This is a genomic window from Bacillus sp. FSL K6-1006 (assembly GCF_038593175.1).
Taxonomy (GTDB): domain Bacteria; phylum Bacillota; class Bacilli; order Bacillales; family Bacillaceae; genus Bacillus; species Bacillus safensis.
On sequence record NZ_CP151970.1, the window covers coordinates 2,531,738 to 2,587,071 of the forward strand.

Consider the following 55,334-nt stretch of genomic DNA (forward strand, 5'->3'; position numbering starts at 1 on the left):
TTGGAATATGAAAATGGATTAAGGCTAATCGGTAGAACTGATACATTTTTTGAAACTGATAACGGTCTAGAAGATGATGACATCAATTATAAAGAATATTACGCTACAGTCTTTCAAGTAAATAAGATTTTATCGCCTCCCCTTAATAATGAAAAAGACAGTTTATATACTTGGTTAATTGAGGGAAACACTTTGTTTGAGATCTCTCTTTATGAAGATACACCAAATGCAGTTTATATGGCAGACGGTCAAAAAATATGGGAATTGGCCAGTAATGAATAACTAAGAAAAGCCCCTCCATGTCGGAAGGGCTTTTCTTTTACTTCTGCTTTATTTCAACATATTTTAGTAGGATGTGTACTCAGCTTTACACCCTGGACATACAAGAAGATGTCGTTTAATGCCACGTCCGATTTTCATAATCCTAGAACAGAACTTGATTATAAAGATAGTTCCACATTGATCACATGTGCATTTTTTATAATCCATTTCCAAACCCTCCATCTTCTTTAGCTGTCTTCCTACCGTAACAGGATACACATAGCAGCTGCCAGTTAGAAGAATCCCAGAATAATTTTTTATCTCCCTTATGTGGTTTGAAGTGATCCACTACTGTATCAGCAATCCGTTTGCCTTGTAACATACAAGACTGACACAAAGGATGCTTTGCTAGATCACCTTCACGCGCTTTACGCCATCGGCTGTTATACCCACGGCGTGACGATGATTCACGGAACAGATCATATAAAGGCTTTGATGTCCTATGCTGCTGGCAATATCCTTCGCACGTTAGTTGAGGACATCCAGGTTCATTACACGGCTTTAATGACTTTTTCATTCATGTTCTTTATCCCCTCTATAAAACGTTTATCTTTAGCCTCTCTTTTAAGAGAGGCTAAAGATAAACGTTTTATAGCATAATAATATATCTAACTTAATTTGAATTTAAATCTTTTGCCTTTTTAGTATATATCGCTTTAACTTCCTTATCTGACAAAACTTTTCCATCTTGTATTTCTTGCTTAGTTCGACTCCATTCTGATTTTAGGATTACTTGCTGAAACATTATTATTTCTTTTTGATGTTTCATTGCAACATCTTTATCAAATTCGTCATTTTTTAATAATAACAAGAGAACATAATTGAATTCATTAATAAGTTTTTTCGCATATTCCTCTGTTGGATTGACTAGTAAACTGATATTAATTTGTAATCTCCTTATTGTTGCAATACTCTCACCGAAGTTGAAATCATCCTTCCATTCTTTCTCTTCTTGTGAATGTCTCAATAACGAATCCCATTTGACAATATGTAGAAATATCAAGTCATTAATTTCCACAAAATTATCTCTCATTTTATTAACCCATTCAATTCTTTGACTACTTATAGTGTCCACAATAGACGTCCTTCTTGCATTTTTTACTTGAATCACAATTGTTATAATACCAGTAACAACAGAAACAATACCTGCAATAATTGCAGCGGTTATAACTTCATTCATTAAATCTCCCCCTTTTATTTTTACCGGTGAATTTCGAAATTTGTCAAACGAAAAACGACCTCTACAATGGAAGCCGCTCTCAATTTATCACCTAATACCATCATAACCGCACTCAGACAAAATGCTTTGCCAAAAGTGTGCCATTTTATTAAAACTTATATAATTGGCTTGAAGCCACTACCTGTCCCTGTATATTCAACTTTCTTTATCGCTTCTAAGTCAACATATTCACCTTCTTCTTGTGTATCGTAATATGTAAAGTGTTTATATTTGATGAACACAGTAATTACTTGAGAATCTCGAGAAGAAAAGTTTCGATTGATTTCATTTAAAAAACTGATAATGTCTATTTTTTCCTTATTTTCGTATTTTTTTCTAACCCAGTATTTAAAATCATTAATTATTACTTTTTCTGGGATAATTCTAATGGATTCACCTTTAGCAATTTTTGTGTCTAAATCTGAAGTTTTCTTATTAAGTTTAATTAATAATTCGTCTAATTCTTCTCTGCTTATAGATTGCTCTTCCTTTTTAAATAATCCTTGTATTAATTCCTCGGTGCCATTTCTGTAATCTGAAACAGATTTTAATAATTCTTGTCTAAAATCAATTAATTCTTCTAATGTTTCTTTTAATTTCTGTATAGTATCTTGAGAAACTGATTGTGACTCAGCTAATTTCTCAGCAGTCTCTCTAATATCAACGATAGACTGCCTTTGACCAGCTACGTCTACTAAAGTCATTAAAATAGCTATAACCGCTAGTATTATAGAAATTCCTGTAGCCATAACATTAACTTGATTTCCGGCATCTTTATCGCTACCAAAAGCTAATACTAATGTAAATGTAATGATTAAGAGTGCAATAATAATATTGTATACAAAATGACCAATGCCTATTTTTTTATTTATCACCATAAATCCCCATTCTCTTTTTAAAGACATTATATAACTAGAATAGTTATTAATCCACACAATCCACCAATTAACCATATCTATTATTGTGTCTAACTCAGGGAATCGCTGAATCCTTTGCCCCTCTTGCTGTTCAGCCATTTTATTTAAAATGAGCTGGACATTTTCTCGTTATGGTGAGTTGATGAAAATAATCTCAAAAAAAGCCCACGTTTAATACCGAGGACTTTCAACTAACTCTATACACCTATTTCAATTTGATATAGTGCTTAGAATCCCATTCTCAAAATATAAATACTTATTCCCTTTATAAATCCACTGCTCCATAGTATGATCTGCTGTTTGAGTTTTGTTTATCTTTTCAGGCTTCCCCCATCCTTCAATTAATACTTCTTCTTTAGACATACCAACAGAAACACTTTGAGGACTATTAGTTCTCTCTTCTATCACAGTTGCTCTTTCTCTTATAGCAGAATACTTTTCTGCTTCTTCCACTTCCTTAATATTTTCTTGAATTTGGTCATCTTTATCATTTTGCAAAGCATCTATGTGTTTTTTATTATTTTCTTGGGTTTGAAGAAAATCTAAATCTGCATGACTGTTTTTGTATTTTACTTTATCTAACATTGCATCAACATAAGTATAATCATCATAATTATCTAAACTCACTTTAGCACCTTTTAACTGTTCTAACTTTTTGTATGCGGAAGCTATAAAATAATAATCTTTTTTAAATTCATTTTCTAAATCCCTTGTCTTTTTAATAACATGATCATATTCTTTATTTTTAATAAAATTAATAATTTTTTTGTCTTCTTTAGTGAGGTCATGTTTCTTTTGAGTTATTTTTTCTTCTCTTGATGATTCTTTAAGTTTATCTCCATTGAACTTAGTAACATTTTGATTAGAGCATCCGAATAAAGCAACTAAAAGTACGAATAAAACAAGAAGAAAATTTTTCATTGGAAACCTCCAACATATTATTTAAGTTCAAGTGACTAAATAACCCGATTTTTAGCATATCGTTAGAAAAAGCACCCCTTAGGATGCTTTATTTACTAAAAATAAGTCGATAAATCATTTCTTCATTGCGAATATCTTCTTTAAATTTTGACCTATCCAAAGAGTAAAGATACCATTTTTCATGACTATTAGAGGAATTAGCTAACTCCACTTTTATGATATCGGGAAAACTGTATGTATACTCTTCACCATTTTCTGGATTCTCCAAATGAATCAATAAAAGTACTCCTGTTCTAGTTACAAATAAATCATGACCAAGTATTTTATGCCATATACTCTCATCAAATCCTGGAATATCAGGTTCATAACTAATTTGAATCCTTTTAAAAATATTAAAACAACTAATCAAATTTTTATCAAATTTCATTTATATCCTCCTATTTTTTAAAAGAGCTCATTATAGACATAACGACTAAAACTATCAATATCCACTATAAGGCCCGACACATCATTTATTAATTTAATTTCAATATCGTTCATTAGAATTTCTAATATAATTTCAGTATATGGTCTACCAAATTTCTTTTTAAGTAGATTGAATAACTCATCGAAGTAAAGAGGTTTTTCATTAAAATAGTGCAGCTTATTTACTATGAATTTGCAAAATTTAATCATTAATTCACTCTTATCTTCTTCACTTAATTCATTCATTTTAAATGAAAAAGGGATTTTAAATTTTTCACCTTTCATATTATAAAAAATAGCATCTTCGTATTTCTCTTCAAACAACTTGGTTTTAAACGCTTCACTTACTTCCTTAACCTCTGAAACAGCTGATTGATCTAAACCACCCTTTATTTCTATAAATCCAATAGAGCTAAACATATAAAAATCTTTCTCTGATTTATTAGAGAATTCATTTAACAATTCTACTCTAGGACCAATAATTCTTCCTTTAGCTTCATACCACCAATCTTCTTTTTTTTCATCAGTTATGAAAATTATATTTGTGTTATTTTCGACAGCATAATCCAATACCTGTTTCCAAAGAATGAAGTCACCATACTTATTTTGTATCTGTACCCCATTATAATATTTAATACCTTTTTTATTTTTAACATCCTTATATCCAGGTGGTATTTCGTTATTAAATCTATTGTCTGCTTCTTTCATAATATCTATTAATTCTTCTTCAGAATAGGGGTCACCGACTCTATTACTATACAAATCAGTGATTTTTGATTTTATCGAATCACTTTGTAAAAGATCATCTTCTTCACTAATCTTTTTTAAATTATGTACCTTTACCTCAATTACTTTTTTAATCTCGTAAACTAAAGAATCTAAGTCATCTTTATGTCTTTTTTTAAAATTTGACAGATCTTTATTGAGTATGTCTCTAATTTTGTCAGGTATCTGTTGAAAAGCTGAACATACTTTTTCATTCGATCCTCTCTGTTCTAAAATAACTGATTTTCTATTGTAATGATATTCTAATCCTACGTGATGTGGCATCCATAAATTTTCTTTATATTTATCTAATAGTTCGAGAATTTGATCTGAAGTTTCCTTAGTGTATCTATATAAATTTAATAAAACGTTGGTATCAATAACAATTATTGACTCTTCCCAAATATTTTTATCTTCTTTATCAAAATAAAATTCGCGAAATTTCTCTTTCAATCTAATTCCTCCTATACAGATTTCATAATGATTATCGAACATAATTGCCTAATTTGAAGTAAATGCAAATTTTGTCGAACGAAACACCCTCTGCTATAAAAAAGTCTTTAAATTTATGACCTATTACAACAAGCCTACTCTCTTGGAATATGGGGTTTCCTGATAAAAAGTCGAATTTCATTTTTAAACTAATTACTGAAACATTTAAACATCCACCTGTCATGAGTACATGTGGGACTATAAACCGAAATTGTCCTTTGTCTTATCCGTTGTATCTTGTATAATCCCGATATATCGTAATCTAACGTCTGGTGTTGAATGATTGAATATTTCTTGCAACAAGGCAACGCCTTTGAATTTCTTATAGTGCCAATAACCAAATGTCTTTCTCAAAGTAAAGGTCGGAAACTTCAAAAGTTTCTTTACCAATAAGAGAAAGGGAAACCAATTCTGCGGCAATTAGCTTTACATATTTAAAGAGTGGAGTCTGACTACCTACTTTGAAAATCTCATGAACAAAATTGAGATACCTAATAGGACCTGTAAAATACTCTTCTTCGCCTTCATACATTTTTCGACTTCCGATAAATTGGTCTGCAACTTTTATTACTTCCCAGCCTTGATTGCTGATGCGTATTCAAACACCTTGAAATTCCAACCTACTCATAAAAGCTTACTAAAACTCTTCAAATAACTCCTTCACAAGTTTATTCATTATTAATACTTGGATTAGCAGTAAACAACATAAACATTTAAAGGGAATAAGTACGTTTGGAGGGAATTCAATGACACAAGATTCTGATGAGAGTAAGTTGCAACAAATAAAACAAATGCAACAGATGTTTCTAGAGAAAATGAAAACTCAACCTTATCCCATGTATCCTAATTACGGAAAAATCACACGCTATGAAGAAATCCCAATTAATTTACCTGAACAACGTCAACTTCGTCATCCTGGTGTAGAAGGTTTAATGGTACCACTTCCAATTATTGAAAATACAAATTACAAAGGGAGTGGTAAGTTAGCGGGAAAAGTTGCTCTCATTACAGGAGGGGATAGTGGTATTGGTGCAGCAGTAGCCATTGCCTTCGCAAAGGAAAGTGCTGACGTTGCGATTGCATACTTAGATGAACATGAAGATGCTAATAGAACAAAAGCAAGAATCGAAGAACTCGGGCAACATTGTTTATTGATGCCAGGAGACTTGCGAGATAAAAGGCAATGTATCAACATTGTAGAGAAAACAGTAAAAACCTTCGGGCGTCTAGATGTTCTATGTAACCACGTTGGTATCCAATTTCAACAACCAAGCCTTCTTGACATTACAGACGAACAATTCGATGACACCTTTAAAGTCAACATATACTCACATTTTTACACAACCAGAGCAGCGCTTCCATACTTAAAACCAGGCAGTTCTATTATCGGCACTTCTTCAGTCGTAACGTATGTAGGGGAGCAACAAATGATTGATTATACAGCCACAAAAGGTGCAATTGTTGGTTGGACACGTGCTTTGGCTAAAAATGTTGTAAAACAAGGAATTCGTGTAAACGCTGTTGCTCCTGGTCGAATCTGGACGCCACTCATTGCAGCAAGCTTCTCGTCAGATCAAGTGGGTGTATATGGAGCATTTAATCCAATGGAACAAGTTGCACATCCATTTGAACTCGCACCAACATTTGTTTATCTTGCTTCTGATGATTCACGTTTTGTTACAGGTCAAGTGCTGCATGTTGACGGCGGGGAATCCACACATTCCTAATATAAGGAGGTCATTGGATTGAGATATGAATTTAATCCAAAAGTAGAGTTATTACTTGTGAATCATTCAATGAAAAAAGTTACTATGGTTTATATGGAGCATTCATGGCTAATGTCTGAAATTGGACGTAGACCGCCTTATTATTGCTACCCACATTACGAACTGAATTATCCAATCATTTAAATAAATCGCAGTTATTCAGGCACGTTTAGGGCATACAAAAATGGATACAACTATGTCAATTTACGCTCATGTCATTGAAGAAGCTGATCAGAAATCAGCCACTCATTTTGATAGCTTCTTTGATACAAAAACAGGGAACGGAAATACTTAAAAATAAATCCGCTCCCAAAACCCTGTTTTGAAGCGAGTTGCGAACTAATGTTTCAATGAACAAAAAAGCCTGAAACCCTTGATAAGAAAGGGTTTCAGGCTTTTAAAATAGTACGTCCCAGGAGAGATTCGAACTCCCGACCGACGGCTTAGAAGGCCGTTGCTCTATCCTGCTGAGCTACTGGGACATGTTGTTATGTAGTGTGCTGTGGTGTATTACCTCAGCGACAAGATTTATTATATTACTATTGTTCTTTAAAGTCAACGGTTTTTCGAAAGTTTTTTCATAAGGGGCAAATGCTGCACCCTTATGAAATACCTTCCAATGTGACAGTGTTTTCGAGGTCTTGTATTGCAAGACCTTCGTCCGTGAAAAACTGTACGTTTGCTTCGCTTCCATCTAGTGTCAGTATAGCATAGCTGCGCTCTTTTCGCACTCTTGGCAGGTGCACGCTGCCTGGGTTAATGAGCAGTTTTCCTCTTAGCAGTTCACTGCCTGGAATGTGCGAGTGGCCAAAGCAGATAATGTCTGCGCCCAGCTCTTCTGCACGGTAGTAGACTTGAAGCAAGGATTGTTTGATGCCATGCAGATGTCCGTGAGTGAGAAATAGTTTTCCGCCTCCATCAAGTGGGAGCAGGAGCTCTTCTTCAAAATCGCCCATAAAGTCACAATTTCCTTTGACGACTTTGTATCCTTCGAGTGCTGGGTGGTTCGTTTCGAGTTCTGAATCTCCGCAGTGAATCATCATGTCAACTTCAGCCGCATGCCGTTTGGCAATGGTTTGAAGTTCGTCTGTGAGTCCATGACTGTCACTAATGATGAGTATCTTCATGGCTTCATTCCCCCTTATTCATTTGCGTCTAGCAGTGATGAAAGCTTTTGAAGCGCGACCGCTCGATGGCTGATCTTGTTTTTCTCCTCTGGTGATAATTCGGCCATCGTCTGGTCTTTGTCTTTAACGATGAAAATTGGGTCGTATCCGAAGCCATTTTCGCCGATTGGTTTTTCTGCGATGAAGCCTTCTACTGATCCTTCTACCGTCTTTGTTTCTTTTCCCGGTATACTGACAGCAAGGGCACATCTGAATCTGGCTGTGCGGTCTTCTTTTTCAATGCCTTGAAGTTCGCTCAGCACTTTTTCCACATTCTCCGCATCGTCTTTATGCTCACCTGCGTATCTCGCTGAATACACACCAGGTTTTCCGCCCAGATAATCAATCGACAGACCGGAATCGTCTGCAATGACCATTTCACCTGCTTTGGCTTGAATGGCCTCCGCTTTGATGATGACATTTTCTTCGAAGGTTTGTCCTGTTTCTTCAATTTCTTCAGTAAAGCCAATGTCTGCTAGTGTTTTGACCGTGAATCCTTTTGGCTCAAGAATGGCTTTGAATTCTTTCGCTTTGCCCGCATTGTGCGTTGCAATGATGGCTGTTTTCATCCTGATCAAACCCTTCTCTTTATTCGATGACTTCTCCTGTTACTGCTTTTTGCTTCTCGATTAATTCTTTGATGCCCTTTTCGGCTAAATCAAGCAGTCCGTTTAGCTGTTCTCTTGAGAATGTCGCTTCTTCGCCTGTTCCTTGAAGTTCAACAAAGCGACCAGCGCCTGTCATGATGACATTCATATCTACTTCAGCAGACGAATCTTCTTCATAGTTTAAATCTAACAGAAGTCCTTGCTGAGAATCAATTCCGACGGATATCGCCGCTAAATAATCAGTAATCGGGTTTTCTTTGATGACTCCTTCAGCTCGTAGCTTTTGAATCGCAAGTGTCATGGCAACAAAAGCACCTGTGATGGATGCTGTGCGAGTGCCGCCGTCTGCTTGAATGACATCACAATCAATCCAAATGGTGCGTTCGCCAAGCTTTTCTAAGTCAACGACTGCGCGGAGTGCTCGTCCAATTAAACGCTGAATCTCCATAGTGCGTCCTGTGACTTTTCCTTTAGATGATTCTCTTATCGTTCTTTGTGCAGTTGCTCTTGGAAGCATGCTATATTCTGCTGTGATCCAGCCTTTTCCTTCTCCTCTTAAAAAAGGAGGTACGCGGTCTTCGATCGATGCGTTACAAATCACCTTCGTATTTCCCGCTGAGATTAAGACAGAGCCTTCTGGGTGCGTGATGTAGCCTGCCTCTATTTCAATTTTTCTCAATTCGTCATATTGTCTTTCATCTAATCTCATGTTTTACCTCCGTTACGATATACATTCCTCGCGAGTGCCAGCGGGGTTCTCCTACTAACTTTGACAACCTCAGCTCGTTCTAATCGCTTGGAATAAAAAAGAGGCAGCGAATATGCATGCCTCTTTTTCTCCATTATATCAATGTGTGACGTTAAAAACTACCTGTATTCACTTGTTCTGGTCGTGAAACCGGCTTTGTGAGCTCTGCTCCTTTTTCGTTCACAAGCTCAGCCTTGCCGTTCACCTTGACTGATACGCTTTTGACGTCCGGCAGCTCGGTTAATGTGAGCACAATGCTATCAAGAACTTTTTGTGAAATAACCTTTTTCTTTTCATCCGCACTGCCAAAAATAGATTCGTTGAAATCAAGTGTCACATGGCCATCTTTTACTTTTGGTACATCATTCAGCTTCACATCTTGATCAAAGTCTGTAAGCAGATGGCTTTTTTTGCTTGGCCCAGAAACGAGCTCATCAATTGCTGCTGTAATCGGATCATCCTCGTCTTTTGGCGCTCTTTTGGTCACCGGAACGTAGTACGTCTGTTCATCAGATTCAGCTAAATAGTAAACCGTCACTGGCTTTGTCGCTGTCATATCAGCAGCAGCCTCGTGCTGGATATTAATACCGTCTTCTCTGCTTAAATCATCTGAGATAGGTGTACCGTTCACTGGCATTTCTTTTAGTTCATGTCCATTCATCTTCAATTTGACTTTGGCTATGGAATCAAACTGAGTTAACGTCCAAGTGACAGATTGCAAAATGCGCTGCTCGTCTTCTTTTTTATAGTTTTTAAATTCATTTGAAAAATCGACAACCGCCGTTCCGTCTTTAATATCGACAGATACGCGCGTATCCGCTGGCAGCACTGCTCTGAAGCCATTCGGCATTAAGTTAGAAATAGGTCCCCCATCCACGAGATATTCAAGGGTTTGTTTGGCACTTCCTTCATTTTTCGGCAGTGGAATGGATTGAGAGACGACATACCCGTTTTTATCAATTAAATATAATTCTCTCATGACCGTATCTGCCTGCTTCTCTTCTTTTCCTTCTTTGGCTGTTTGTTTATCTTCTTTATTTTCTTTCACATATGTGACGTTTTGTGGTGGATCAATCTCTGTTTTCGCTTGGTCTGTTTGAAACAATCCGCATCCTGACAAAAGCATGGCTGACGCGATACACGTAACAGCTGCTGTAGATCCTTTTTTCAGCATACTTCACCCTCCTCTAGTAGTTTGTACTACTATGTATACGAGCTCCCCCAGAGGATTAGACCCTTTTCATAAAAAAATAACCCACTTCAAATAGAAGCGGGTTATTGCTGGTAGATGTGTTCAAGTGACACGGTTTCGACCTTCCCTGGCAGGTAGCCAAACCAGTCACGAGCGATGTTTTGAAAATTTTGCTGCTGCCCTGTTGTGTAAAATGTATGGACAGGCGTTTCTTTAGAGGTATTTAACAGCCCTTTATATGAAAGAATCGTACTTGCTTCTCTCGCTGTCTCATCTCCTGATGAAATAATGCTGACATCACTGCCCATAAAGCGCTGAATCGGCTCTTTTAAAATCGGATAGTGTGTGCAGCCAAGAATAAGAGTGTCAATTCCTGTTTCTTTCATCGGTTCAAGGGAATCTTTCACCACTGCCTCTGCTGTCTGATCTAAAAACGTACCGCTTTCCACAAATGGGACAAGGAGCGGACACGCCAGACTTTGAACCGTTAGACCTGCTTTTAGGGACAGCAGCGCTTCTTTGTATGCCTCGCTTTTGATCGTATTGATTGTGCCAATAACGCCAATATGCTGGTTGTTTGTCACCTTGATCGCTGTACGGGCACCAGGCTGAATGACGCCAATAACCGGAATATCAAGCGTTGCTTTAATTTCATCCAGTGCGATCGCCGTTGCTGTATTGCATGCAATGACGAGCATTTTAATATGGTGGTGTTTTAGTAAGTAGTGTGCCATTTCCCACGTATATTGAAGAACTTCTTCTTCTTTCCGCGGGCCATATGGACATCGTTTTGTATCGCCTACATAAATGATTTTTTCTTTTGGCAGTTGTCTCATGATTTCCTTTGCAACGGTTAAACCGCCGACGCCGGAATCAATGACGCCGATTGGTTGATCCAACAAAATCGCCTCATTTTCTTTTCATTTGCTGCTGTAGTTTCGTTAAGGATTGGTTGAAAACGATGGCTTCTTCTTCTGAGAAAGCCCCTAGAAGTTCACTGACGTATTCTTGGCGTTTAGCAATCACTTCTTGAATGATCCGCTCGCCTTCAGGCAATAAATGAATGCGAACCACGCGGCGGTCAGATGGATCTTTCACCCGTTCGACAAGTTCACTTTTTTCCATTCTATCAATTAAATCAGTGGTTGTGCTGCAAGCCAAATACATCTTTTGTGACAGCTCGCCTATGGTCATATCTCCGAATTCATAAAGCCACTGAAGCCCAATGAATTGTGGAGGTGTAATCGTATATTGATTCAGGATTTCTCTGCCTTTTTGCTTAATAATTGCGGCAATGTGACGCAATGATTTTTCAATCTCTGCAACATGGCCTGACTCATTCGTTTCCATTTTATTGATACCTCACTATAGCATCTCACTTTGATTAAAACGTACATGTCTATTTTCCTCGTTTTTCAAAGAAAATGCAAGAAGAGACTCATGGAAACCCATATAGAAATAACCGGTTCCTTCCCGATATGGAAGGAAAACCGGCTGACTTTAGAGCTCTAGCTCACCCATACGCAGAAGCTCGACTACAGCCTGTGAACGGCCTTTGACTCCTAGCTTTTGCATGGCATTTGTTATGCATACCTTTTACAAATGAGTATAACTTACAGGATCATTTAAATCTATAATGAAAATTCATTTTCCCGTTTGGATGGATAACAATATGATCAATAAGCTTATCAAACACATGCTTCAAATCGTTCTCTTTGTCTTCAAGCTCTCGTAGAACCGCCTGCATTTCCATCATTGAACTTTTCTCATCATGAACCTGCTGTAAGGAAAATAAACTCTGTTCAAACTTAACAATTTTAGCTTGAATGTCATTTCTCTTCATTTGAAATTCTGATTTGGTAATCATTTGATCTTCTAAATAAAGTTCAAGCAACCTTTTATTTTTCGCTTCTAGAGATTTCAACTCTGCTTTTATAGACTTTATTTGTTTTTCTTTTTGCTCAAATGCATTTTTTTTGTAGTCATGTGATATATCCCTAGAGAATTCAATGAGATTTTCAATAACTAAATCTCGGACCTCTTCATAAGTGATGGGAACATGGTTCACACAGCCTTCGGGACCAGATCTCCTGTAATTACTGCATTTAACATATTTCCAATATGTTTTCTCTCCGTTCTTTTTAGCTCTGCTGGTTTGAATAATGACCATATTAGATCCGCATTTCCCGCAAATAAGCAACTGTCTAAGCTCATTCCACGGTGTGAATTTAGTTTTTTTATTAACTGTTGGTTTATTATTTGCTTTCTCCCACTCTTCTCTTGAGACAATCGGCGGGCAAAAGTCTTCATAAATGTTCCATTTTTCAGGTGGATTTCTTATAAATTTTTTTCTACCATCAACTTTGATCGTGGTATGTCTATTAGCAATGTGCACGCCACAATAAATTGGGTTTTTTAATATGGTTTGAACTGTTGTAAGCTGCCAATTTCTTGTTGTTCTAGGAGGAGGTATTTCACCAATTTTGCACTTTTCTTGCAATGCATATGTAACTCTTTTCTGACCTAGCCCCTCGTTGTTATAAAGGTGGAAAATCATCCTAATTACTTGAGCTTCACTTTCGTTAATTACAAGGTGTTTACCATCTTTCGTATATCCATATGGTACACGCCCAGAGTGCTCCCCACGGCGTGCTTTTGCTGCAAGTACACCACTTATATTTACTGACATAGACTTAGGTAACTGCTCAGCAAACAGAGCAGACATTTCAAATTTCATTGACGCCTTACTCTCGTAAAGGGAGTCATAATCTTCTTCGAGTGTAACGACACGAACCCCATTAGACACTAGAATCTCTCTGATGTATAACGCATCTTTTAAATCACGGGCAAGACGTGTGATGGACTTAAAAATCACCATTTTTATTTCTTTCTTTTCCGCCAATGAAAAAATGTATTTCATTGCTGCCCTATCTTCAAGGACGGTTCCGCTGATACCATCATCTAACAAAACAGAACGGTCATCCCATTCGTAATTGTGTTGCTCGATCCAATATCGACAAACATCAATTTGGTTTTCCTTAGAACTTATTTGCTCGTCACGGTCTGTCGAAACCCTTGTATATACCTTATAAGGGTAATCGTCATATTTAATGATTTCGTCAACTGATTCTTTTTGGAAAGGCATATAACACACCCCAATTGTGAATTGTTCTTACTAAATTATAACATCCCGACCTTCAATTACGTAATATTCTTAATTTGAAAAACATTATTTCCCCTCTTTCCAATTCAATAATATGGTAGACTTGTTTGGAAAATATTTGTTTTGGAGGGTCTGTATTGAATCTTATTAAAACTTTTCTTTTTATGATTTTATGTACCTTATTCTTAACTGCTTGTGGCAAAGCAGAAAATACATCCACCAGTAATTATAGTAAAAAAGAAGAAATCATGGAAAATAAAGAAAAATTAAACGTAAAGATCACCTTGAATAAAAAAATTAAAGGCAATAAAAAAATTTTCATTAGCGGAAAAAGCAATTTACCTAAAGATACAGCATTATCAATTGATCTAAAATGTCCGAAATGTTCAACCTATTATTATGACTTCTCTACTGATGTAAATGTTCAAGAAGGTGGAATGTTTGATTATGAATTTTCTAATGAAGAAGGCGAGGAGTTTGAAGGAGGGAAGTATATTGCTTATGTAGAAACGTCACCCGAAAATCTTCAACCTGACCATGTTAGAGAGATTTTTGGAAAAGATGGAGCTAATCTTGCGGGTTCTAATGTTAGCGGTGATAATGATCGCGTAGCTACTGCAGAAATTAATTTTAAAATTAAGAACTCCTCAAAAGTTAAACAAAAAAGTAAGAAAGACAATGCTGCAGAAGTTACTAATAAGAAGGATGAAGAACTGTCTACTTTGAAAAGTGAGGCGGAATATGAAATTGAATCTATTGTAGAGGATAATTACAAGTCTGCCTCAATTGAAAAGATCGAAATTAATCAAGATATGAGTACTGACCAAGACAACAAACTAATCGCTCTTGTTTACCTGTCGTTTGATTTTAAAAATTCTGCTCAAACTTCTTATAACATGGTGGAAATGTTCAGTGATGATTTAGCTTCAAAAATTGGAACTGACAATAACACGATTAACCAAATCGCTGTATTTTGGAAAGTTCCTTATATAGATGAAGATGAAACATTAGCTAAATTCTCATACGAACGTTCAGGAGAACATATGATAATCACTGATAAAGTATCTTCTTTAAAATGACCCTTCGACTTGAAGGGTTTTTTATTTACACTTATAATCGAACGTATATTCTCATTGTAGGAGGGTACACCATGACAGATCTTGAAAGGAAGCTTTATCGAATAATCTACAATATGAGTCGATTTCGCAAGAACCCTTCAATGGATGAACTTAAACGGAAAACGGGGAAAGATGAGCCAGCAATCCGTAAGGCGGTTAAGAACCTTATATCAAGAAATGAACTTGAATGGGATAAGGAGAAGAAGGAATGGCGGTTTAAATAAGAACATTTCACAATTTCGTCACAAACGGCGGTATTTTCATTTAGTCTATTTTTACCATTTTTATAAAAAGCATGGAAAATAAAGCCTGTTAATTGTTACCATACGGGTGTAGGACAATACTTTTAGGGGGAGGATGTTTAGTATGAACGGTTTATTGCGCAAGCTAAATGTAAAACTTACACTTGTATTAACACTTATTGTGACTCTTGGAATCACTTCTGCTTTTGGGCAGGCATCAGCCAAAGAACAATGGGACCCTCAAAAACAACAAAGAATTGCACAGGCTATTTTTGAAGCTTCTACATACAATGAAGTAGATAAAACTTTTTCCTTTGATGAATCCAAAGTGATCAATGTTGGTTTACCAAAGGATATTTCATTAGAGATCAAAAATCATTTAGAATCATTGGCCGGAACTGATGCTGAAAAAGTGTATCAAGATCAATTAGTTGCACAGAAAAAAGGCGAAATTACAACTATGGTTGCTCCGCTAGTGATATGGGCGGCCAAAGTATTGGCTGGCGCAGGTCTAGCATGGTTAGGTAAAAAGCTTTTAGATATGGGCGGCCATGAATTTTGCAAACGTTACAAGAATGAAAATAAAACAACCAAGTATGTTTGCAAATTCCTTTAATTTTTGAAAGGAAGTGGTTTAATTGAAAAAAACAAATTGGTTTCTGTCTGTGTTTATAACTGCTTTAATCTCCTTTGTAATTCAATCGGGATTAAGTAAATTTGGTGTTATTAACATGTCCAATATTTGGGCAGACTTAGTTAGTTGGATTATAATTTTCTTTGTCGTTTTCATTGGCGTTGAAGCATCTTTTAGGACGATCAATAAAATGAAGCATCGAACTGAATAAAGACAAACAAAAAAAGCCCCTCCAATATAAAGGAAGGGCTTTTTCATTTTACTTTTGTTTTACCTGAACATATTTTGTGGCAGCTGTGATATAAAGACCTGATTTAAGCTTATACATTTTTGCCCCGTTGACCGTAACGGTCTTATCAATCGTAAATGCTTCACCCGGCTTTACTTTTTTGTGCTTTGCTGTCCACTCCGGCTTATCATAGACCCATAGCCATCCGTCGGCATTCGGCTTCACCACGGCCATTTTAACGCCCTTTGGTATCGCTTCTTTTTTAGGGCTTGGTTTAGATGATGATGACACCTTTTTTAAACCGACAGCCGCCGCGATCCCTTCTGCGTGTCCCTCGGCCAACAAATCAAGGAAAGATTCTTGTTTGAGCAGCGCAGCATCTTCTTTGCGGTCAATGAAAAGGTTCTCTGTCAATAATGCTGGCATTTTTGTTTCTCTTAACACCGCAAGATTTTTAGACTTTTTCCCGCGGTCTGATGTTTTTGCTTTGATCTTGTTATAAATGAAATCATGCACGGTTTTTTGCTGCTTGCCAGTGCTGGATGATGCAGATAACTTGTCGTAACGAAACGACTCAAATCCTGTGCCACCAGCTGCATTGATATGGATTGAAACAAAATAATCAGCGCCCCAATTATTTGCAAGCCTAGCCCTTTGAGACAGATCAATATAAACATCAGTTGATCGTGTGAGCTTAACTGATGCCCCATAAACCTTTTCAAGAATCGCTTTTGTTTTCTTTGAGATAGTGAGTACAAGGTCTTTTTCTTTCAACCCGTTTGCTACTGCGCCGGGATCGTGCCCGCCGTGTCCCGGATCAAGCATAATTTTCTTTGTCATATTCAATCTCTCCATTCATTTGTTTTTATATAGAAAAAAGCCGCCGATTACTCAGCAGCTTTCTTTTCCTCTTCTTCTTTTTGGCTATCGTTTTCAATGACGTGAAGACGGTCTGTGATGGAAGCTGGGATTTTCACGCCGATCTGTGCAAGGTTTTCCACGATGGAAAGCCCTTCGTTTGCGATATAAAAAAGCACTGTACCAAAGGTTAGCACTCCGTTTAATCCCATGATCTGATCAATAATGTTAGCCACAATCACAACAACAAAACTAAGCATTTTACGCACGTAACCGAACCATGCTGTACGGCTTCGCAGCTTCCCAAATTTCCATGCTTTGATGATACCCGTCAAAACGTCAATAACACTTAGCAGCAAGAGCAAGTCCAAAAATTTCACTCCGCCAAATAAATAAGTCTTCGCTAAATCTAAAGTTTCAAAGTTAATAAACACTATCGTTTCCTCCATTTCTTTAATCACCTCCTTTCGAAGGCAAAATAAAAAGCACCTGTTAAGATGCTGTGGTTCCTAAATCCACTGAGACAGCAGGCTTGTCAAACTTCAAACCTGTGATCTCTTCAAATTCTGTTTTAGTGATAACTTTCAACGAAACATATTCCCTCATAATTGCGGGCGTGTAAACGCCCCAATTCCAAAATATTTTTATGTCGGCCGCTGTTGGATAAATCATGATGCCCCGCCTCTCTGCAGCTGCGTAACTTGCAATGTGAGTAAAGCCGCCTGTTTTTTAAGAGTGGTTATATCATTAGGTAAAGGCGGTTTCGGCTGCATGCTCTCTATATAATCTTCGGATGCTGATTCAAACCACACTCTCTTGTCCGCATCATATTCAGGAAGATATAAATCCTCTTTGGGTCGTACGTCCGTAGCGTTCTTCGGTAGCTCGTCGTACTCGCTTATTACATCTTCGCCTGTATACATAAAATTTTCGTCATAATAATATATGTGCATGTCCCTTCCCTCCTACCACAACGGAATACATTCATTTATTTCAAACCTGCTTACAAAAGAAATATCGTTAGCGGACATCCCATCAAAGCGTAAAGAACCATCTTTCTCTAATGTAAATCTAGCTGACCCATAAGAACCTACCGTTGCACCGAGAAACACAGCTTTTGATGCCGGTTTTTGAGTAAAACGGGCAATGACTGCATCATTCGCCGGAACTCCCTCAAACGATCCCCGAAGTAGTAATTCATTTTGACGAATTGAAAATTTAAGTGGATTTCCAGCAAATTGTTTTATTGTTGTTCCAGCGACTAACGTTACTTGATTCCAGCTGCTGTTTAAGTCTTTTTCGGATAACACTCGATCCCATCCTTTGAAACCTTGGGCATGAAATGTACCGATCCAAGTTATGTTATCAAAAGACCTTGTAGCGATAATACACTTATAAACTACTTCATTTTGTTCATAGGCCGTCTCCAACACATTGACGTAATAAAAGCTTGTATCATTTTCTACTGGAGCATTTAGGAGCTGGGCCCCCATGTAAGGACCTGTAGGTAGGGTAAATATGTCGGTACCATTCGGAATCCTTGCAACTTTACCATCATTAGGCGTAAGCCTATAAAGCTGGCTCTTGTTCCAACTGCTTTTCTCTGATTCTGTTACGTGAATCTTTTTATTTTGAAGGTGCGGATCAACGTATTCTTTTGCCTCTTCCAGTGCCGCCGCTACTTTATCTTTTGCACCTGCAGGTGTTTCCGCGTGAGCATCCGTGTATTTTTTAGCTGCTGCAAATGCTGCATCTGCTTTAGTCTGCGCGCCCTGTTTTGTTTCGATCTTTTCCAAGTCCTCAAACTTGGCACTCAGTTCATCAATCGTTAGGATCGCTTCATCGTACAGCTCGTTTATCTTCGCTCTTAAAGCCTCGAACTCGTCCACATAATACTCAGTGATCGGCACAATGTCTTGATCTATAAGAGACTTAGATATATGGAAAGAGAATTGATGTACGGACATAGATTGATCATTTGTATAGTACAAATTCAGCTCAGCTTGTACATTTCCATAATGCTTGATCTCTTGATCAGACAAGATGTATTCCGCTTGACCTTCCACACGATCAATAATGTTTACGTCTCGAATGAATCGGCTGCCATCTGACATAACTAATACAAGTTTCCCCGTGACAGCTGCAAGAGGTAACGGCACGCCATCTTTCGAAAGTTTAAATACTAGCCGCGCTGTCTGACGGTCCTGCGTCCAAAAATTTATGCTGGTTGATACGCTTGAACTGGTATACGCGTTTACATCAAAATCAAGTGGACCATTTTTGCGAATCATGTTATCACCTCTCTCATGTTACATTTTCAAATGATTTAATAGGATCAACGCTGTTGTCTTTCAAAGAACCTTCTGCGCCGGCTCCTTTTAGCCGATTGCCGAAATGCTGAATGCGTGAGCATTTACTGGTTAAATACATCGCATATCGACATTTCTTCCCTTTGACAGTCACAAATTTAACCGAAGAATCTTCTACACCATCCATAAAGATGACCCCATAATATGGATTTGAAGAGGAAGTGCGCTTTCCCGCATTGTTGATATTAGCTCCATCAACATCAATGTTTTTTGAGTCTCCAGAAACTGATATTCCTGAATAACCTACTTCATCTAGTCGAGTTCGGTTGATGCTGACGTTTTCGCATCCAAACTCCACTCGAATACCGTTCCCTTCAATATTTTTCCCGATACTTAGATCAACTTGTCCATTCTTACAACGAGTCAGTAAAACCCCATGATGTCCTACATTATTAAACTCATTGTCTGAAACAGTGAAGCCAACTACGTCAGATAGATGAATAGCATGCTTTACTTTAACGCCATCTATAAAGTTTCCATTAATTTTCACATCTTCGATTGTTTGATAACCTTTACGTCCATAAACTTGTACGGCGTGGCGGTCTTTTACGTTAATAAAAGTATTTTTTGAAACAATGTGCCTTCTCACTTTATTGACTCGATTTGTAGGATTCCCATTCTTATCTTGCGTATATTTTGATGTAACGGCCGGAAGAAGCAACCTTACACCAGATGCACAATTTAAAAATGTGTTCCCTTCAATCAATACATCTTCCCACTTGTTTCCTGAAACAGCCCATTCAGTTGTATCTTCCACAACGTTGAATAAAAACTTGATATTTTTGTACCAAAAACCATCTGTGCTAGTATGCGAGTCCATTGCTCGTGCATAGCCGCCTAGCTTATCTGATTTACTGAAATGGCACCTTTGAACAATTATATTTTCAGAAGGGGTATTGTCATAGCTACCAAACGCCCCAAAGTTTTCAGACGATCTCATAAGGTCCAATTGAATAGCTGCTGAAAACCACCTATCTCCCTTATAATCTGCATATCCTGAGAATTTGACATCATCAATTAACACGTTTTTGTTACCAGCACAATCTAAACCGTGCCCTCCACAAACATCACGTATGTGAATACCTTTGATAACTATTCCATCTGCGTGAGCAAATCCTAAAACAGAACACTGTTCCTTATATTCATCACCAGCGCTATCAAACATTCCCTGACCGTCAATCAGCAAATTTCCATGTCCCTCATAGCCTTTGGTTTGATCGTCTTTGTCACCATTTACAAGCATTGATCCTACAAATCCGCGCCTTATAACGGCACCAGCCTGTAAGGTCAAGTGAGTGTTTTTATATATACGGGCCGTCTCCGTCAGCTTGTAATTACCGGGAGGCACGACAATATGCACAGGATATAATTTCGCAAGACTTAGTGCAGCCTTAAATCCAGATGTAAAACTCCCGTATTTCTTGATGAATTTTTTGAGATTGAGAGAAACTGCAGAATCTTCAATTTCTTGCTCAAGTATTTGGAAATCATAGTCAAGACGATCTTTTGCGGTGGGATGAATGGAGGCATCCCTAGCGACACGAATATCAACGACTTCTTTTACGTCTTTTCCATCGTGATTTAATACTAGATTGATTATTCTTGACCATATGTTGTCTATTCGATTCGCAACTGAATACAATCCGTGTTTGATTTGATTAGATGTATGAGCAATATCGCTTGTTTTATGTCGTTTCAAATCATCTTCATTCTGATTCAAATGATTTTCTATAGACTGCATATCCTCTCGCAGCTGCTCTGCGTATTTCGAGTTTCGTCTAGTGTCATAGTCCTTTCTAAGCCTCACCATATTCTCACTCTCCTTTTTTGGCAAAAATAAAAAGACCCTATCTAAGCGTCTTGAGCATGTCGTTTATATATCGTTGTAAATTTTTCATTTTCTTCACTTGATCTACATTAATACGCTGAATGTCCTTGCGGAAGTTCGCAAATGTTATCGTTGGGCTGCTATACGGATTGAGAGGGTTATGCTGAAATGATACAACCCTTAGATCATCCTCAAAGGTTATTCCATCTGCAGTATCCGCAATAACATGGATTGTGTCACCTAACCAAAAATCTTGTTCAATTTCAAGCAATTTCGGCTCATAGATTTTTTGGAATTCTACTTCCACAGTCATTTCTGGGTAAGGGTTAACATGCTTCTTTAACGCAGAAATAATGCTGCTAGATTTTTTGTACCTCTCGTCTTTAATTGGCTCCGCCCAACGTGGTTTACCTTCAATGAGAAATTTATCTTCATCGGGATGAATGTAAAGAACTGGCTCAAAAACATACTCAGGCTCTTTCTCTTCATCTTTTTTCACTTCTTTTTCATCTTCTGTTGTTTTGCCATCAACTTTTGAGTCAGAATCGGAATCTATTTCTTTTTGTGCGCCGTATCCCCACGCACGAGTAGTACAATTTTGGGAATCTGTCGTTATAGTGATACCTGGCATGTTATAACGACTATCAAGCACAAAGTCTATTTCTTGTCCCATCTTTTTGTAAACATGGATTTTGTAATTATCTACGTCTAACTCTATGTCATAATCTTCAATGATTTCATCCATAAGCTCTGTGGAATTTTTTTCACCGAAGTTTTCTTGTTCCGCAGAAGAAATTTCATCATCTTTTGCATGAATGACATATTTGAAATCAGTTCCTTTGAGGGCAAAATCTAGCGCTTCTTTAATGCTTAACTTCTTAGAAACTGTTTTTTCAATTCTGTTATTAATCAACAGGACAGTGAAGATGTGCGCAGCTGTAACCGTTTTTGTCAGCATTCCATTTTCTTGATGAAGACTCACGTTGGTAATATAGTATTTTTGATGATTATATTTCTTTTCATCGAGGTATAAAATGTTATCCACCACTAACAACTCAAACTCTGCAGCATTTTCCTGTGTACGAACTAACGAGAATGTAAACGACTTTTTACCTGTTGTATCAACTGTGAAATCAACAGATGCACCTGTGATTTCTATGACTTCCTTTCCATCCTTGCTTGAAACATGCAGCTGCGGGAAATCCACATCAGACGGTAAATTTTGATTGAGTGGCATGTCTTTCCCATCGTATTCCTTGCTTGGGTAATCAGGACCAGTTGGTGTTTCTGGTTCACTCGGTTCTTCTGGTAGATCATCCAAATTATCATATTGTGTGAGCTTGTAAGTAAAAATGATGCTGTTTAATTTTGTAGCATAATTGATATCAGTCGCATAACCACCCTTTGCAACAGCAGCTGTAGCTTTTTGGTAGTCTTTTTCACCGACCACATCTTTATAGCGACTAAGCCTAGTGTATAGACTTCCTAGATCAGCAAGGCTTTCTGCATATGATGGATACTTTCTGAAGCGCGCTTGTACTCTCGTTTCATTGCCGTGCTTGTCCTGTTCTTTGGTCCACATTAATACATATTTTCCGTTATAAGTCCCTTTGACTCCAAAAAGGTTGTAGGCTTGTTTAGATAGATCGCTTGCTCCGAAGCCACTTTCAAGGCACCCTTGAGCAATGACAAGGCTTGCAAGAACGTTGTATTTTTTGTAAACCTTTTGCGCTCCCGGCGCCAGTTTCTTAATGAAATCAGCCGCAGCCATGCCATCCCTCCTTATGCATAATAGAATCTCGTGTCGAAAACAATTTCAATTTCGCTTGCGTTTTGTATTTCAAAGTCATTACGGCCAATATCAAGTGAAGGAAGCCTGCCAGATGTCTTGAGACGCTTCTTGTTTGCAACAGTGTATTGTTTAATAAAAGAAACCTCTCTTGATTTGGATATTTCATCTTCAATTTTCAAACGTTCACCTGTCGTATGATTGATGATTGTTACACCTTTTCCTTTTGCTCTCAACGTCACTTGATAATCATGCCTCAAAGGGTTGATTCTAAAATCTCCGATGTTGTAGATGCTGAACGTTTTTTTGTTTTTGAATGAATACTCTAGGTCGTCTCGCAGCTCAATATTCATTCCGGGACTCCATCGTTCACCTTCAAACATTTGACGGTTTAGTGATGTACTTTTTGATTCTGCTGCCCCTAAGACATCTATAAATTCTACAGTAAACACAACGTGATTCTTTTCTTTTTCTTTAGGCACTGAAAAGTTCCCCTCACACGTCACTAAAAATCTTCTGTTTGGAAGCAGGTCGCATGAAATGTAGTATGGGAACGGTTTAACTAATAAAGCATATAGTTCACTTCTATAACTGTAGAAATTTTCAGCAATGATTGAATTCATATATATTTCAAGCTGAATCTGTCTTTCTTTGTACTTCACATCCCGCGGATGTTGTGGCAATACAATACCGTTAATTCGTGGTAATGACACCGTCTCAAATTCTACGATTGGTGAGGCAGGTGTCAGGCTTAACGGATGGAAATGAGGAAGCAAGTCATTAAGGCTTTGTTCACCCAATCCGTTGTTAAAATCAATATATAATTCCATCTACCTCACCCCACTCATAAATGCTTCTTTTCTAAAACGTTCACCTGTCGTTTGATCTAGCTTTCGCCCATCCATGTAATTGTTGCTATCTTTTGAAATTAATTGTTCAAAGCCTTTTTGCATCATCATTAATCCTTGAGACAGCAGGTCTATTTGTTGAGCCATCAGACCAATTTGCTTGTTTTGGTTCTCGATCATCTGTCTCATATCGGATCCATCTTGCTGCCTGCTCTGAGGCTTGTCTCCTTTGTTACTAATGCGATCAAGCATCTGTAAAGCCGTGGAGATCATACCATTCCCAAAACTAGGCACTCCAAGCTCTTTGCCAAGGTTAGAATACAACTGTAAAGAGCGTTTACGATACTTTGGCTCAGTGGTAATGGCATATTCGCGCCAGCCGTTTTCTCCTAACTGTGCAATTTGGTGGCTGTCGATAACACCACCAGATGCATAACCGATATAAGGGCCACCGCGCGCCATAGATTTTAATCCCGGATGATTATAGATGCCGCCATAACGCTTGTTAAGATAGTTAATCGCAGCAACAATTTGGTGTACTGGATGTTTGATGTTTCCATATCCGGGCTTTTTGTATGCTGCGAATGTTGTCGGAATAAACTGCATGAGTCCTTGTGATGGATGTCCCGCCTTCCAGTTACTGTCCCATCGGTTAACTAAGGTCGGGTTTCCACTTGATTCTTTCATAGCAATGGTTTCTAGTGCTTTTGCATAGGATGGAGAAATTCCAGTGATGCTGATGGCTTGTGCAACCCACTTTTTGACTGCAGCACTACCCCCTACACCTTTGAATGATCCTCCTTCTCCTCCAAAATCACCTAACGATTTTGTTAGAAATCCTAAAGCACCTTTTTGAATTGTCTTTAAAATACCTGTTCCAAGTCCGTCTATCCCTTTACCAGTTTTAAACGGAATGAGACCGCCAAATATATTGCTGATAATTTTCTTTGGGCCAGCCATCACAAGGTCAAAAATATCTGATCCGAAATCTTTCACCTTGCCGACTACTTCACCAGCTTTTTTGGCGCCCTTTTTAAAGAAATCACCAACACCGCCAGCATAACCCGGTAAGCCCTGTGAAGTGATTTTTTTGGTCTGATCATGAGGCAGTACCGATGTTCCGCGTGGTAAATCCCAAATTTGAGGACCACCAACGCCGACCATATATGTTCCAATACCAGGAGTATGTGCAAGCTCATATCCTTCCTCACCAACAAGTGCACGGCCTCCCGGGTGATAGTCAGTACCTTTGGCATATGCCTTACCGGGTGCAACGTTCTTCGCCTTTTTCTTCCCGTTGTGTCCGCTTGGTTTCCACTCAGGGATTGTCGGTATATTCATGAATTCAAGAACTTTATTGATACCACCAGTAATGGTATTGACGACACCAGCTAAATCCACAAGGAATGTATCCCAAGCGCCTAGCACTTCACCTGTCTCCCAATTGACTTGTTCGATATGTCCATCTGCTTGTTTCTTTGCTTCTTTCACAACGCCTTTATGGCTCTTTTTCGCCTCGTTGATTGTTTTGTCTCGCTGATCTTTGGCAGCTTTAACTGTCGCATCATGTTCTTTTTTGGTGATAGTACCTTTGACGTAATACTGATCATCTGCAGCTTTCACAACTGCATTGTATTGTTTTTTAGCATTGCTGATGACTTTGTCTTTTGCTGATTTACTATTTTTCACCGTTGCGGCAGCTTGCTTTGCAGATAAATTAGACGATTCTTCTTTTAACTTTTTAGAAATGAGTGTTTGCTCATCTTTGCTTTTTGTCAGAGCCGTTTCGACTTCTTTACTCATCTTTTGAGTAATGCCCTTGACTTCATCCCATTCTTTTTGGGTGAGCGAGCGATGTTCTTTTGCTGCTTTGTCATATATTTTTTTGACTCGGCTCTCGTACTTTTCTATTTGCTTCTGCTTCTTTTCATTGCCTGTTTTGATCTTATTGAGGATGTTTTCCTCATCTTTCTTTTTAAGTGAATTATTCTTTGAATAGAAATCTCCTAAAACGTCAAGAGACTTGTCAGCACTATCTTGATAGCCTTTTTTTATGGTGTCAGCCATTTTTGAAAATCGCTTATTCATGTTGTCAGCTATCTTATCCGTGATCTTCGTTTGATTGAGATACAGGCTGTCTAGCTTTGCATTGGCTTTTGTCTCCATATCCGAATAAGCATTTACAGCTTTCGAAGTGGATTCAGAAACTTTATCGCCAAAATCAATTGTTGCTGGCAAGACTCGTTTTTGCAGGTTGTCATAATATTTAAACCCTGCTTCGCCTAAAAGCGTGACCCCTGTTATCAGTAACCCAACTGGACCACCAAGCAACGATAAGCCGCCTCTAAGCAAACTCACAACACCTGCGCCTTTTTTTAAGATGTTAAACAGGCCAAAACCGCCCTTTGCGAGTTTCAAAAATCCACCTGCACCTTTTACGGCGTTTACTCCTGCCATGACTACACCTTTACCAAATTTAAGTATTTCAGGAAGAAAAGAGAGCGCAAGACCGCCAATCATACCCATTGGCCCACCAAACATCATTAAACCCCCGCCAGCAATTCGAGACGCGCCGCCAAGTCCACGCATTGTCCTAGATGTTCTTGTGGCCGTTTGATTTAGACGGCCCATGCGTGTAGTCGCTAAACCAGTGTTTTGTTGTAAACGTCCCATACGAGTGGACATAACTGCCGTTGATGCTGCAGCTGTGTTGATACCAGTTGCAGCAGTTCGCGAAGCAACACCTGCTGCAGTAACTTGTGTCGTGTATACTCCTAGACTTGTTGATGATCCTCTGACAGTGCCTGTCAGATACGTGCCAGCAGTACGAAGCACTCTCCATCCCTCGGCCATTCTAGGAATGACACTCAATAATAATAAAGAAGCCCCGCCTAAAAGACTGAAAGTTGTTACGGCAGCACCAGTAACGGCAATTGTTTGCATAACAGATGGAGGCAGGTGATCAAACCAGTTAACGATTTTTGTTAATCCATCTGTAGTGGCGCGGATCACTGGAATAAACTGATTACCCAATGAAATGACTGCGTTATTTGCCGCAGAACGCAGGTACTCCATTGACCCCGCAAGGTTGTCCATTTGACCTTTTGCCACTTTTTCAGCTACACCGCCACTGTTTTCTATCTGTTTGGTGAATTTGTCGATCTTATCACCACCTGCATGAAGCAAAGTGATAAAACCAGATAAGGCATGCTGACCAGCCAATTGCTTTGCGATACGGATTTTTTCGGTTTCCGTATAGTTTTTCGTCTTTTCGTTAATCTGATCTATGATGTTTGATAAAGGTTTCATGCGGCCGTTTGCGTCAGTAATACTCAGGCCAAGCTCATGTATTGCGTTACCAGCTGGCTTTGGAGGTGCCGCAAGCCTTGTTAATGTGGATCGTAATGCAGTACCTGCCATATCTGCCTTGATTCCACTGTTCGCCATGATACCTGTTGCAGCCGCTAACTCTTCCATGCTGACACCTGCAGTTTTCGCAGCTGGCCCCGCGTATTTCATCGTTTGCCCAATCTGTTGAAGCGTGGCATTGCTGTTAGTAAACGTGTAAGTCATTGCATCTGCTACTCGGTTTGTATCTTCTGCAGCAATATGAAACTCCGTTAAGATGTCTGATACAATATCAGACGTTACACCTAAATCTGTTTGCCCTGCTGCCGCAGTAGCAAGCAAGCCCGGCATGGCGCCGATAATGTTATTTGTCTTATAACCAGCCATTGCAAGGTACTGCATTCCTTCGGCAACTTGTCCGTCTGTAAATTGTGTCGTAGCTCCCAAATGACGCGCCGTTTCTGTCAGACGGCCCATCTCGTCATTCGATGCATTCGCCACAGCACCGACCCTGCTCATAGCCTTTTCAAAGTCTGCGGCCACTTTAACTGCGCCGCCAATTGCGACGGTGCCTGCTACACCGATACCTGTTAATGCCTTCCCTGCCATTCCCGCAGCAGAGTAGACAGATTGCAATTCTTCTGAAACTTCCCCAGCGTTCTTCTTAAAAACAGAAAAAACACCGGCTGCTTTATTGCTGGTGCTTTGTAACTGCTCGAATTCTTTAGATACCTGCCGAAGCTCTTTTTCTAGCTTCTGGTGCACAGCGATGGATTCGTTGAGTTTTCGAGCGTGAATTTGTGTTTCTCTTTTATCACGCCCTTTTTCTCTTACCAATTGTTCATAACGTTTTCGGTGCTCTTCTACTACTTTACCCTGAATACGATATTTATTGTTAAGTCCATCAACTTTGGCTTGCAATTCTTTTGCTCGATTGCCGGTATTCTTATAAATTTCAGTAGCTGCTTTAAATTCAGAATTAGCAAGACGCATTTGCCTTTGAAGACCTGTTATACCTCTGTTAAAACCTGAGTCATCCAGATTGACCTTGGCGACCATATTGCCAATTGCTTGAGTCATTTATGTACCACCCCGCTTTCCTGACGAAGATTTCAAGACTTAGAATATTTGATCAATCGTTACTTCTTTTGTTTTGCTCGATTCAGCGTTCAATTCTAAGAAATGATAAATATCCATTTGATCAATCTCATGCATCTTCCAGCCTTGCTCAAGTAAAGTGGTATAGATTTTATTTAATTGATCTTTGCCGTTTTTTAATGGCTCATTTACGCCTTCATGTCGGGCAAAAAATCTTTTTCTTCCTGCGTTTCCGCCACTTTAATTCCCATGATTTCCAACATGACTTTTCTGACTGCATTCGCAATTTCAAAGGATTGGAAGCCTTCTCGAAATTGGTCAAAAGTAAATTGATTTTGAAATACACGCACAATGAATTTGATTCGTTCGTCCATACTTTTGACAAGTTCTTTTGCATTCTCCGCCTCTGTTGCTTTTTCATCTAACTCAAAAGCCTCATAGAGTGTTTTTGCGTTTGTTCGTGGCGCAATAAACGTTTTGTGTTTTTTCTCTTCTTCGAACCAAATAGAGATAGAAATTTGTTTTTGAGTCATAGTGACTCCCCCTTATTTTTATTTTCCAATTAAAAAAGAGAGCTTTTCAGCCCTCTTAAGCACCTTTTCCAATATCAACGCTGCTACCGTTTTCTGTTTTATCATCTTTGTATGCTTCTCCAAAAACAGACTTGTAAAAAGCATCAAGATTAAAGTTTTCAGCATCTTCATCCGTGACAACTTTGAAAAGGTCATCCTGCTCACGATCAACAAATTCCGCAGACAGTTTAATGGTTTGGAAATCTGTCTTATCTTCCTTTGTCTTCCACTCATCGCCCGGCAGAGAAAAACGCCCTTTTACTAAACCAACATGACGAGACTTCCCGTTTGCTTTTGGACCTTCAAACGTCATTGCGACCCATGGTGGGGTAATGTTCTTTTTGAACAGGTATAACCCGTTGTTGTCCTGTTCAATTCCTAGCAGCTTCGCAAGAATTTCCATTGGGAGATCCCGCATTTCGATTTCTAGCTTTGTAGAACCAGTTGAAACCACTAAATCGACCAGTTTGTTATCTGCGTACTGCTTCTCGGTTGATGTCTCAGTTTCCACCTTCATATTGATTGCGTACTCATACTTTAGAATTTCAGTAGGCACAAAGAATTTACCTTTCTTTTGCAATGGTGCAAACTGAACATTTTCCAAACCAGTTACTGAACTGTACTCAGCCATAGTTAGCCTCCTAGTATTATATTTTTTTCAAAACGATACCCTTTTCTTATCAATCTCTCTTTCTCTAAAAAGTCATTGATAGGTATAGTTGGCGCAAAATCTAAACGCTCCATCACATCCCCGATTGCAGCCATGATGGGTTGCGGATCAGCATTGTGATAAACATCTATTTGATAGGTTGCGCTATCTTGTATAGGCCGGTTATCAGCCCATTTGATCGGTTTATAGTTGACTTCTTGCAGCACGACATACGGTGGACTCGACTTTGTACCCTCTGGCACTGCAAGCTCATAGATGTCATCTTTGTCTATTAAAGACAAAAGCGCTGGATCATTCTCCAACGCTTCAAAAATGGCATTCTTGCAAGTATCTGCACGCCTTATTAAGTTTTGATTGATCATAATTTGCTCAGCGCCTGTCGGTATTTATCTGCTACTCTTCGTATAGCCTCATCCCATTTCTGTTCGACAGTTCTCGTAAAGAATTTTTGCGCAGGCTGATGTAAGGTGCCGAATTCAGGAAAGTGTATTCTCCATTGTGTGTCCTTACGTGACTTGGATTTCGGCCAACCAACCGCCACATATTTCACTCCGTCACCATCAGTGCGAAGCCGGGTAATATCAAGATCATCCTGCATGTGTTTTTGGGCCTTGTCTGATCTCGGTGTGTTTGGGTGCAATTCATCTTTTATCACTGTTGCGCCAGCTGTGAGAGCTTCTTTATGCATTTTGCTTACTTTTCTTTGCATGTTTCCAATAGCATTTTCTAATTCCTCTAAGCCATCGATTTGTAAATTAAACATCACTTCACCGCCTTTGCCCTAACTGTGAGGAAATGAAGCCTTGAATGATTCGGTAATATAGACTCAATTTCGTAAGTTTTCCCTTTGAATAAGAGCCTCATATGTTCGTCAATGTCTTCCCGGTGGCGAATGGTGAACTTGATTGTATGTTCTTTTTGGATAGCAGCTGCAGCATAATATTCAGCGCCATTTAAGCCCTCTGCTTTGGCCCAGCACTCAACCACGGTTTCCCAGCCATTGTCACCATCGACAGGCAAACGGTTCTTTTCTTTTTTCTGCTGAAACTGGATGCGGTGCCTCATGTCATTCAGCATTTATTTGACCGTCCTCAACCACGTATTTTAGTTGATTGACCATTGTTGTGAGCACCCCATCAAGATTCGAGGTCGTGCCTGATATTTGCCTATTCTCATACCAATGAGTTGTAAATGACATGACCGCCAACTCTGCTTGCGCTAAATTGTTAGGGAATTTTAAACCAGTTGCATTCGTGATGTACTCCTTTGCTGCAGCGATGAAATGTAAAATCAAATCATCCTCCGCATCACCATCAATGCGGAGGTATTTTTTCGCTTTTTCAAGCTCTTTTTGTTCTGCCTCAGTCATTTGGCATCACCTTTATTCAGATTTTGGGTTTTCTAAAGCTTCGACCTTATTTTGCAATTCAGTGATCATTTCTTTTACTGCAGAATTGAGATTCTCCCACATAACACTGCCAGTGCCTAAAGTACGAGAGTTAACAGATTTATCTGCTAGGTGTTTATTTGTAACTGAGCCTTCCTCAATTACAGCAGCATCACCCTTATCACCTTTCGGCCCCTGCTCTCCCGGATCACCTTTTGGTCCTTTTTCACCTTGCATCCCTTGAATGAAGAGAGGGTTTTCTTCGCTATTTCCTTTTAAATAAACAGGCGTGATAGGTTTACCGTCTGCGCCCGCCTCTGCAGATGTTAATACTCCATTACTTTCATTCAAAAAATCTTTAGCCATAATTAATCCATTCCTTTCAATTTTTATTTATTTTCCAGCGTCTACAGCTTTGTCTTCATCTTTTTCAGGCGGCTCAATGACTTCAATTCCAGTAAATTCTGCAAAAACAATTGCTTCCTCGTCTGCTAACGCGACATCATCCCTTTGAATAACTCTTACATCTGTTGAGTTTCGATAGAAGGCTTTCCCGCCTACATCAGTAGATTTAATCGAATACTGTTGTCGATCAAAGAGCTTAATTGCTTCTTTCAAATCACCGATAATTAATGGATATTTTGGGTTACTCTTAGTTCCGCCATTCGGAAGGAATTTGTTTGAAATTTTATGAACAGTTTTTTCAAACAGTAATTTCTTGGTTTTGTTCGTTGGATCTGGTTGTAAAAGATAATTTCCGTTTTTGTCTTTTAATTTATCAAGATAGTTAAATCCTGATTGATTTGTTACGAAGATAGTTGTTTCTTCAATAGCTGGATCAAGAGTAACGTTAGTGATATCTTTAATGTCATCAGTGGTAGAAATAGATTGTTTTTTAAGTGTTTCTAATATTTTTAATATATTCACATTTCTCGTAACAGCTGATTTTTTTCCTAACCAATTGACTAAGAACTCCATGAGTGCTTCTCTTGTATCACTCAATAAATCATTTGAAAGAACTAAAATACCCGCACGATCCTTGATGACATATTTAATTCGCTCAAATTTAGGATTTTCTAATTCATCAATATCTTCTAATTCGTCTACATCAACTAAAGGTGTCATATCAGCATACTTTTCGTAAGTTCTAGCACCTTTGTTCGTACTAACTGGAATAATATCAACTAAATTTGCTAAAGAATCAAACTGACGTCGTTTTTCAGTGATTTTCGTCGTGATGTCTTCTGGAACAATTAAACCTCCATCTTCATCCACAGACTCTTTCATTGCAGCCAGTGGTGCAGGCGCTCTTCCTTTTAGAATGGCATCTGCAAATAATTCTGTATGATTTAATACTTGTTTACCGCTGACATCGTTTGAAACAACCTGCGATTTAACACCCTGATCATCCTGCTGATCCTCATCACCGTAATCAACATACATATTTCGCATTTCTTCATAGTTTTGAATTTGTTCTTTCAAAACCTGCGCCTCAGCAAGCATTGTTTTAGCTTCATCAACCTTGCCCTCATCATTTAGGGCCATGATCTTATCACGTTTTTCCGCTAAAGCTTGGCGGAGTTCTCTTTCTTTTACTGTCATACCTTCCTTAGCGAAGAATTGGATAGGCAGACGCAACAATTTGTTCTGTGTTTTTGATTTTTCCAAAATGGTTTCCTCCTCAAATTTCCCATAAAAAAACACCCCTAAATTTCTAGGAGTGCTGCATGTATGGCATTCTGTTGTTGTCTCAAGCTGATGATGTGCTCTCGATTGCTTTCAGGTTCTTTGGTTAGTTTTGCAACGATTTTAGCAGGGATGTTTTTGAACTGAGAAACAACGTTCTCATCTATCTGTGCAGCAACATTTTTCTCCTCGGTGACCGCATCAGCTAACCCATATTGCAACGCCTCATCAGCTGTTAACCATGTTTCATTATCTAAAAGGTCACGCAAGGTCGATTCTTCTAGTTTCTCTCCTGCCTTTGCCAAATAGGTTGAAACAATGCTATCAGTGATTTTGTCCAAGTCTTCTGCAGCTTTTCTAAATTCTGCAGCATTACCGATCATACCCATGTAAGGGTTATGGATCATCATCATTGAATTACTCGGCATCGTGATCGTGTCGCCAGCCATTGCAATGACAGAAGCAATGCTTCCTGCTAGTGCATCAACATAAACATTTATCTTCGCTTTATGCCGCTGCAGCATCGAGTGAATGGCTTGTCCCTCAAATACATCACCACCCGGTGAATTAATATAGAGGTCAATTTCGGCGACTTCGCCCAAATCTTTCAAATCTGCTTGAAATGCTTTAGAAGAACTTTCACTAAACCAACCTTCTCCAGTAATGGAACCATACAAAGTTATTTCTGCAGAAACATCATTCAGTGGCTTCATGTTCCAATACTTCTTGTTTTTCTTCATCTCCGTCACCCCCTTTCAGATTCTTCTTACTCACCCTGCTTAACTGATATTCTTTCATGATTGAAAGGGGAACTAGATTCAAATTACCAAAATGCTCATCACCGATTTCACCAATACCTGTCATATCCTCTTTTTCTAGGATTTTATTAATAGTGAATGCCCCGACACGCTGCATGACTTCATAAAATTCAGCTCTTGTTTTACTGTCTCCACGTAGTTCTGTTTCCAGGTTAAATTTAAAATAAAATCCTTCTTTTAATTGAGCAGGCGTAAGGATTTTATCGTTCAATTCTTGTTCAATATTTGTCACGATAGGCTGCAGGGTTGTTTTCACGTAATCCAAAGACTGTGACTCGATATTCGAGAAGGTCGCTCGATCCAATTCACCAATTTTATGAGGTGGCACTTTGTAGATGGAGGCTATTTGCTGACGATTCCATTTCATTGATTCAATGAATTGAGCATCTTTCATAGGCATTGTTACTTGTGAATAATCAAGACCCGCATCAAGTACCGCAATGGATTGCCCTGCATTGACTTCTTCCCAATCTTCTCTAAGAACCTTCTTACTCTCTCTATTCAACAAAGACGGTGTTTTGATTACACCAAACGGTGCCCCGCCATTCTTGTAAAACTTAGCATTAAATTTTGTGGCTGCCCTATTTGATCCAATATTATCTCGAATAACAGATATAGGCGTTTGACCTACGATGCCATCTAAAGATAGGTTTTTGAAATGCAGGACTTCATGATAGTGCAGTTCAACATACTTTCCATTGATCGTAGTTGAGTACCAAACCTTCCCAGTATCCGGGTCAATATTTGTATTTGTTGATTCTGGATTTAGTGGATAAATAGCTTCTACATCCCCATCACGATTATAGACAAGACGATTGTAGCTGTTTCCCCACGTTGCCATTCTCAACATGACAAGAGCTTTCCACGTAAAACTGGTCATATACGGGTTTACCTTATGCAAAATCATCCTGCTAATGTCGTTTTGAATAGTCTTTACGCTTCCTTCTTTGCTCTGAAATAATTTTATAGGGAGTTTGGCTGCATCTTCGGCAAGCACTTTCACGCAAGCGTACACATCTGGGTGTAAAATCGCATTCTCAGAAGAGACATGCTCCCCTGATGACGTTTCAACACCAGCAAATATGTTTCGAAACCACTTAGCAGGACTCAATAGAGAACCGCTATCTTCTTCCGCTACACGATTTTCAATCTTCGGTCGTCCTCGTAATAACAAATTCATTCACCCCTGTCTATTTCATCTTCTTTATTTTGATTCAGGGTGATTCTGCTAATTAAAAAAGCAGTGGAAACGAAAAAAACACCTGAGACAAAAAGCCCGGTGTTTACTGATATTCTAAAACATGCAATTGCAATTAAAACCATTCCAAGTATAAGGAAAACATCCTCTAAGTATTTTGACCACTCTTTCATTCAACAGCTCTCCTTCTAAAAACTAAATTGGCCAGACTGGATATATTCATTTAAGTCAAAATGCTGATTTACTTGACTGGCTCTCACATGAGCGTTTATAAGTGCAGCTGCTGGATCAATACGTTGAGTCGATTTTGATTTATCAAGCATGATGTTCTCCTGTGCGTCAATCTTTGTAACGGCATTCCCCATCGCCCACGTTAATAGATCATTGTTGTCATGGATTAATTTTCGCGCTTTAGCTTTCTCACGTAAATCTTTGGTAGGCTCAGATAAGGTTTGCACCCCTTGCCTGATCTCGATCATGACATATCCATCAGCTTCCATCTGCTGCGCAAACTGCGTTGCGTTATATGGATCATATCCAATCTCTTTGATTTTCCAACCTTGATCCTTTTCCATTCTTTTAATGTACGCACGGATATAATCATAATCAACGACAGCTCCATCAGTAAGAGTTAGCCAACCTTTTTTGACCCATAGATCATATGGTACCTTGTCAGTTTTCATCCTCTCATGAAACGTATCTTCTGGCATGAAGCCGTGTGCTGTAACATAATACATCCCATTTTCGAGTGGAAATTCAAAACTGGCCGCTGTTAAATCAATTCGTTTTGATAGGTCAATCCCTGCATAACATTCCTTACCTTTTAAATCTGGTAGACCTTCATTCAACCCGCAATCAGACCATGCTTGCATATCCATATATCCGTTTGATCGCATGTTCACCCAAATATCCATATTTTTGGTGAGGAAATCACGCATTTTTTCCGGTACATTCAAAGCCATTTCCAAACGCCGTCTTAAATAATTTATGCCAAACTCGTGTTTTGCAAGTATCGGATTTGCTTTTTCCCATTTACTCTCGTCTTTAATATCATCATCTTCATCTAACTCATTAATCATTGCAAAGTAATGGTCATTTTTCTCTACCATATTTGGATCTAAAAGACGAGAAGCAAAATTGTACTCGACACGGTAAGCAGGATTATTCAATTCAGGTCCAGCAGTCGTGATAATTACCATTAAAGGTTGTGATCTTGCTCCCATACCCGATTCAATAACATCATATATTTCTGATGTTGGATGAGCATGATATTCATCAATAATTCCACATTGAGGGTTAAATCCATCTCCGGTTTTCCCGGCATCTTTTGCAAGTGGTGTGATAATTGATTTTGTTTTAATATGTTCAATTGTCCCATATGCTACCTTATATTTTTTTGATGGTTTATTGAGAAGGTCGCTACCCTCAATTTGAGCATTTATTTCTTTCCAGCAAATCTTAGCCTGCTCTTTTTTGGTTGCACCTATATAAACCTCCGACATACTTTCTCCAAGCGCCATTGCTTCATATGACCCAACAGTTGCTAAGCTTTGAGTCTTTGCATTTTTACGGCCAACTTGCCAATACACAGTTGTAAAACGGCGAATATCGGTATCTTTGTGGACCCATCCATAGACATTGCCAAAAATGAAAATCTGAATAGGATCAGGATCAATATTTTCACCTGCTAATGGTCCTTTGGTATGTTTAAATTGAGTCATCCAAAAAAGAAATCTGCGGGCCTTTTCTTCATCGAATACATATGGAAACTCTTCTTTTCCTTCTCGTTCAACATCATTCAAAAAACGCTGACAGGCCCAAATGTGTTTTTGACAAGCTACAATTTTCCCTTGTAGAACATCATTTGAGTAATCAATCATAAACTGCTTAATTGTCACACGTTATCAAACTCCTTTTCAGCAGCCGTCTTTTCCCGAATCTCCTGCGTTTTGGTGATCGCTAGTTTTGCACGGGCTGATGGAGTAAGACCAAAATCATTTGCAGCTGACTTCATTTGATCAAAGAAGTTCTTTTGTCTTTTCAATAATGGGTGTTCTTCTCCAATTAATTCAATTGGATTTCCGTCCTCATCAAATCCATCTTTATGAACCATGAGTCCATCTTCTTCTATCACTTTAGTTATTGAAATGTATTGTGAATAGGCATTACAATAGGCGGCCAACATGCTGATGTCTGCCTCCGTTATAATGTCCACTTCCTTTAATAGCTCGGCAATCCGTTTGAATTCCTTTTTAGCAACCTTATCCAACCAGGATGGAGGTTTAATATTGTTTGATCTCATTTTCATTTTCTGTTCTTGTTCAGCACGCATCGCAAGTTCATCTGTGTTTTTCTTATTTGGATTGCCCTGTATTAACTGAAGCGTTGCGGATTTTGCAGGTCTCGGCATATTTTTCACCTCATTCCGTTTCATTTTTTTGAAATTTATGCTTGTTTTTGAACGAAATCATGCTATGATCGAATTAACAACAAAACCAGTCGTACCAAGCCCTCTCGGTATTTTCGCCGAGGGGGTTTTTCGTGTTTTTGGAAACTTTGAAAAGCGGTGTTTGTTTGTAGACGACGGCTCACCGATCTTCACGAAGCCGTTTTCTAGGGATTTAATGCCGGGGGGGTACTTATGACCCTCGCTTGCCATGAACCTTGTTGTGACAGCTATTACACATGCTTTCGAGGTTATTTAAATCTAATCGTTTGTTCCAATCCTGTTTTAGCTCCACTATGTGATGAACCATGACAGCAGGAACGACACGATCTTGCTTTAAACAGCTTTGACAAAGGTAATTGTCTCGCATTAGAACAAGTTGTCTTGTCTGTTTCCACTCTTTCGATTTGTAAAAGCTTGTTGATTGTTTATCTCGAACATGTTTGTTGTAATACTTTGCCTCCTGCTGCTTGCCATCAGCATGAGCAGGACAATAACCATCCCTAGTTAAATCTCTGCACCCTCGCACCTTACACTCTCTCAATGGTTTAGGTGGCATTGGATTCACCAGCTTCCTTCTGATCTATCATTGCGAACAAAACAAAGGCATGAAGATGCCCTACTTTCTGTACGGCATAAAACTCCCTGTACTCCCTTTGATATGATGCTAGATAGGATCGTGCTGCTTCATAGGATAGAATCTGGCTGACATGCAGGAGGCTGTCAATAGCTTGCCTGTCCCTCACACCGTAAGAACCGAGCATGCCTAACCCCCTGATGATCTCTCCATCTGCCCATATGCATCCCCTTTTATTAAGGGCTTTAAGTCCGTTATACAATTGGTCTGTCCTTATTGCGTGTCCAATTGCTGTGTTAATGATTAGTTCCCTGAGTGAGTTGTCCACGTGGTGTCCCTCCCCAAAATAAAAAGCACCCCAAGGATGCTATGAATTATTCAATCTTTGTTTCGCTTCATCAATTAGAGGAAGCATAAGGCGTTTGACGCTTTCGTGTAACTGCGTATACTTTTCAAAACGCCGTTGTGCGCTTCTATGTGTCGTTGCTTGTTCATAAAAGCTGCGTGCCTTTCTCAATTCTCGCAGTTTCTGACGGATGACTTTATTTGTAGCAGAAACAACATTCGAGTTTCCACAATGAGGACAGGTGAAGAATTGAATTACAATTCCTTTCGCTTCTTTTATCTCTCTCACTTCCAAGCGTAATATGTTTGGCATTTCTCGCAAGAAACATTATTCATTTTATTGCACCTTATTCTCCACATAATAAAAGCACCTATCACAAAGACAGGTGCTTCAAAATTTATTTTGTAACATTATTTTAAAAAGACAATTCGCCAGCATCTACCCTAAAAAATCCTACAAATTAAAGCAACTTTAATCGTTGCTTACGTCTTCTGTCCTATTAGTATTTAATTGGGTGTTAAATGGCTGTTGATTAAAAACAACAAAGGTAAATTTTTTTGAGTAAATTTTGATAGAAATGTCGCTAAAATAAGCAACTAATTTAACTTTATCTCCTGGCTTAAAACCGTGCGAATGTAACTTATTGTTTATTTCTTTTGCTCCAATATTGATATTTTCTCTTTCACCTATGTCTAGTTTAATTCCATCATGAAGGTTTCTATAAAACACTACTTTTCCATCTCTTTTTTTCCAACGGAATTTATGAACTAGTATTCCTTTATGCAGAATGGTTATTGGTATAAACCCTTTGTTTATAAGTCTGATTCTATAGAAATCATTATACTGATTTTTCTCCTCCCTTTTAAACACCATTTTAGCCTTTGTCCTTACGTTATTCCATGACAAATACAATGTAATAGTTACTGTTATTAAAGTAACAAATGCTACAGCAAAATTGGATAGTGCTGATATTGCTTCCCATTTAATGGTTGGATTATCTAAAAAATTCATTATATTCATACCTCCTACCTTTATATCGGTAAAAGATAATTAAATAGCACCATTCGCGAAAATTGTCGAACAAAAAGCGACCTCCGCAATGGAAGTCGCTCTCAATTTACTACCTAATACCATCATAACCGCTCTCAGACAAAATGCTTTGCCAAGATTGTGCCAAAAGTGTGCCATACTAAAATTCTGAAATTCTGCTAATGTACTTGGTTAGTAACTTCCCTCCAGATGTCATTACATAAAAATTATCTGCTTCTTTTCTTTTATTCTCAAAATCATTTATCTCTGTAGACATGTCAACCGATGTACTTACAAATAATAATTGAGTTGCTGCAGCTTTATCTAAAGTCATTAGCATACTTATTTCATCTAAGTTACTATGTTTTATTTTACGAAGAATGTCTATCAAACCAATTTTCTCTTCTGATTTTTCAACAAATACAGATTGTATAATATTAAAATTCACAATATCCACATCATAAAATTCTGTTAGAGCTTTAATAGCAATTAGATCTTCATGTTTAATAACATCCCGCTTCTCTACAATATCTTTTAAAATTGTCCCCATTATGACACATGCTTTACTTGAGTTAGAAAACAGTATTTTAGATAAAGTATCACTAATAAATTCAGCTTTATCCTCATCATCAACATATTTAATTAATTTTTCTAATTGAGCTTGTGAGGGATCTTCATTCATGCTAAACCCTTTTAAAAATGATTGTAATTTTTTCCTATTGAATAATTTTGCTGAGTTGTTTAAAAAACCCACAACTCTCGAAGAATCTCCTATCAACTGAACATAATCATTATCCAATATATGGTTTTTCACTTGTAAATAACTTTCCATATGCTTTATTGCTCTGTCTAAAATGTTTTCTTCGCCTTTAACAATATTATTCATATAAATCCTCCTTTTCCATATATTATACACTTTTGATTATCCACACAATCCACCAATTCATCATATCTATTAGTCTGTCCAACTGGATAAATCGCTGTATCCCTTGCCCCTCTTGCTTTTCAGCTATTCCCTTAAAATGAGTTGGACATTTTCTCATTATGGTTAATTGAAGAAAAAGAACGCAAAAAAAGACCCACCAGCCATTTGAACAGGTGAGTCTTATAAACCGAAATCGTCCATTGCTTTGTCCATAGCGTCTTGTGTAATTCCAATGTATCTCAATGTAATGTCAGGACTTGAATGGTTAAATATTTCTTGTAATAAGGCAACGTCTTTATGTTTTTTATAATTCCAGTAGCCGAATGTTTTTCTGAGTGTATGAGTACCTATGCTATCAAGCCCGACATAGTCCGCTGCCTCTCTCATAATGTTATATGCACTGCTGCGGCTGATTGGTTTGTTGAGTCCTTCTCTACTTTTAAAAAGGTATTCTTGATCATCTTTGTCCTTGATATATTGATCTATCGCTTTTCGAAGCGTTTTGTTTATTTTGATTCTTTTTTCTTTACCTGTTTTTTGTTCTCTTAGCGATACATATTGCTTCCTTACATCCTTCACCCTCAATTCCAGCAGATCGGATATACGCAAGCCTAAATTAATTCCGGCCACAAAAAGCAGCAGGTTTCGTTTGTTTCTCTCACCTAAATACTTCTTAATATAATGGATCTGATCAAGGTCCCTTATTGGCTGAACAAAATTCATGATTTATCCACCTGCTTATATACTTCTTCTCTAAGCGCGAATGCCAGTCTATAATATGCTTTGTTTTTAACACGATAATAATTCCTTTGGCTGAGTCCCATTTCTGCGTAAATCTCGTAATCATACATTTCTTCATCCTGCATATAGAGCATAACTAAAATACGGCGCTCTTTTTGCGTAAGACGATTAATGCCCCTTTCGATTCGCTTCATGTATTTTTCCCGTTCAATCTCCCAATCCATTTTTTTAAGCGCTGCTTCTTCTGTGGTTGAGTGGAACTGATTTGAGAAACTCGGCGGCGTAATGGTGTATGTTGTTGTGATTTTAGGGAGAAAGTCCTCCGGTGTTTGCAACCTAAGCATTTTATATTTTCCCATCATCTTTTCCATTTTGAATCTTGTTTTTTCCTCGTCAATTTGAGGGATATCTAAATTCATTTGATCTGTTTGTTCGTTTGGATTCTTATCATATTTATTAGTCATCCCAATCACTCCTCTTATTTTCGGCGCATGGCCCCGCCTTTGGCTCTTTTCAGTCTTTGCATGTTTTGCCCCATGAGCTCTTTTATCTCTCTTTCTGTAAGCTGCTGCGGCTGTTTTTTCGGACTTTCCTTCTTCATGGTGTTGCTCCTTTCCGACAAAAAGAAAACGGACACCAACCAGCACCCTTAAAAGGTGTTGATCAGTGTCCGCAGGCTCTCCGTCTTGGACTTATTTAACTGTTTTCAAATTCTTTTTCACATTTCTTATTACAAAAATCTTTACCAGATACTATTTCTTTCTCACAGTTAATGCAGTAATCTACACAATCTTCTTCACACCCCGCTAAATGGCAAATCGGACATAACATCTTCATTCCTCCGTCTACTAAATTGTATCTATGAAAATATGTTCCCAATCATCGTCGCCTTCGGAATAATTCTCCATGATATACAAATAGCACTTTGATTTATCATCTGATTCAAAAAGTATTGCAGTGGACCTGTCGTCATATACTCTATATTTCATTCCGCTACCTCCATCTTGTATCTTCCTCATTATTTCCCGACGCTAAATCTTCTGTTTTCCCCATCAGTTTATGGCACTGCTTACAATAGGCTTTTGTTCCCCCGTGGTGCGACAGGCCATCATACATAGCGCCTTGTTCTTCTTCTAGATCACCAGAAGAATTGTAGTATTTCTGAGCTGTTCCAGTTATTCTTTCTCTTGTGTAGAATCCTTTGTCACTCTTGCAATGGGGGCATACGATTTTATTTGTCATTCCACTACCTCCTATCGAATGTTGAATTTAACGGACTCAAAGGTCCCGATGTATTTTGTCTTTGCTGAATCGGTGTAGCAATCAAGCTGGATCACGTATGTTCCTTTACCGGTACGCTTGCGAATTTCACTCACGCTAAACGACTTTAGAGGCGCGGACGCTTTAAAGCTGCCTCTTTGCACTAGGTTAGTATCTGTTAACCCGCCATTGGATCTCTTTTTGTAAACGCCAGCGGTGTAATAAAGCGTGCTCGATCCCTTCTTTTCCGCTCTCCAATCAACGGTAGATGCTCCTGCATAGTAATTGGTGTCATCCGTAAAGACTCGTGCTTGGTGACCATATCCCTCAGTTTGCCAGTTCGACCATACCGCTTGCGCAGACGGCGCATAAAGCACCGCCGCAATAATAATAGTTAGTGTGATTAGTAGTTTTTTCATTTCACAACCCCCGATATTTATTCCCATATAAGTTAAATAAATTTTTATATGGTCTATTTTTGAATATATAGTATTATTAAACTTGTAAGACTATTATCCCAAATGAAAAGGAGCATCAATCATGCAAATCAGAAAAGTAATTGCAAGTTCAGTTCTATCACTCGCTTTGCTATTTTCTTCATCTGCTTTTTTTACTGCACAAGCAGACGCTGCTACTCCTAACGAAACATGGAAGCATTGTACTTCTGAAATATTTGGTCCATACTCTTCAAGAAATGCAATACCAGCAATTTATAACGACGGCACCTATAATTGGTATCTAAAAGGTGCGCAAACTTACTCAGGTATTTGGTATGGCGCATATGAGCGTTGCTGGTACTCGACATTGACGTGAATATTACTTTTAAAAGAGGGAAAAATCCCTCTTTTTTATTTATAGCAAGCTGCCATCAATGATCAGCACCATTTCTTCTTCACTTGTTAAATGTTCAAGCACTTCTTTGACTGGTATCACGTTGTTGTCCTCTCCATTTACTCGGCTGTATATGATTGCTGCATATGCTTCTGTAACTTCGGTTATTTCTTCTGATAATCCGCCATCATCATCAGCGACAACATCAGTATAGATTGTCATAGCATTTTCATCGTTTTTCGCTTTGATCAGTGCGTAATACGGCTCGTTCACCTCATAAAACTTCATTTCTTCTTTTTTGCTTTTAACCTGTTCCTCCAGTAACTGAATGGCCGTTTCAAGGTATGTCGCAAGATCCAACGTTTCTTCAAGTCCGTGCTGTAACCATCCTTTTAAGTCGTGGGAAGAGGTATCAACCTCAACCCCGTACTTTTGCAGGCCTTTTTCCTGCTGTTGGTGTAGTTTTTCAATCACTTTTGAAATAATCGGGTTATTTTCGTTCATCGTGCTTCCTCCTTTAGAAGACCGGGATTTTGATAGATGTTGCCGACGACCGCATAGCTTTTCACAGAAGGATCGCTTTCGCTTTTCAGCCAGCTTAATGCGTTCATTTCGCAATCAATCCACGGTAACAAATCAAATGCAGGATAATTGTCATCGGCTCTAAATTTAACTTCTCCAATATAGTAAGGGTGTTCTGAAAAGGCTTCGTCATAAGTGATTAAGATGATATCCCCCTCATAAATTTCATTTCCTTCTGAATCTATCAATCCAGTAAACAAGTTCCGGGTGATCAATTCGTAATCGGTCTCATTGAAGCATGACGACAGCTTTTGTGCTGCCCGCTCTTCTAATTGGCTGATTGAATATACCTTAGTTTCAATGTTTCCGGTGGCTCGGTGTTTAAAGACATATCTGATTACAATATCCATCAGGCTTGCTCCTTCCAGTGAGGGTAATCCTCAAAATCCCCTATATGCTCATCATGTGAAGCCGCATACTCTTTCTTTGTCATGTCCCAGCAGTCTTTACACATGCTTGAGCCGATGTCACCCATAAAAGGAGAAGGACGTACTTTGTTTGAAAGTTCATCGCAGTAATCACACAAGCCGCCATTATGAAAATCAAGCTCGATCTTTGCTAGTTGCTCATCACTTATTTCAACTTGTCCGATTGGTTCTTGATAGAAAGCGTGTGTTTCTACTAATTCAGGAACCCCGCTAAAAGCTTTATGCTGACTCTTTTCGCCTGCTCCAAGATCAATAACGAGTCTATCGTCAATCAAATATAGTGAGTAGTTCATAACCTAGTAACCCTCCTCATGTCTTTCCTTGATTGTTTTATACTGATCCAGTGTTAAATCAACATGAACAGGATCGTAGCAATTTTTGAGATCATTAAAATCAAAGAGGAAAGTTACACTGCGACACCAGTTGTAAAAATCGGCTAAATCTTTATCGGTTGGTTTTTTACGATCTATTCTGATAATGCACAACGCATCCATCAAATCTGCTACATCCCCGTTAGGATCGGTTAAATCCATAAAATCAGGTCCATCACTTAGATAACGTTCTGTGTATTTATTTTTAAATGCAATCGCTGGTACAGTGTTCATAATCAGTAACCCTCCTGCTGCCGCTTATGATTGACGGCGTTTTTGTTCAAATACGCTTCTTCGATTTGTTCAGGAGTGAAGCCTAAAACTTCTCCTAATTGCAAGAATTGATACATCGCAACATGGTACTTCTCGTGCTCCAAGAATAAAAATATCCTATCCCATTTACCAATCAGTCTAAAAATAGAATTGAAGAACCCTGTAATATCATTGGTGAGTGTAAGCAATTTAATCGGAACATACTCTTTAACCCCGATCGTATTTCCAATTGATAAGAAAAAGTGCAAGCAGTCCACGTATTCTTCTAAGAGTGGGTTATTCGTGCCAGTCGTTCCTTCTCCGTTGCATTCTTCACATTTGATATATTCGTGACCGCCCATACCTTCTGCGTCCTCTGCGACCCTCTCGTAATTCTCATCACCAGTTCCCATGCAAAGGGAACATTCTATCAACTTTTCCGTGCATGGCTGCTGGTCATTGCTCCAGAACTTAAAGCCGCGCCATTCGTTAGCGCATTCCGCTAGTTCAACTTGTAAAGCTAAGATAAGTCCGGGAAGAAGGTCTTGACCTTCCAGCCCTTTTTCTCGGATGATGCGGTTGTCTAACTCTTTTTGCATTTCAAACATTTTTTCAAGGTTCATTTTAGTTGGCCCCTTTTCGATTTAATTTAATGAGAATGATGGAACTGCTCGAAATTCAATGTTTTTTCGTTGTCTGGACCAACCGTTTATAAATGGTTTTGAATCCCTGTAAAGAACCTCAAACATTTCTTTACAAATATCTCTATGAAACTTCCATATCATTAACTCTTCATTCAACGATCCTTCAATATCTTTACGTTCCCATAAGTTCCAATCATCCCATGCATCACTTTCCAGCCAACTTTCTAAATCATAATCTGATTCAAAGACGAAGAAAGAATCGCCATAATCGAGGGAATACAGTAAAAACAAATTATCGTGATAGTTATTTTCCTCCATAGATTCTAATACTCTACTAGGATTAATTTTCAATGAGATTTCTCTTGCTTCAGTTCTTTCAGCATCCGTTTTTTTCAGTTCGTCCTTTATAAATTCAACCGCTTCCCTAAGTGTTTCAAACACATGTTTACTCATACCGTTTCCTCCTGCTTAACATATTGGTTAAACTCAGATAGCTTCTTAAAACAATCCTTACAAAAGCGTGTGCTGGTTTGATTTCCCTTAACTTCGATAACTTCATCGTAAGGATATTGCACCCAATTCCCGTTCACTGTGGCTCTGTCGCAATAATTGCACGAGCCAGCTTCTTTTCTCTTTTCTATCCGAATTTCCACAGGATCTATTCCTCCTAAGCCGCTAGGCTGTTAGTTTGCTTTGCTATAATATTTGTTCATATGCTCAGGTACACATATCTCAGGGAGGTTAGCCCTCACCAGCTGCTCTGCGAATTGCGGTGGAACACTATTCCCCACCCTTCGTATTTGGTCCGATTTATTACCGATGTTAAATGTATATCCAGGCGGGAACCCCTGCCCTGCAAATAGTTCATTTGGTTGCAACATACGCAATCCGATGTCTGCGATCCTCTGACCATTTGTGCAAACAGTTGTTAATGCGAAACGATCTTTGGTTGTAATGGTATGCAATGGCTCGTCTAATCGCTGTCCTACTCCTTGACCGTAATACTTAGTCAAAAATGCAACTGTCACTAATCCGAATCTATTGCCGCCAGCTGTGATTGTGTGTAATGGCCGATCAAGCGAAAGGCCTCTTACATCCTTTTCTGATTGCTCTGTGTAATAGCTGATTAAGAATGCCGCTTTGCTCTTATCCGGCACCATTACAGGACTTGGATTGTTCACAATGAATTTATCAATGCCTCGTTTGATTCGTTTCATCGTATTTTCAACTAGTGGCCGTTTCCTGCTGAATATACTAGGAACCCCTATGGACCAATCTATAATTTCGTAAGACGATCGCCACGGCTTGAGCTTTCCTGTTTGAACAAGAAGACTTTTAGGATCACCATGTGTTGGCTTCGGCCATACGATTTCTTTTCCGTCACATCTTGCAACCATGAAGAATCTTTTTCTTATGGTTGGCGCTCCATAGTCGCAGGCCGTCAACTCTCTGAACTGTACTTCATATCCAAGTGATTCAAGCGTTTTAACGAATGATTGAAATGTTTGCCCCTTTTGTTCCTTGATCGGTTTACCTTCTTTAGAGACAGGCCCCCAATCTTTGAATTCCTCAACGTTCTCGAGCATGATGACGCGCGGTTTTACCGCTATCGCCCATCTAACAGCAATCCACGCAAGCCCTCTGATACTCTGTTTTACAGGCTTGCCGCCTTTTGCTTTTGAATGGTGTGTACAGTCAGGGGAAAACCATGCTAGACCAACTTTTCGCCCTTTAACTGCTTGTTTAGGATCAACATCCCACACACTCTCACAATAATGTTCCGTGTCAGGATGGTTCACCTCATGCATTGCAATGGCAGCAGGATCATGGTTGATAGCAATATCAACTGATAAGCCTGTCGCAAGCTCAATGCCTGTGCTTGCTCCCCCACCACCTGCAAAGTTGTCTACAATGATTTCTCTAAATAGATCAATCTGTTTCATTGCATCAACCCAGCAATCGTTATAATCCCCATGAAAAACAGCAGCGTGAAGATGACAGGCCCGTTTGATTCCCTTTTAGCCATGACTACATTGCCCTCTATGATTAGGTCAGGGCAGTAGTCAGCAAGCACTGGTACGAAAAATGTGGGTACGCCTATATATGCAGCAGCAGCATCAATCGTCATCGCTTTGTTTTTGCAGGCTTTGACGGCCTGCGACAGTTCGACGTGTTTTGGTAGACTCATACTCTTTCACCGTCCAATCCCTTTCCAAAAGCTCGTTCGTATTTCTTCTCGATGTTTCTCATTGCTGCTAATCCACCTCTGTGGAATTCATCTTTACATGCTTCGTAATTACGCTGCTCCCAATTCAGTTCGTTTAAGAAAAGCTTTGAGAATCCGTCGATCTGCTGATTCTTATTCTCTATTTCTCTTTTCAAACGTGTCACCTCGTCAAAAAGGTCAACGTTTATTTGATCTTTTGATAACATCGCAATTCCTCCCCCGCAGGGGATAACCCCTGCTTACTTATTGAATTTAAATCCGTAGTCAAAACGTATTCGATCTAATTTGCCTTTAATGGTTTCGATTATCGTGTGTCCGTGCTCTGGTGCTTCTGTTATATGAGCCGTGTTATTAATCCCGTCTAGGACAATCACTTGAATTTTCCCCGGTTCAACATCAGCTGAAAAAAGGTCGTTTTTTTCTAATGTGATTCGTTGTGGTTCATTCACTTTGATCACTCCATGTGATATAATTAAGGTTCCTAATCTTTAATTACTCACATTGAACTGATGTGAATTCTTACCACTGAGATTCAACGTATTGATCTGTGCGCTTCCAACGCCAATCTATACGTCTGAGTCTTTTTTTGTATGGTTTTGGCGGATGCTTCTGCCTGTAAGCTGCCAATTCGTCGTCGGACATTATCCGTTTTTCAACTGGTCCTGCTTTGTATGGATTTTTAACAGTCTCCAATATGCACACCTCCTTTTATTCGTCACGCTGCGGAACGTTGAGATTATAGATTCTTTCGAGTTCTTCGTCAGACAGTTTTTCACAATGCTCACGTCCATAAGCTCCGTTTGAAAGACTCAACCACTCGATCATTAAAGCTCTATCATCACTGGTCATCACTTGATGCCTCCTCTCTTTTTGAGGTGGCGCATGGCTGCTGTCTTGATCCGTTTTGGACAATCTTCATACCGCGCAATCACTTCCAATTGCCGTGCTGTCGCTTTCTCAAATGGCAACAAGATGCTCTTTTTCTTCATGCTGCTTGTCCTCCTTTCCGAATACTCCGCCTTTACGTGGTTCGATCTTTCCTAACTCTGCTTGGTCAATTATCAACAACAGGATGTCATCGACTTTTCGCGCCAAACGATTTGCGATATGTCTGATTGGCTCATAGTCCTGCCACATCTGCCTAAACGCAATGATGTCTTTTTCATCCCATATGAAATCGCAGTTTGGACAAGCTTGATAAACGGGCTGACCCTCGAACAGTTTGCGTAACTCTCTCTTTTTTGAATTCATCACGCTCTTTTTGATATGCATAGGCTCGTTTGCGCCGACACCGTTCGGACGCTCCTTGATCTTTCCACGCTTGCTGAAATCAATCATCAGCATTAACACTTCTTCTTCCGGCCTGCGAAACAGCTCGGCCATTTCACTTAAAGACCTGCCTTCGTACCAGTAATCCAAAAAGCGTTTAAGACCTACGATTGTCCATTCAAAATTGAAATCTTCTAGGATGATTCTAGTGGCACTCATTTCATAATTTCCTTTCTGCGCCCAACCTCTTTATGCACAATATGCATGGATGCTGCCAGATTCTTTTCCACGTGCCAGTAACGAGGGTTCAACCCATTCACTACTAGGATTTTTCTTTCTAAGCGTGTTGGTTTTCTGCCGCCTTTTTTCATATTCAGCGCGCCTCCTTATGTTTTTTATATTCGTTCAGACTTATTTGCAGCTGATCTATTAAACTATCAACCTTCTCAGATGTGATTTTGCTCATGTTTTACACTCCCTTAGAACGGCAATTCTTCGTCACGCTTATCAAAGGTGTTTTTAAACAAAATGTATTTAGACTTTTTTGTCATGCGTGATACAAGTTTGGTGTCGTACATTTGTTTTAATTTGTCTCCAGTTAAATTGGAGGTGTAAATCGTTGCTTTATCCTGTCTAGCTGATGTGACTGCATAAAGTATCTTGTGTATAAAGTTGGTGGCTTCACTCTTTGAATGTTCAGATCCCGTCTCAGCTCCTACATCATCAATCACCAGATAATCCACATCACCTATAAGTCCTGTTACATAACCTTGGGTGAATTTGCTTTCTTTGTTGTGGAAAGAATCTTGAATGGCAAAAGCAGCATCAGCAAGGTTTACAAATAAGCATGATTTCCCCATATCTTCTGGGTTGTCAGGGTCAGGCGGTACATTGAGTGCTTTAAGTGCTGCATAAGCTAGATGACTTTTTCCTACTCCTGGATGACCCTGCAAAAAGATATTAAACACTTTTCCTTGTTTTAAATAACCGACAAGGTTCATCATGAGGCGCTTGTTCGCTGTTTCCTCTGGTTCAGATACTTTGTAATTATCAAACGTCGCTTTAGCAATGGTCCTGTCTCGGAAGATGCTGCGCTTCTCCAGCATGTTGAAATTCTTTGTACGCTGGCTAAACTCGATCTGCCTCTCCAAGTCTTTTTGGATCTTCTTCTCATCTGCCTCCAGTTCACACCGTGGACAGACCACCTTTCCATTGAGGATCATCATACGAACAGGCTTTACGACTTCCTCACTACCTCGTGTGAATGTGTGCTTATTACAGTAATCAGAATGGAAGGTCATTCTTGCGTTTAAGTCCTCCGCCACCACTGATTTGATACTCTGCATGCTTTATCACCCCCGCACCTTCATTCAGGTATCCTTCAAACTTTGTTCCAAACAATGTCGTTGGCTGCAGATATTTATTCATTTTGTCGTCTTTAAGCCATTGATTAGTTTTTGTAAGGATCACTGTTTTAAAATCTTCAAACCTGAACCCGTCATTCCAGCGTGCTTTAATTAGCCTTTGTGTAGCAGTAGAAGAATGTCTGAAAGACTTTCCTGTTACTTTGTTCAAAAGATCAACAATCAGTTTGAATGGAATTTCAGATTCTTGAGTTTTAAGGTCAACAGTCGGGTTTCCCGACAATATATCTTTTTTTTCTTTTTCTTTTTCTTTTTCTTTTTCTTTTTGTCCGCTTGTCGTCGACGTATCGTGCAACGTATCGTCGGCGTATCGTTCAAACACTTCTCTAATGCTGGTATTCTCGATTTTTGGATAAAGTACATTCATGAGAGATTTATCTTTAACCTCTCTCAATTCTTTAGTGACACAGTCTAATATTGGCTTTCCACCTTTATTCAAGTTGTATTTTGGCCAATTCTTTATTGCCATTTCCCTTGTGTCATTGTTGTAAAGTATCAGTTTGTGATGATTTACGAAGCGATCCATCAAGCTATTGACCGACTCAATGGAGTACCCTAAATCAAAAGCCATTTGCTTCTTGGTAATGGGGTATATTCCTATTTGAGTGGTGTTTGGGTTTGTAATAAGGTACAAATAAAAGTATCTATCTTCTGGTGTCAGTTCTTCTGTGACTTTTGGATCTTGCCAAAAAGTCGTGTGAACATGTCTATACTTAGCCATGTTTTAATCACCTCTTTTTGTGTTTAGCTTGTCCTTTAAAAAAAGGTGAAACAAAAGTTTCAAGCCTCTTTAATTTTTTTGTTCTTCTCTTTTTTTACTGGTTTCACTGGTGTGTAATAAGGCGCCACAGCCTCAGTAAACAATTTTTCTCTGTCTTCTGTTCCAAAGAAAATTTCCCCCACGAACAGGTTGCTTTTTTTCTTTTTCTTTTTCTTTCTTTGAGTCATAAGATCACCTCGAAACATAATATGCAATTTGGACAATGGGACTACCCTGCGAATTATGATTACTATAGGAAGCACTCAAGTTAAAAAAAATAAGCCGGTGGCAAATTTAATTTTTCACTTAGTTGAACTAAAGAAGAGTGCGAAGGGTTAGCTTTCCCTTTTTCCAACTTACATATATAAGAGCTAGAAAACCCTGTAACCAAGCCAAATTGACGTTGAGTTTCGTTTCTATCAGACCTTAGTTTTTTAATCTTTTCTGCGAAAGCAGCAGTTTCTTGGCCCACCGTTTTCACCCCCTTACACGCTTCCTAAAGGAAGCACAAGTAAAATATACCATCCTTCTGCTTTCAGTGCAACCATAAATTTCATAAATGTTTCTTATAGGAATCTTAAACATGGTATAATTAATATTGTTGTTACTAATCAGTGGCGTTAAATCGAGGTGACTTTATTTTATGGATAACAAGAAAAATGAGTTAATCGGAATAAACTTAAAAAGACTAAGACAAGAGCAAAAACCCAAACTATCTATTAGAAAGCTCGCTCAAGAAGTTGGTTTAAGTAACGGCTATTTATCAAAACTCGAAACGGGCAAAATCAAAAGTCCCTCTTTGGAGGCTTTGACCAAACTTGCAGATTTTTTCAATGTTGATCCCACTTACTTTGTGACTGATCCAAGTGACCTTGAAAAAATGGGTAAAGAAGCTGAGAAAGTAGTTTTCGCGAAAGAACTAACTCTTGAGAATATCAAAAATGCAAACATTATAGATGCAGATGGCAAACAAATAACAGATGATGAACGTAATTTCATGTTAGATGCCCTTAAAAATTACAGAGCTTCTAAGGCTAAATTTTTAGAAGACGATTCACCTGAAGAGGATTGATTTTGATCTTCTTTTTTTGTTGCTTCTAATATTTCCATTAATTCTTCATATTTTATAGCCATTTCTCTTCCCTCCAAGGAACTTTTGTTCTGTTTATATTTTCATCCATATTAGAAATATTTAAAAGAATTTCCTGTTTTCGTTTTTTTTGAAAACAGGAAACTTCCCCAGAAAACACGAAAGACGATACCTGATTATGGTAGCGTCTTTTTAACATCTTATATTTACATTCCCGGTCTTACATCTTTTGTTTCATATATTGTTTCTGGGTTGTTAGTGATAAGTGAGTGAATTTCCGAAACAACTATTGTTGCTCCTAGTGTAACTGTTAAAACAATTACATTGAAACGTTTAGTCATGTATAGCACCCCCTAACTCTTAGAGTGTATACCTAAATCCAATTCTATTCAATTCATTTTTTGGGAAACTTGCCCTGAAATAATCTTTGCTTTTTGAAAAATAATGATGTGATAATAGCAACTTTTCTGATGACGATTCTGTTATTCCATCAAAAAGAAGTGCATATTTATTATATCTTTCATCCTGATAAAATTTACTTAAATCCCCATCCTGTTTTAATAACCTGCTGAATTCACTCACTGCAAATTCATCATTAATTCTTTTATTCCAGTATTTTTGAAGAAAAGCTATTTCTTCTTTATTCTCAATTATTTCGGCCTGTCTATCAGGGAACTTAGAATAGAGTTCAATACATTTAAGATAATAAGAAATTGATTGTTCATAGGATTCTAGAAAATATGAAAGTCCTAAAACATGATAAGCAGTAATGTTGTGTGCTGTGCTGAAATTTCTATCCAAAATTCTGTTAGCAATTTTTCTCGATCGGATTAATTCTGTTTTTTGCTTCAAGTAAATATTAACCTGAATTTCATCTAACCTAGCTCCGTATGCCATTTTGAGAAACGGATCACTAACCTGAAACAACAAATCATTTAATTGATCAATCGTATAAATAGTTAAATCAAAAAGTCCATTCAAATAATAGTAATAAATTTGTAAGACCTTCACCATAATTTCAGTTTCCAAAAATGTGGTTTTAAATTTTCTCAGGTCATCTAAAAAGACGTTTCTTTCGAATGTAAATCTGGACTCCATCATTAGTGAATATAAGGAGCATAACTCTTGAGTCTTGGAATTCCTTTTGTTCTTATATTCCTGTGCAATAACATTTGTATAATCGTATAATTGTTTGGAATAACAATACTCCAAAGCAGCTGGAATATTCTTAGAACTAATACCTTCTTTAAAATAATTTAAAATAAGTTCAATTTCGTTCTCTTTGTCAATGTAATTAATGATCTTATGAACAATCCAGAACGAGACATCCTTACCATTTAAAAATTTGCTTAAATAACTACTGCTTATCCCCAGTTTTGTTGCAACTTGTTTTTGACTTTCTCTAGACATTTCTATTGAGTTTCTTAAATGTGTCCGTAAGTCTTTCGCGATTGTACTTGTCATATATGATCACCTTACCATTGTTAAATTTATCATGAAGTACAAAAAAATGTTGTCGGAAATTGTCGCAGAAGTATGAATTTTTGCTCTAATACACAAGTAATCACTTCTTGTAATTCAATTATAATCCTTTCGTGTAACTTATTAACATATGACTTTCGGAGTTATTTTGTTTATTCGAGGAATTAATTTGTAAAAGGTCTGCTTAGCATTCGAAATATGATTTCGAACAGTCTTTTCGCTAATAAAAAGCTCGCTTGCAATTTCTTTTGTTGTTTTATCTTGGACGAGCAATTCGAATACTTCTCTTTCTCTTTTGGTTAATAGCGGCTTGGATTGAAACTCTTTCTCCTTCAAGTATTGTAACCCTCCTTGCTAAGGTGAGAGCTCTAGTCTCTATAGAATGGGATTCTGTATAGTCGAGATATCATATGCCGGGTGCCTGAGGTAGGTGACGTTAAAATCAAGAAATCCCGCATATCAGCGTCCAATTTCTGCGCTTTCATCCACGCAAAAAAGGACGAGTCTCCTCCACGAGACATCGTCCTTTTTTGCGTGGTATTTAAAAGATTGAAATGGCGCCTGTTAACAATGCAATAAGTGTTGTAAAAAGGGCAGTTAACACGGTCCATAGCAGTGCATATTTTTGCAAATCACCAATATCTTTGTTCAGCATACTGACAAGCAGCAGTGTTGAAGCGACAAGCGGACTCAGTAAGTGGACAGGCTGCCCTATGATAGAGGCACGTGCAATTTCCACCGGATCAATCCCGTAAGCTGCGCCGGCTTCAGCCAGGATTGGCAGTACTCCGAAATAGTAAGCATCGTTTGAAAGCACAAATGTAAATGGCATACTCGTCAAAGCCACAATCAGCGGGAAAAATGAGCTGTAGGAATCCGGAATCATGTAAATGACCAAATGGGCAATGGACTCAACCATTTTTGTTCCAGAAAAGATCCCTGTGAAAATCCCTGCTGCAAATACAAGTGTGATAACCGTTAATGCGTTGCCTGCATGAGATAAAATTCGCTCGCGCTGATCTTCAACCTTTGGATAGTTGATCATCAGAGCGATGACAAATCCAATTAAAAAGAGTACAGGAATTGGTATGATATCCATGACGAGTGTGACCATGACAGCAACTGTAAGGAAGAAGTTAATCCAAATCAGATTCGGTCTCTTGATATCGGCTACTCCATCTTCAATTGACGCAGCCAATTCAGGAGAAATGGACACCTCTTCTTTGTGCTGAATTTCTGCAATCCCAATCCGTTTTCTTTCTTTTTTCCCAAGTACATAAGCAGTAAAAAGTATAAAAAGACCGCCTCCAACCATCGTTGGGAGTAATGGAATGAAAAATTCGCCTGCATCTAATCCAAGCGCCGCGATTGCACGAGTAGCCGGACCGCCCCATGGCGTCATTCCGCTCATAATTCCTAATGATAATAATGAAATTGTTCCTAAAATTAATGGGTTCATCCCGATTCTTAAGAAAAGTGGCAGCATCGCTGATACGGTAATCATGTACGTTGTTGTTCCGTCACCATCTAATGCAACAAGCATAGACAAAATTGCTACCCCAAAAGCAATTTTGACAGGATCACCTTTTACAATACGTAGAATGAGTTTAATCAGAGGATCAAACAATCCAGCATCCAGCATGACACCGAAGAATAAAATCGCAAATAACAATAAAGCAGCTGATGGTGCAACAGTTTTCAGTCCATCAAGCATCATGTCCCCTAACCCTTTGTTAAAGCCACCGATCAATGCAAATATGATAGGTACAACGGTTAGAGCCACCACCGGATGCATACGTTTTGTCATAATGAGAAATGTAAATGTCAAGACCATCAAGATCCCTAAAATAGCTAGCACTTTATATCCCTCCATCCTCTTCTTTACATGATCTGCAAGCGCCCCCTTGCACTTGCGATCTATATGTTAGCGCTTTCTATTTCAAGGATATAATAGCTTTTTTTATAATGAAAATATCGATTTTTTCGTTTATTCAATAAATTTCTTTTATAATCAACCTTGCTGATTTCTTAAAAACTCAATGAACGCTTTCACCACAGACAAATGAAGTGAGTCTGGCTGGTACATGAGCCATGTATCTCTTAAAACAGGCTGTCCATCTTTATACGAAAGTCCTTTTACAAATAACTCATCACTTGGTCTGAGGCAAATTTCTGGGACAATGGCATAGCCTAAACCATGCTTCACCATCTCTTT

At 38.5% G+C, this 55,334-nt stretch carries 75 protein-coding genes, 1 tRNA gene and 2 pseudogenes (2 of these 78 running past the window's edge); 7 read left to right on the plus strand and 71 right to left on the minus strand.

The window, feature by feature from the left end; all coding sequences use genetic code 11:
* Positions 1-282: the 3' portion of a hypothetical protein gene (locus NSS65_RS13115; protein ID WP_214755497.1), read on the plus strand. Its footprint begins 57 nt before the window's first position; the window shows 282 of its 339 coding nt (coding positions 58-339); its start codon lies beyond the left edge, outside the window; its stop codon occupies positions 280-282.
* Positions 283-478: 196 nt separating this feature from the next.
* Here NSS65_RS13115 and NSS65_RS13120 read toward each other — a convergent pair whose 3' ends face one another.
* From NSS65_RS13120 to NSS65_RS13150, 7 genes and pseudogenes are all read right to left on the minus strand, one after another.
* The gene (locus NSS65_RS13120; protein WP_125587594.1) at positions 479-838 is read right to left on the minus strand and encodes an HNH endonuclease; all 360 of its coding nucleotides are present in this window, start codon (positions 836-838) and stop codon (positions 479-481) included.
* 96 nt (positions 839-934) lie between these two features.
* Complete coding sequence (locus NSS65_RS13125) at positions 935-1,501, minus strand: hypothetical protein (RefSeq protein ID WP_125587593.1); 567 nt, start codon at positions 1,499-1,501, stop codon at positions 935-937.
* Positions 1,502-1,656: 155 nt separating this feature from the next.
* On the minus strand, positions 1,657-2,556 hold the full coding sequence (locus tag NSS65_RS13130; RefSeq protein WP_211043143.1) for a hypothetical protein: 900 nt from the start codon (positions 2,554-2,556) through the stop codon (positions 1,657-1,659).
* 111 nt (positions 2,557-2,667) lie between these two features.
* Positions 2,668-3,378 carry a hypothetical protein gene (locus NSS65_RS13135; RefSeq protein WP_211043141.1) on the minus strand — a complete coding sequence of 237 codons (711 nt, stop codon included), beginning with the start codon at positions 3,376-3,378 and terminating at the stop codon, positions 2,668-2,670.
* An 88-nt stretch (positions 3,379-3,466) separates the two neighbouring features.
* Entirely contained in the window at positions 3,467-3,805 is a 339-nt protein-coding gene (locus tag NSS65_RS13140; protein ID WP_125587590.1) for a hypothetical protein, read from the minus strand.
* 17 nt (positions 3,806-3,822) lie between these two features.
* Positions 3,823-5,061, minus strand: coding sequence for a PIN-like domain-containing protein (locus NSS65_RS13145; RefSeq protein WP_125587589.1), 1,239 nt, complete (start codon positions 5,059-5,061; stop codon positions 3,823-3,825).
* 237 nt (positions 5,062-5,298) lie between these two features.
* A pseudogene (locus NSS65_RS13150) lies at positions 5,299-5,554 on the minus strand (hypothetical protein); the annotation flags it as partial.
* A gap of 292 nt (positions 5,555-5,846) precedes the next feature.
* Between NSS65_RS13150 and NSS65_RS13155 the strand changes: the two are divergent.
* A complete protein-coding gene (locus tag NSS65_RS13155; RefSeq protein WP_342467271.1) occupies positions 5,847-6,827 on the plus strand; it encodes an SDR family oxidoreductase in 981 nt (326 codons plus the stop codon).
* 447 nt (positions 6,828-7,274) lie between these two features.
* Here NSS65_RS13155 and NSS65_RS13160 read toward each other — a convergent pair.
* The 9 genes and pseudogenes from NSS65_RS13160 to NSS65_RS13200 all read right to left on the minus strand — a co-directional run bounded on the left by NSS65_RS13160 (position 7,275) and on the right by NSS65_RS13200 (position 13,725).
* A tRNA-Arg gene (locus tag NSS65_RS13160) sits at positions 7,275-7,348 on the minus strand.
* Between the two features lie 120 nt (positions 7,349-7,468).
* Entirely contained in the window at positions 7,469-7,993 is a 525-nt protein-coding gene (locus tag NSS65_RS13165) for a metallophosphoesterase (protein WP_041115066.1), read from the minus strand.
* Between the two features lie 14 nt (positions 7,994-8,007).
* A complete protein-coding gene (locus NSS65_RS13170) occupies positions 8,008-8,610 on the minus strand; it encodes an XTP/dITP diphosphatase (RefSeq protein WP_326134840.1) in 603 nt (200 codons plus the stop codon).
* A 10-nt stretch (positions 8,611-8,620) separates the two neighbouring features.
* Complete coding sequence (gene rph / locus NSS65_RS13175; RefSeq protein WP_024427165.1) at positions 8,621-9,349, minus strand: ribonuclease PH; 729 nt, start codon at positions 9,347-9,349, stop codon at positions 8,621-8,623.
* Positions 9,350-9,500: 151 nt separating this feature from the next.
* Positions 9,501-10,562 carry a GerMN domain-containing protein gene (locus tag NSS65_RS13180; protein ID WP_024423204.1) on the minus strand — a complete coding sequence of 354 codons (1,062 nt, stop codon included), beginning with the start codon at positions 10,560-10,562 and terminating at the stop codon, positions 9,501-9,503.
* Between the two features lie 101 nt (positions 10,563-10,663).
* Positions 10,664-11,479: a glutamate racemase gene (racE, locus tag NSS65_RS13185; protein ID WP_024423205.1), complete on the minus strand. Its 816-nt coding sequence runs from the start codon at positions 11,477-11,479 to the stop codon at positions 10,664-10,666.
* 10 nt (positions 11,480-11,489) lie between these two features.
* A complete protein-coding gene (locus NSS65_RS13190; RefSeq protein ID WP_024423206.1) occupies positions 11,490-11,930 on the minus strand; it encodes a MarR family transcriptional regulator in 441 nt (146 codons plus the stop codon).
* A gap of 150 nt (positions 11,931-12,080) precedes the next feature.
* Positions 12,081-12,167 (minus strand): annotated as a pseudogene (gene gerE, locus NSS65_RS13195) (spore germination transcription factor GerE); the annotation flags it as partial.
* Positions 12,168-12,201: 34 nt separating this feature from the next.
* Entirely contained in the window at positions 12,202-13,725 is a 1,524-nt protein-coding gene (locus NSS65_RS13200) for a recombinase family protein (RefSeq protein ID WP_047947303.1), read from the minus strand.
* 155 nt (positions 13,726-13,880) lie between these two features.
* Between NSS65_RS13200 and NSS65_RS13205 the strand changes: the two genes are divergently transcribed.
* From NSS65_RS13205 to NSS65_RS13215, 3 genes are all read left to right on the plus strand, one after another.
* The gene (locus tag NSS65_RS13205) at positions 13,881-14,822 is read left to right on the plus strand and encodes a hypothetical protein (protein WP_342467272.1); all 942 of its coding nucleotides are present in this window, start codon (positions 13,881-13,883) and stop codon (positions 14,820-14,822) included.
* Positions 14,823-14,893: 71 nt separating this feature from the next.
* A complete protein-coding gene (locus tag NSS65_RS13210; RefSeq protein ID WP_342467273.1) occupies positions 14,894-15,085 on the plus strand; it encodes a hypothetical protein in 192 nt (63 codons plus the stop codon).
* Between the two features lie 142 nt (positions 15,086-15,227).
* Positions 15,228-15,719 (plus strand): hypothetical protein, encoded by a 492-nt coding sequence (locus NSS65_RS13215; RefSeq protein WP_342467274.1) that lies wholly within the window; start codon positions 15,228-15,230, stop codon positions 15,717-15,719.
* Positions 15,720-15,996: 277 nt separating this feature from the next.
* On the opposite strand, the gene NSS65_RS13220 is transcribed toward NSS65_RS13215, so the two are convergent.
* The 31 genes from NSS65_RS13220 to NSS65_RS13370 all read right to left on the minus strand — a co-directional run bounded on the left by NSS65_RS13220 (position 15,997) and on the right by NSS65_RS13370 (position 42,178).
* Entirely contained in the window at positions 15,997-16,806 is an 810-nt protein-coding gene (locus tag NSS65_RS13220; RefSeq protein ID WP_342467275.1) for an N-acetylmuramoyl-L-alanine amidase, read from the minus strand.
* Between the two features lie 47 nt (positions 16,807-16,853).
* The gene (locus NSS65_RS13225) at positions 16,854-17,273 is read right to left on the minus strand and encodes a phage holin family protein (protein WP_342467276.1); all 420 of its coding nucleotides are present in this window, start codon (positions 17,271-17,273) and stop codon (positions 16,854-16,856) included.
* Between the two features lie 43 nt (positions 17,274-17,316).
* Positions 17,317-17,496 carry an XkdX family protein gene (locus tag NSS65_RS13230; RefSeq protein ID WP_342467277.1) on the minus strand — a complete coding sequence of 60 codons (180 nt, stop codon included), beginning with the start codon at positions 17,494-17,496 and terminating at the stop codon, positions 17,317-17,319.
* A complete protein-coding gene (locus NSS65_RS13235) occupies positions 17,493-17,777 on the minus strand; it encodes a hypothetical protein (RefSeq protein WP_342467278.1) in 285 nt (94 codons plus the stop codon). Before NSS65_RS13235 ends, NSS65_RS13230 begins: the two co-directional genes overlap by 4 nt.
* A gap of 12 nt (positions 17,778-17,789) precedes the next feature.
* The gene (locus tag NSS65_RS13240; RefSeq protein WP_342467279.1) at positions 17,790-19,115 is read right to left on the minus strand and encodes a phage baseplate upper protein; all 1,326 of its coding nucleotides are present in this window, start codon (positions 19,113-19,115) and stop codon (positions 17,790-17,792) included.
* A gap of 13 nt (positions 19,116-19,128) precedes the next feature.
* Complete coding sequence (locus tag NSS65_RS13245; protein WP_342467280.1) at positions 19,129-21,003, minus strand: right-handed parallel beta-helix repeat-containing protein; 1,875 nt, start codon at positions 21,001-21,003, stop codon at positions 19,129-19,131.
* Between the two features lie 37 nt (positions 21,004-21,040).
* On the minus strand, positions 21,041-22,792 hold the full coding sequence (locus tag NSS65_RS13250) for a phage tail protein (protein ID WP_342467281.1): 1,752 nt from the start codon (positions 22,790-22,792) through the stop codon (positions 21,041-21,043).
* 11 nt (positions 22,793-22,803) lie between these two features.
* Entirely contained in the window at positions 22,804-23,640 is an 837-nt protein-coding gene (locus tag NSS65_RS13255; protein ID WP_156060390.1) for a phage tail domain-containing protein, read from the minus strand.
* Positions 23,641-28,086 carry a phage tail tape measure protein gene (locus NSS65_RS13260; RefSeq protein ID WP_342467282.1) on the minus strand — a complete coding sequence of 1,482 codons (4,446 nt, stop codon included), beginning with the start codon at positions 28,084-28,086 and terminating at the stop codon, positions 23,641-23,643.
* Between the two features lie 206 nt (positions 28,087-28,292).
* Positions 28,293-28,637 (minus strand): hypothetical protein, encoded by a 345-nt coding sequence (locus NSS65_RS13265; RefSeq protein WP_099682828.1) that lies wholly within the window; start codon positions 28,635-28,637, stop codon positions 28,293-28,295.
* A 55-nt stretch (positions 28,638-28,692) separates the two neighbouring features.
* Positions 28,693-29,307 carry a major tail protein gene (locus tag NSS65_RS13270; protein ID WP_342467283.1) on the minus strand — a complete coding sequence of 205 codons (615 nt, stop codon included), beginning with the start codon at positions 29,305-29,307 and terminating at the stop codon, positions 28,693-28,695.
* Positions 29,308-29,309: 2 nt separating this feature from the next.
* On the minus strand, positions 29,310-29,708 hold the full coding sequence (locus NSS65_RS13275; protein WP_342467284.1) for a DUF3168 domain-containing protein: 399 nt from the start codon (positions 29,706-29,708) through the stop codon (positions 29,310-29,312).
* Positions 29,705-30,109 carry an HK97-gp10 family putative phage morphogenesis protein gene (locus NSS65_RS13280; RefSeq protein ID WP_268431066.1) on the minus strand — a complete coding sequence of 135 codons (405 nt, stop codon included), beginning with the start codon at positions 30,107-30,109 and terminating at the stop codon, positions 29,705-29,707. Before NSS65_RS13280 ends, NSS65_RS13275 begins: the two co-directional genes overlap by 4 nt.
* Entirely contained in the window at positions 30,109-30,423 is a 315-nt protein-coding gene (locus tag NSS65_RS13285) for a phage head closure protein (RefSeq protein WP_342467285.1), read from the minus strand. The genes NSS65_RS13280 and NSS65_RS13285 overlap by 1 nt, the downstream gene beginning before the upstream one ends.
* Positions 30,413-30,715, minus strand: coding sequence for a head-tail connector protein (locus NSS65_RS13290; RefSeq protein ID WP_342467286.1), 303 nt, complete (start codon positions 30,713-30,715; stop codon positions 30,413-30,415). The genes NSS65_RS13285 and NSS65_RS13290 overlap by 11 nt, the downstream gene beginning before the upstream one ends.
* A gap of 12 nt (positions 30,716-30,727) precedes the next feature.
* Positions 30,728-31,099, minus strand: a complete 372-nt coding sequence (locus NSS65_RS13295; protein WP_342467287.1) for a collagen-like protein — start codon at positions 31,097-31,099, stop codon at positions 30,728-30,730.
* 27 nt (positions 31,100-31,126) lie between these two features.
* The gene (locus NSS65_RS13300) at positions 31,127-32,401 is read right to left on the minus strand and encodes a phage major capsid protein (protein ID WP_342467288.1); all 1,275 of its coding nucleotides are present in this window, start codon (positions 32,399-32,401) and stop codon (positions 31,127-31,129) included.
* 38 nt (positions 32,402-32,439) lie between these two features.
* Positions 32,440-33,159 (minus strand): head maturation protease, ClpP-related, encoded by a 720-nt coding sequence (locus tag NSS65_RS13305; protein WP_342467289.1) that lies wholly within the window; start codon positions 33,157-33,159, stop codon positions 32,440-32,442.
* The gene (locus NSS65_RS13310) at positions 33,116-34,411 is read right to left on the minus strand and encodes a phage portal protein (RefSeq protein ID WP_342467290.1); all 1,296 of its coding nucleotides are present in this window, start codon (positions 34,409-34,411) and stop codon (positions 33,116-33,118) included. Before NSS65_RS13310 ends, NSS65_RS13305 begins: the two co-directional genes overlap by 44 nt.
* A gap of 2 nt (positions 34,412-34,413) precedes the next feature.
* Positions 34,414-34,608, minus strand: a complete 195-nt coding sequence (locus tag NSS65_RS13315) for a DUF1056 domain-containing protein (protein WP_144626667.1) — start codon at positions 34,606-34,608, stop codon at positions 34,414-34,416.
* 15 nt (positions 34,609-34,623) lie between these two features.
* The gene (locus NSS65_RS13320; protein ID WP_342467379.1) at positions 34,624-36,315 is read right to left on the minus strand and encodes a terminase TerL endonuclease subunit; all 1,692 of its coding nucleotides are present in this window, start codon (positions 36,313-36,315) and stop codon (positions 34,624-34,626) included.
* Between the two features lie 14 nt (positions 36,316-36,329).
* On the minus strand, positions 36,330-36,845 hold the full coding sequence (locus NSS65_RS13325) for a phage terminase small subunit P27 family (protein ID WP_144455648.1): 516 nt from the start codon (positions 36,843-36,845) through the stop codon (positions 36,330-36,332).
* A 229-nt stretch (positions 36,846-37,074) separates the two neighbouring features.
* Positions 37,075-37,440, minus strand: a complete 366-nt coding sequence (locus tag NSS65_RS13330) for an HNH endonuclease (RefSeq protein ID WP_173408469.1) — start codon at positions 37,438-37,440, stop codon at positions 37,075-37,077.
* The gene (locus NSS65_RS13335) at positions 37,430-37,786 is read right to left on the minus strand and encodes a hypothetical protein (protein WP_173408287.1); all 357 of its coding nucleotides are present in this window, start codon (positions 37,784-37,786) and stop codon (positions 37,430-37,432) included. Before NSS65_RS13335 ends, NSS65_RS13330 begins: the two co-directional genes overlap by 11 nt.
* Before the next feature lie 489 nt (positions 37,787-38,275).
* Positions 38,276-38,815, minus strand: a complete 540-nt coding sequence (locus tag NSS65_RS13340; RefSeq protein WP_342467291.1) for a hypothetical protein — start codon at positions 38,813-38,815, stop codon at positions 38,276-38,278.
* A 178-nt stretch (positions 38,816-38,993) separates the two neighbouring features.
* Positions 38,994-39,719, minus strand: coding sequence for a hypothetical protein (locus NSS65_RS13345; RefSeq protein ID WP_342467292.1), 726 nt, complete (start codon positions 39,717-39,719; stop codon positions 38,994-38,996).
* A gap of 219 nt (positions 39,720-39,938) precedes the next feature.
* The gene (locus NSS65_RS13350; protein WP_111292423.1) at positions 39,939-40,481 is read right to left on the minus strand and encodes a site-specific integrase; all 543 of its coding nucleotides are present in this window, start codon (positions 40,479-40,481) and stop codon (positions 39,939-39,941) included.
* The gene (locus NSS65_RS13355; protein ID WP_342467293.1) at positions 40,478-40,963 is read right to left on the minus strand and encodes an ArpU family phage packaging/lysis transcriptional regulator; all 486 of its coding nucleotides are present in this window, start codon (positions 40,961-40,963) and stop codon (positions 40,478-40,480) included. Before NSS65_RS13355 ends, NSS65_RS13350 begins: the two co-directional genes overlap by 4 nt.
* Before the next feature lie 14 nt (positions 40,964-40,977).
* Positions 40,978-41,100, minus strand: a complete 123-nt coding sequence (locus NSS65_RS13360; protein WP_342467294.1) for a hypothetical protein — start codon at positions 41,098-41,100, stop codon at positions 40,978-40,980.
* A 392-nt stretch (positions 41,101-41,492) separates the two neighbouring features.
* On the minus strand, positions 41,493-41,741 hold the full coding sequence (locus NSS65_RS13365) for a hypothetical protein (protein WP_342467295.1): 249 nt from the start codon (positions 41,739-41,741) through the stop codon (positions 41,493-41,495).
* Between the two features lie 11 nt (positions 41,742-41,752).
* A complete protein-coding gene (locus tag NSS65_RS13370; RefSeq protein ID WP_342467296.1) occupies positions 41,753-42,178 on the minus strand; it encodes a hypothetical protein in 426 nt (141 codons plus the stop codon).
* A 121-nt stretch (positions 42,179-42,299) separates the two neighbouring features.
* On the opposite strand from NSS65_RS13370, the gene NSS65_RS13375 reads away from it, so the two are divergent.
* Positions 42,300-42,572 (plus strand): hypothetical protein, encoded by a 273-nt coding sequence (locus NSS65_RS13375; RefSeq protein ID WP_041092020.1) that lies wholly within the window; start codon positions 42,300-42,302, stop codon positions 42,570-42,572.
* A 39-nt stretch (positions 42,573-42,611) separates the two neighbouring features.
* On the opposite strand, the gene NSS65_RS13380 is transcribed toward NSS65_RS13375, so the two are convergent.
* The 19 genes from NSS65_RS13380 to NSS65_RS13470 form a co-directional block, all read right to left on the minus strand.
* On the minus strand, positions 42,612-43,094 hold the full coding sequence (locus tag NSS65_RS13380) for a hypothetical protein (RefSeq protein WP_342467297.1): 483 nt from the start codon (positions 43,092-43,094) through the stop codon (positions 42,612-42,614).
* Complete coding sequence (locus NSS65_RS13385) at positions 43,091-43,522, minus strand: YopX family protein (protein ID WP_342467298.1); 432 nt, start codon at positions 43,520-43,522, stop codon at positions 43,091-43,093. The genes NSS65_RS13380 and NSS65_RS13385 overlap by 4 nt, the downstream gene beginning before the upstream one ends.
* Positions 43,522-43,893, minus strand: coding sequence for a hypothetical protein (locus NSS65_RS13390; protein ID WP_342467299.1), 372 nt, complete (start codon positions 43,891-43,893; stop codon positions 43,522-43,524). The genes NSS65_RS13385 and NSS65_RS13390 overlap by 1 nt, the downstream gene beginning before the upstream one ends.
* A 3-nt stretch (positions 43,894-43,896) precedes the next feature.
* Positions 43,897-44,205: a hypothetical protein gene (locus NSS65_RS13395; protein ID WP_342467300.1), complete on the minus strand. Its 309-nt coding sequence runs from the start codon at positions 44,203-44,205 to the stop codon at positions 43,897-43,899.
* 2 nt (positions 44,206-44,207) lie between these two features.
* Positions 44,208-44,846, minus strand: a complete 639-nt coding sequence (locus tag NSS65_RS13400; protein WP_342467301.1) for a dUTP diphosphatase — start codon at positions 44,844-44,846, stop codon at positions 44,208-44,210.
* Between the two features lie 21 nt (positions 44,847-44,867).
* A complete protein-coding gene (locus tag NSS65_RS13405; protein ID WP_342467302.1) occupies positions 44,868-45,320 on the minus strand; it encodes a hypothetical protein in 453 nt (150 codons plus the stop codon).
* Between the two features lie 230 nt (positions 45,321-45,550).
* Positions 45,551-46,810, minus strand: coding sequence for a DNA cytosine methyltransferase (locus tag NSS65_RS13410; protein WP_342467303.1), 1,260 nt, complete (start codon positions 46,808-46,810; stop codon positions 45,551-45,553).
* Entirely contained in the window at positions 46,807-47,055 is a 249-nt protein-coding gene (locus tag NSS65_RS13415; protein ID WP_342467304.1) for a hypothetical protein, read from the minus strand. The genes NSS65_RS13410 and NSS65_RS13415 overlap by 4 nt, the downstream gene beginning before the upstream one ends.
* The gene (locus NSS65_RS13420; protein WP_342467305.1) at positions 47,052-47,300 is read right to left on the minus strand and encodes a hypothetical protein; all 249 of its coding nucleotides are present in this window, start codon (positions 47,298-47,300) and stop codon (positions 47,052-47,054) included. Before NSS65_RS13420 ends, NSS65_RS13415 begins: the two co-directional genes overlap by 4 nt.
* 33 nt (positions 47,301-47,333) lie before the next feature.
* Positions 47,334-47,543 carry an XtrA/YqaO family protein gene (locus NSS65_RS13425; RefSeq protein ID WP_117731257.1) on the minus strand — a complete coding sequence of 70 codons (210 nt, stop codon included), beginning with the start codon at positions 47,541-47,543 and terminating at the stop codon, positions 47,334-47,336.
* 70 nt (positions 47,544-47,613) lie between these two features.
* Complete coding sequence (locus NSS65_RS13430; RefSeq protein ID WP_187441847.1) at positions 47,614-47,787, minus strand: hypothetical protein; 174 nt, start codon at positions 47,785-47,787, stop codon at positions 47,614-47,616.
* A gap of 15 nt (positions 47,788-47,802) precedes the next feature.
* The gene (locus NSS65_RS13435; RefSeq protein WP_117731258.1) at positions 47,803-47,943 is read right to left on the minus strand and encodes a BH0509 family protein; all 141 of its coding nucleotides are present in this window, start codon (positions 47,941-47,943) and stop codon (positions 47,803-47,805) included.
* Entirely contained in the window at positions 47,943-48,083 is a 141-nt protein-coding gene (locus tag NSS65_RS13440) for a hypothetical protein (protein WP_342467306.1), read from the minus strand. Before NSS65_RS13440 ends, NSS65_RS13435 begins: the two co-directional genes overlap by 1 nt.
* A complete protein-coding gene (locus NSS65_RS13445; RefSeq protein WP_342467307.1) occupies positions 48,052-48,582 on the minus strand; it encodes a hypothetical protein in 531 nt (176 codons plus the stop codon). The genes NSS65_RS13440 and NSS65_RS13445 overlap by 32 nt, the downstream gene beginning before the upstream one ends.
* Positions 48,579-48,734: a hypothetical protein gene (locus NSS65_RS13450; protein ID WP_342467308.1), complete on the minus strand. Its 156-nt coding sequence runs from the start codon at positions 48,732-48,734 to the stop codon at positions 48,579-48,581. The genes NSS65_RS13445 and NSS65_RS13450 overlap by 4 nt, the downstream gene beginning before the upstream one ends.
* A gap of 108 nt (positions 48,735-48,842) precedes the next feature.
* Positions 48,843-49,709 (minus strand): ATP-binding protein, encoded by an 867-nt coding sequence (locus NSS65_RS13455; RefSeq protein ID WP_342467309.1) that lies wholly within the window; start codon positions 49,707-49,709, stop codon positions 48,843-48,845.
* On the minus strand, positions 49,648-50,508 hold the full coding sequence (locus NSS65_RS13460) for a conserved phage C-terminal domain-containing protein (RefSeq protein ID WP_342467310.1): 861 nt from the start codon (positions 50,506-50,508) through the stop codon (positions 49,648-49,650). Before NSS65_RS13460 ends, NSS65_RS13455 begins: the two co-directional genes overlap by 62 nt.
* Positions 50,509-50,567: 59 nt before the next feature.
* A complete protein-coding gene (locus NSS65_RS13465) occupies positions 50,568-50,735 on the minus strand; it encodes a hypothetical protein (protein ID WP_342467311.1) in 168 nt (55 codons plus the stop codon).
* 80 nt (positions 50,736-50,815) lie between these two features.
* Entirely contained in the window at positions 50,816-51,019 is a 204-nt protein-coding gene (locus NSS65_RS13470; protein ID WP_017358231.1) for a helix-turn-helix transcriptional regulator, read from the minus strand.
* Positions 51,020-51,190: 171 nt separating this feature from the next.
* Between NSS65_RS13470 and NSS65_RS13475 the strand changes: the two genes are divergently transcribed.
* Complete coding sequence (locus NSS65_RS13475; protein WP_017358232.1) at positions 51,191-51,619, plus strand: helix-turn-helix transcriptional regulator; 429 nt, start codon at positions 51,191-51,193, stop codon at positions 51,617-51,619.
* A gap of 224 nt (positions 51,620-51,843) precedes the next feature.
* On the opposite strand, the gene NSS65_RS13480 is transcribed toward NSS65_RS13475, so the two are convergent.
* The 5 genes from NSS65_RS13480 to NSS65_RS13500 form a co-directional block, all read right to left on the minus strand.
* Complete coding sequence (locus NSS65_RS13480) at positions 51,844-51,978, minus strand: hypothetical protein (RefSeq protein WP_017358233.1); 135 nt, start codon at positions 51,976-51,978, stop codon at positions 51,844-51,846.
* Between the two features lie 19 nt (positions 51,979-51,997).
* Entirely contained in the window at positions 51,998-53,101 is a 1,104-nt protein-coding gene (locus NSS65_RS13485; RefSeq protein WP_342467312.1) for an AimR family lysis-lysogeny pheromone receptor, read from the minus strand.
* Positions 53,102-53,242: 141 nt separating this feature from the next.
* Complete coding sequence (locus NSS65_RS13490) at positions 53,243-53,455, minus strand: LuxR C-terminal-related transcriptional regulator (protein WP_342467313.1); 213 nt, start codon at positions 53,453-53,455, stop codon at positions 53,243-53,245.
* A gap of 205 nt (positions 53,456-53,660) precedes the next feature.
* Complete coding sequence (locus NSS65_RS13495) at positions 53,661-54,977, minus strand: citrate:proton symporter (protein WP_065214762.1); 1,317 nt, start codon at positions 54,975-54,977, stop codon at positions 53,661-53,663.
* Positions 54,978-55,130: 153 nt separating this feature from the next.
* Positions 55,131-55,334: the 3' end of a LysR family transcriptional regulator gene (locus NSS65_RS13500; RefSeq protein ID WP_024423208.1), read on the minus strand. 657 nt of this gene lie beyond the right edge of the window; 204 of the gene's 861 nt are visible here — the last part of the coding sequence; its start codon lies off the right edge, out of view; its stop codon occupies positions 55,131-55,133.

Bases quoted from the DNA above. Each gene is read 5' to 3' on its own strand.
- NSS65_RS13120 (WP_125587594.1), bottom strand. From the start codon at position 838: ATGAAAAAGTCATTAAAGCCGTGTAATGAACCTGGATGTCCTCAACTA.
- NSS65_RS13125 (WP_125587593.1), bottom strand. From the start codon at position 1,501: ATGAATGAAGTTATAACCGCTGCAATTATTGCAGGTATTGTTTCTGTT.
- NSS65_RS13130 (WP_211043143.1), bottom strand. From the start codon at position 2,556: ATGGCTGAACAGCAAGAGGGGCAAAGGATTCAGCGATTCCCTGAGTTA.
- NSS65_RS13135 (WP_211043141.1), bottom strand. From the start codon at position 3,378: ATGAAAAATTTTCTTCTTGTTTTATTCGTACTTTTAGTTGCTTTATTC.
- NSS65_RS13140 (WP_125587590.1), bottom strand. From the start codon at position 3,805: ATGAAATTTGATAAAAATTTGATTAGTTGTTTTAATATTTTTAAAAGG.
- NSS65_RS13155 (WP_342467271.1), top strand. From the start codon at position 5,847: ATGACACAAGATTCTGATGAGAGTAAGTTGCAACAAATAAAACAAATG.
- NSS65_RS13165 (WP_041115066.1), bottom strand. From the start codon at position 7,993: ATGAAGATACTCATCATTAGTGACAGTCATGGACTCACAGACGAACTT.
- rph (WP_024427165.1), bottom strand. From the start codon at position 9,349: ATGAGATTAGATGAAAGACAATATGACGAATTGAGAAAAATTGAAATA.
- NSS65_RS13180 (WP_024423204.1), bottom strand. From the start codon at position 10,562: ATGCTGAAAAAAGGATCTACAGCAGCTGTTACGTGTATCGCGTCAGCC.
- NSS65_RS13190 (WP_024423206.1), bottom strand. From the start codon at position 11,930: ATGGAAACGAATGAGTCAGGCCATGTTGCAGAGATTGAAAAATCATTG.
- NSS65_RS13200 (WP_047947303.1), bottom strand. From the start codon at position 13,725: ATGCCTTTCCAAAAAGAATCAGTTGACGAAATCATTAAATATGACGAT.
- NSS65_RS13210 (WP_342467273.1), top strand. From the start codon at position 14,894: ATGACAGATCTTGAAAGGAAGCTTTATCGAATAATCTACAATATGAGT.
- NSS65_RS13215 (WP_342467274.1), top strand. From the start codon at position 15,228: ATGAACGGTTTATTGCGCAAGCTAAATGTAAAACTTACACTTGTATTA.
- NSS65_RS13220 (WP_342467275.1), bottom strand. From the start codon at position 16,806: ATGACAAAGAAAATTATGCTTGATCCGGGACACGGCGGGCACGATCCC.
- NSS65_RS13225 (WP_342467276.1), bottom strand. From the start codon at position 17,273: ATGGAGGAAACGATAGTGTTTATTAACTTTGAAACTTTAGATTTAGCG.
- NSS65_RS13230 (WP_342467277.1), bottom strand. From the start codon at position 17,496: ATGATTTATCCAACAGCGGCCGACATAAAAATATTTTGGAATTGGGGC.
- NSS65_RS13235 (WP_342467278.1), bottom strand. From the start codon at position 17,777: ATGCACATATATTATTATGACGAAAATTTTATGTATACAGGCGAAGAT.
- NSS65_RS13240 (WP_342467279.1), bottom strand. From the start codon at position 19,115: ATGATTCGCAAAAATGGTCCACTTGATTTTGATGTAAACGCGTATACC.
- NSS65_RS13245 (WP_342467280.1), bottom strand. From the start codon at position 21,003: ATGGTGAGGCTTAGAAAGGACTATGACACTAGACGAAACTCGAAATAC.
- NSS65_RS13250 (WP_342467281.1), bottom strand. From the start codon at position 22,792: ATGGCTGCGGCTGATTTCATTAAGAAACTGGCGCCGGGAGCGCAAAAG.
- NSS65_RS13255 (WP_156060390.1), bottom strand. From the start codon at position 23,640: ATGGAATTATATATTGATTTTAACAACGGATTGGGTGAACAAAGCCTT.
- NSS65_RS13260 (WP_342467282.1), bottom strand. From the start codon at position 28,086: ATGACTCAAGCAATTGGCAATATGGTCGCCAAGGTCAATCTGGATGAC.
- NSS65_RS13265 (WP_099682828.1), bottom strand. From the start codon at position 28,637: ATGACTCAAAAACAAATTTCTATCTCTATTTGGTTCGAAGAAGAGAAA.
- NSS65_RS13270 (WP_342467283.1), bottom strand. From the start codon at position 29,307: ATGGCTGAGTACAGTTCAGTAACTGGTTTGGAAAATGTTCAGTTTGCA.
- NSS65_RS13275 (WP_342467284.1), bottom strand. From the start codon at position 29,708: ATGATCAATCAAAACTTAATAAGGCGTGCAGATACTTGCAAGAATGCC.
- NSS65_RS13280 (WP_268431066.1), bottom strand. From the start codon at position 30,109: ATGTTTAATTTACAAATCGATGGCTTAGAGGAATTAGAAAATGCTATT.
- NSS65_RS13285 (WP_342467285.1), bottom strand. From the start codon at position 30,423: ATGCTGAATGACATGAGGCACCGCATCCAGTTTCAGCAGAAAAAAGAA.
- NSS65_RS13290 (WP_342467286.1), bottom strand. From the start codon at position 30,715: ATGACTGAGGCAGAACAAAAAGAGCTTGAAAAAGCGAAAAAATACCTC.
- NSS65_RS13295 (WP_342467287.1), bottom strand. From the start codon at position 31,099: ATGGCTAAAGATTTTTTGAATGAAAGTAATGGAGTATTAACATCTGCA.
- NSS65_RS13305 (WP_342467289.1), bottom strand. From the start codon at position 33,159: ATGAAGAAAAACAAGAAGTATTGGAACATGAAGCCACTGAATGATGTT.
- NSS65_RS13315 (WP_144626667.1), bottom strand. From the start codon at position 34,608: ATGAAAGAGTGGTCAAAATACTTAGAGGATGTTTTCCTTATACTTGGA.
- NSS65_RS13320 (WP_342467379.1), bottom strand. From the start codon at position 36,315: ATGATTGATTACTCAAATGATGTTCTACAAGGGAAAATTGTAGCTTGT.
- NSS65_RS13325 (WP_144455648.1), bottom strand. From the start codon at position 36,845: ATGCCGAGACCTGCAAAATCCGCAACGCTTCAGTTAATACAGGGCAAT.
- NSS65_RS13330 (WP_173408469.1), bottom strand. From the start codon at position 37,440: ATGCCACCTAAACCATTGAGAGAGTGTAAGGTGCGAGGGTGCAGAGAT.
- NSS65_RS13340 (WP_342467291.1), bottom strand. From the start codon at position 38,815: ATGAATTTTTTAGATAATCCAACCATTAAATGGGAAGCAATATCAGCA.
- NSS65_RS13345 (WP_342467292.1), bottom strand. From the start codon at position 39,719: ATGAATAATATTGTTAAAGGCGAAGAAAACATTTTAGACAGAGCAATA.
- NSS65_RS13350 (WP_111292423.1), bottom strand. From the start codon at position 40,481: ATGAATTTTGTTCAGCCAATAAGGGACCTTGATCAGATCCATTATATT.
- NSS65_RS13355 (WP_342467293.1), bottom strand. From the start codon at position 40,963: ATGACTAATAAATATGATAAGAATCCAAACGAACAAACAGATCAAATG.
- NSS65_RS13360 (WP_342467294.1), bottom strand. From the start codon at position 41,100: ATGAAGAAGGAAAGTCCGAAAAAACAGCCGCAGCAGCTTACAGAAAGA.
- NSS65_RS13365 (WP_342467295.1), bottom strand. From the start codon at position 41,741: ATGACAAATAAAATCGTATGCCCCCATTGCAAGAGTGACAAAGGATTC.
- NSS65_RS13370 (WP_342467296.1), bottom strand. From the start codon at position 42,178: ATGAAAAAACTACTAATCACACTAACTATTATTATTGCGGCGGTGCTT.
- NSS65_RS13375 (WP_041092020.1), top strand. From the start codon at position 42,300: ATGCAAATCAGAAAAGTAATTGCAAGTTCAGTTCTATCACTCGCTTTG.
- NSS65_RS13380 (WP_342467297.1), bottom strand. From the start codon at position 43,094: ATGAACGAAAATAACCCGATTATTTCAAAAGTGATTGAAAAACTACAC.
- NSS65_RS13385 (WP_342467298.1), bottom strand. From the start codon at position 43,522: ATGGATATTGTAATCAGATATGTCTTTAAACACCGAGCCACCGGAAAC.
- NSS65_RS13390 (WP_342467299.1), bottom strand. From the start codon at position 43,893: ATGAACTACTCACTATATTTGATTGACGATAGACTCGTTATTGATCTT.
- NSS65_RS13395 (WP_342467300.1), bottom strand. From the start codon at position 44,205: ATGAACACTGTACCAGCGATTGCATTTAAAAATAAATACACAGAACGT.
- NSS65_RS13400 (WP_342467301.1), bottom strand. From the start codon at position 44,846: ATGAACCTTGAAAAAATGTTTGAAATGCAAAAAGAGTTAGACAACCGC.
- NSS65_RS13405 (WP_342467302.1), bottom strand. From the start codon at position 45,320: ATGAGTAAACATGTGTTTGAAACACTTAGGGAAGCGGTTGAATTTATA.
- NSS65_RS13410 (WP_342467303.1), bottom strand. From the start codon at position 46,810: ATGAAACAGATTGATCTATTTAGAGAAATCATTGTAGACAACTTTGCA.
- NSS65_RS13415 (WP_342467304.1), bottom strand. From the start codon at position 47,055: ATGAGTCTACCAAAACACGTCGAACTGTCGCAGGCCGTCAAAGCCTGC.
- NSS65_RS13420 (WP_342467305.1), bottom strand. From the start codon at position 47,300: ATGTTATCAAAAGATCAAATAAACGTTGACCTTTTTGACGAGGTGACA.
- NSS65_RS13435 (WP_117731258.1), bottom strand. From the start codon at position 47,943: ATGACCAGTGATGATAGAGCTTTAATGATCGAGTGGTTGAGTCTTTCA.
- NSS65_RS13440 (WP_342467306.1), bottom strand. From the start codon at position 48,083: ATGAAGAAAAAGAGCATCTTGTTGCCATTTGAGAAAGCGACAGCACGG.
- NSS65_RS13445 (WP_342467307.1), bottom strand. From the start codon at position 48,582: ATGAGTGCCACTAGAATCATCCTAGAAGATTTCAATTTTGAATGGACA.
- NSS65_RS13450 (WP_342467308.1), bottom strand. From the start codon at position 48,734: ATGAAAAAAGGCGGCAGAAAACCAACACGCTTAGAAAGAAAAATCCTA.
- NSS65_RS13455 (WP_342467309.1), bottom strand. From the start codon at position 49,709: ATGCAGAGTATCAAATCAGTGGTGGCGGAGGACTTAAACGCAAGAATG.
- NSS65_RS13460 (WP_342467310.1), bottom strand. From the start codon at position 50,508: ATGGCTAAGTATAGACATGTTCACACGACTTTTTGGCAAGATCCAAAA.
- NSS65_RS13465 (WP_342467311.1), bottom strand. From the start codon at position 50,735: ATGACTCAAAGAAAGAAAAAGAAAAAGAAAAAAAGCAACCTGTTCGTG.
- NSS65_RS13475 (WP_017358232.1), top strand. From the start codon at position 51,191: ATGGATAACAAGAAAAATGAGTTAATCGGAATAAACTTAAAAAGACTA.
- NSS65_RS13480 (WP_017358233.1), bottom strand. From the start codon at position 51,978: ATGACTAAACGTTTCAATGTAATTGTTTTAACAGTTACACTAGGAGCA.
- NSS65_RS13485 (WP_342467312.1), bottom strand. From the start codon at position 53,101: ATGACAAGTACAATCGCGAAAGACTTACGGACACATTTAAGAAACTCA.